This window comes from Mesorhizobium sp. WSM3862 (genome assembly GCF_002294985.1).
Lineage (GTDB): Bacteria > Pseudomonadota > Alphaproteobacteria > Rhizobiales > Rhizobiaceae > Mesorhizobium.
The window spans coordinates 739,574-795,082 of sequence record NZ_NSGE01000002.1 but is presented as its reverse complement, the minus strand read 5'-3'; the positions used below and the strand labels follow the sequence as shown (position 1 = coordinate 795,082).

Sequence of the window (55,509 nt, the reverse complement as noted above, 5' to 3'; positions counted from 1 at the left end):
CGCGTCCGGATCGTCGATCTTGCCGACCTTCTCCAGCGCCTTGGCGTACCAGAAGAAGTAATCGTAATAGAGCAGCGAAACGGAGGACTGCGGGCCCTTGGCGGCGCCGAGGCCGAAATATTTGTCGAAATACTGCTTCACCTCGGGGTATGGCGAGGAACCCCAGCAGACCGGCACGCAGCTCATCGTCACCGGCACGTCCGCCTTGAGGCTGCGCTCCTGGTAGATGCCCGGGTCGACGCCGAACAGGAAATAGGACGGCGCCACGCCGAGCTTGAGGGCTTGCGGGAAAGCTGTGAGGGTTGAATCGCCATTGTACCAAAAATGCACGATATCGGGCTTCATGCCCTTGATGCGGGTGAGCAGCGGCGAGAAGTCGGTCGTATCCGGCGGATACTGCACGAGGTCGACTTTCTGGCCTTCCGCCTCGAGCGCCTTGACATAGTGCGACGACAGATACTGTCCGGTCGCGTCATTGCCGACGAACACCACCGAATGCTTCGGCGGCGACTTCAGCTGCGGCGTGAGCAGCGACAGCACGCCCTTGGCGGTGCTGCCGCTGCGCTGCCATTCCTGCGGCTCGCTCTGGAACGTGTAGTGGAGCCAGCCGCCCTCGGCGACGGCCTTGTCGTCGAGCACGGCGCCGAGCGAGCTGTTCCCGGAAAACTGCAGCACCTTGGCCGGGCCGGTGATCTTGGCCATGGACACCGAGAAGTCATGCGTCTCGGTGCCCCAGATGGCCTTGACGCCGATGTCGTTGACCAGCTCGCGCGCGGCCGCGATGGAGACGTTCACATCGGTCCGGTTGTCGCGGATATAGAGCTTGATCTTGTAGGTCTTGTCGCCGACCTTGATGCCGCCGGCGTCGTTGATCTGCTGCGCCGCCAGGTTGGCCGCGCCGACGATGGTGTTGCCGGCCGAAACGAATGAGCCCGACTGCGCGGCGATGACGCCGATGGGCAGTTCCTCGTCGGCGCGGGCCGTCTGCAAAGCCATGGCGAGCCCCGCGGCCGCCATGGTCAATCCAAGTCCTAGCTGTCTCATGCATGTTCCTCCCGTTACATGGCTAACTTGTCATACAACCCTATTACCATGTAACACGGCTGTCAACATTGCTGCGCCCTGGGCCGGACGAACGAAAGGGGCCGCATCACCCCTTTCCTTCGTTTCTGATGTCACCTTGTTTGAGGAAGTTCACCGCAGTCGGCGCGAGGCGCCGGACAAGGATGCCCGACGCAAAGACAATGCGCCGCGATGATGGTGGCGTTGAATGTGGCCCCGCGACCGCTCGGGCGGGAGACATTCAGAGCCTTGTCACTGTTACAGCGACAAGCGGTACGCCTCGAGGGCGGAAGCTCCAAAAATCTGCGAACGCTCTTGCTCCGTCAGCCCGGAAAGACAGTCGTCAAGCGCGCGCTTGACCGACCGATAGTTTGCGGCGACCAGGCAGACCGGCCAATCCGAACCGAACAGGCATCGCGACGGTCCGAAGATCGAAAGCACCGCGTCGACATAGGGCTGCAGATCCTGGCTATTCCAGCGCCGCCAGTCGGCTTCCGTGACCATTCCGGAGAGCTTGCACCAGACATGGTCGCGATGCGCCGCGAAGCCCTGCATCAATCCGGCCCACGGCTCCATCGCGCGCTGCGCAATGCGCGGTTTTGCGATGTGGTCGACGACGAAACGCAAATTGGGATGCCGTTCCACCGTCTCCAAAGCAGCCGGAATCTGCGGCTCCTTCAACAGCAGGTCATAGACCAGCCCCGCCTCGGCGACAGCCGCCAGCCCGCGCTGGACTTCCGCGCGCAGCAGCCAGTTCGGATCCGTCTCGTTGTGGACGAGGTGACGAATGCCGACTAGGTAATGGCCATCCGGCCGCGCCTTCAGCTCGGACACCGTGGCCGCCACCTCGGGTTCGGTGAGGTCGACCCAGCCGACGACGCCGGCGACGAAATCGGTCCGGCTGGCCGTGACCAGGAACCCCCGCGTCTCGCCGAGCGAATGCCATGTCTGGACCAGGATGGTCCTGTCCACGCCGGCCGCGGCCAGCGCCGGCCTGAGGTCCTCGGGCGTGAACACCCGGCGGATGGCGGCGTAATCCTCCGTCATCCAGCCGCAGGACCCGTCCGCGGGGTCCCAGAAATGCTGATGCCCGTCGATCACCAGGGGCTTGCCGGTGCCCATGGCGCTCACCAGCGCTGATGAACGGCGGCCTTGATGCGTCGCTCATAGATGTCGGCGATGCGCTTCATCACTTGCAGCGAGAGCGCCGGCAGGTCGGACGCGGCGGCGTTTTCCTGCGCCTGCCGGACGGACTTGGCGCCCGGAATGGTAACCGTAACCGCCGGGTTCATCAGGATCCAGCGCAGCGCCCATTGCGCCATTGTAGCGCCTGGCGGCAGCAGCGGCCGCAATTCCTCGACCGCCTGCAGGCCTTCCTCATAGTTGACGCCCGCGAACGTCTCGCCGACGTCGAAGGCCTCGCCTTGACGGTTATAGTTGCGGTGGTCCTTGGCGCTGAAGCTGGAATCGCTCTTGAACTTGCCGGAGAGCAGGCCGCTGGCCAGCGGCACCCTGACGATGATGGCAACATCCTTCTGGCGCGCCATGTCGAAGAACAGCTCCGCCGGGCGCTGCCGAAAGATGTTGTAGATGATCTGGACGCTGGCGACGCCGGGATATTGCAGCGCCTTGATGCCTTCCTCGACCTTTTCGACGCTGACGCCATAGTGACGGATCTTGCCCTCCTCGACCAGCCTGTCCAGCGCCTCGAACGTCTCGGGCTGGTAGAAGACCTCCGTCATCGGACAGTGGAGTTGGATGAGGTCCAGCACGTCGACCTCGAGATAGCGCAGGCTGCGCTCGACGAAGCTGGTCAGGTTCTGGCGATTGTAGCCGGAGGCGACATGCGGGTTCAGCCGCTTGCCGGCCTTGGTGGCGACCATAGGCCTCGCGCCGCCTCGTCCCTTCAGCGTCTTTGCGATCAGCTTCTCCGCCCGGCCGTCGCCATAGACGTCGGCGGTGTCGATCATCGTCACGCCTGAATCGAGCGCGGCGTTGAGCGCCGCGATGGCGTCCTTCTCCTCGACGTCGCCCCAGTCGGCGCCGATCGCCCAACTGCCGAAGCCGATTTCCGACACTTGCCAGCCGGTGCGGCCAAATCGCCTTTGATGCATGGAAACTCACTCCTCAAAGCCCGCGTCGTCTTGACGGGTCGTGTCCGCAGGAATATCAGATTGGATAGTTGTATGACAACCCTGTAATCATGCAAAAGCTAATGATGGAAAGTGGCGGTTTTGGATCTACCGGCAGGCTGGAAGGGCGACGGAATGTTCCCGGCATCTGCGCATGGCGCCGATCGATCCCGACCTGACTTGGAACGTCAAGCCGCAGCGGCCACTGATCGATACAAACTGCGAGCCGGTCGAGCGGCCTTGCCCGATTTACTTCCCGGCGCTGTCGCGCAGCTGCTCGAAGCGCTTGTAGGAACGGATGAGGTGCAGCCGCATCGCGCGTTGCGCCGCCTTGGCGTCGCGCGACGCGATGGCGTCGTGGATCGCCCGGTGCTCGCGCCGCGTCCGCTCGAAATGCCGCTCGCGCTCGTCGGGCTCCAAGCGATCGTATTGCGTCCATTGGCGCGGGATCATCGCGGTGCCGAACGTGTCGAAGAGCCGGCTGAAATAGGCGTTGTGCGAGGCGAGCGAAATCGCCCGATGGAAGGCCGCATCCTCGGTCGCAGCAAGACCCGTCTCGGCGATCGCCCGGTCGATTGCATCGAGCCACTTGGCCATAAGCGCAAGGTCCTTGGCAGTCCTGCGCATGGCCGCCAGCGCCGCTGCTTCCGCCTCGACGCCCATGCGCAGCTCGAGCACGGCCAGGATCTCGTCGATCGATTCGACATCCGTCGGTACGATCGAAAAGGTTTTCGGCGGGGGTTCCTGGGCCACAAAGGCGCCGAGGCCCTGCCGCGTGGTGATCAGCCCGCGTGCGCGCAACGATGCCAGCGCCTCGCGAACCACGGTCCGGCTGACGCCTGTTGCGTTGACAATCTCCTGCTCGGTGGGCAGCCTCTGGCCAGGCGCAAGATCGCCGGCTTCGATCTGCGCGGCAAACTTGTCGACCAGTTCGCCCCTGAGGTTGGGGGACTGGCGAATGGCGCCGAACATTGCTCCCTCGCGATCCGTCATCCGAAAACCGGCCCGGTTAAATCGATTCTTGCGCCAAGGATCGCACCGCTTGGTTGCAACGGCAATCTTTCGTTTCGAATGCATGCCGCCCAGAAGTGAGCAGCGGTCCTGGGACTACGGCATGCGTCAAGACAGAAACGCCAACAGCAAGGGAAGACCAATATGAAGCAGCAAATCGGCTTTATCGGCCTGGGCGCGATGGGTTCGGGCATGGCGGCCAACCTTCTCGCCAAGGGCTGGCCGCTGACGGTCTGGGCACACCGCAACCAGGAGGCGGCGCTGAAGCTGGTCGGCGCCGGCGCCCGCCAGGCTGCGACGCCGCGCGCGCTCGCCGAAACCTGCGATATCGTGCTGATCTGTGTCACCGGCTCGCCGCAGGTGGAAGCGGTTGTGAAGGGTCCGGAGGGGCTTGCGGCTGCCGACAAACCGCTGCTCATCATCGACTGCTCCACCTCCAACCCGTCCTCGACGATCGCGCTCGCCGCCGAACTTGCAGCTCAAAGCGTGACGCTGATCGACGCGCCGCTGGCGCGCACCCCCAAGGAAGCGGTCGAAGGCAAGCTCGACGTCATGGTCGGCGGCGCGGCGGAAGCGGTCGCCCGCGCTCAGCCAGTGCTCGAAGCCTTCGCGGCTCGCGTCGTCCACACCGGTCCGACCGGCAGCGGCCACACCATGAAGCTGCTCAACAATTTCGTCTCGATGGGCTATTCCGCGATCTATTCGGAAGCGCTGACGCTGGGCGCCAAGGCCGGGCTGACGCCGCAGGTCTTCAACAGCGTCATCTCCGGCAGCCGCATGGATTGCGGCTTCTACCAGGCCTTTTTCGACTTCGTACTGAACCGCAACGAAAACGCCCAGCGCTTCGCCATTGCCAACGCGCTGAAGGACATGACCTACCTCGCCTCCTTCGCCCAGGCCGCCGGCATCGCCAACCCGGTCGGCGCCGTGGTCCGCAACGGTTTTGCCACGGCGGTGGCTACGGGGCACGGCGAAAAATTCGTGCCGGCGCTGTCGGATGTAATCGCGGGGCTGAATGGGGTGTCGCTGATGGAACCGGTGGCTGAGTGAAATCGCACAGGGCGCTCCTCTCCGTTTTGGCTGGCGCTGACCGAGCGGGCTGAGTCGCTGCCTACCCGGCCGCCTGCCCGCGCACTGCCTTCCGCAGCCGCGAATGCCGCGCCGGCGATGCTGGCTTCGCGGAGGCCTCACCTCCCGGCAGTCCGACACGCGAAGCCGCACCGGCGAGATGCCGCGTCATCGCGGCGCTCGCTCCTTTCGCGTCGCCGGCCTTGATCGCGGCCAGGATGCGCTCGTGCTCGCCCAGTGTTGTGCGCGCCATGTCGTCGGACTTCTGCTGGTTGCCGGCGGCCAGGATGCTTTCGCGGACCCGCTCCGAGACGAAGACAAGGAACTGGCCCATATAGGGGTTCTGGGTCGCCTCGGCGACGGCGCGATGGAAGCCGAGGTCGTTCTTCAGCCAGGCGACGCTGCCATAAGGCGCGGTGCGCATCCCATCGAGCGCCTGTTCCATCGCCTCGATATCGGCGTCGGAGCGGCGGGTTGCGGCGAGCGCGGCGATCTGCACTTCCAACATCCCGCGCAGCTCGAACAGGTTGCGGAAGGAATCAGCCCGCTGCAAGGCCTCATAATCGATCGTGAGCACCGTGGCGTTGGCCGCGTCGGCAACGAAGGCGCCTCTTCCCTGCTGCGACCAGATCCGACCCTCGGAGCGCAGCCTGGCGATCGCCTCGCGCACCACGTTGCGGCTGACCCCGAATGTGGTCGCCAGCGCCTGTTCGGTTGGCAGCTGATCGCCGGGTTTCAGACGCCCTTGCGCGATCTCGCGCGAGATGGAACTCGCGACCAGTGTAGAGAGGTGCGGACCGCGATTGACCTTGTCGAGCTTCAGCGTCATCGCTCACCTATAGTCGACGGCGGATGCGGGCGCCAGAATGCGGCCGTCGCTCAATATGTGGTTCGGGTCGAACGCCTGCTTGATGCCTGCCGCGAGATCGAGGCTCACCGGATCGATCCGGTCGAGGAAGGCCCGCTGCTTGACTCGGCCGATGCCGTGCTCGGCGCTGATCGAGCCGCCATAGCGGTCGACGACGGCGAAAATCTCCGCTTCCGCCTCTTCAAACAGGCGCTCGATTTCTTCCGAGCCCATGCCTTCGGGCGGCACGACGTTGAGATGGATGTTGCCGTCGCCGACATGGCCGTAGGTGACAGGCAGCGCATCGGGTCTCGCCCGTCCCAGTTCGAAGAGCGCGTCGGCGACGAAATCGGCGAGCCTCGAGATCGGCACCGAGACATCGGTGCGCAGATAGCGGCCGCCGCGCCCCTGGCGCTCGACCATGATCTCGCGATAGAGCCACAGACGCTCGCCCTGCGCCCGTGTGGACGCCACGATACCGTCCTCGACCAGATCGCCGGCGCTGCCGAGAAAATTCACAAGCATATCGGACAGGTTGATCAGGCCGCCGCCGGAAACCTCGATCAGCACATAGGCCGGATAGGGCTTATGGAACGGATCGGGGAAATCCTTGCGCTCGCGCACGGTGATCTCGATGCCGCCGCGCAGGATCAGCTCGAAGGCGGTGAGCAGGTCGCTGCAATCGCGCCGGGCCCGCGCATAGAGCGCCATGGCGTCCTCGATCGAGCGCAGGCCGACCAGCGCGGTTTCGATCTGCGTCGGCCTGGGAAAAAGTTTCAGTGCCGCGGCGGTGACGATGCCGAGCGTACCTTCCGAGCCGATGAAGATTTGCTTCAGGTCGTAGCCGCGATTGTCCTTGCGCAGCACCTTCAGTCCGTTCCAGACCCGGCCGTCGGCCAGCACGACTTCGAGGCCCAGCACCAGGTCGCGCGTCATGCCGTAGCGCAGCACGTTGAAGCCGCCGGCATTGGTCGCGACATTGCCGCCGATACGGCAGCTGCCTTGGGCGCCGAAGGTGATCGGCAAGATACAGTCGCGCTCTTCGGCGGCGCGTTTGGCGTCTTCCAGGATGCATCCGGCCTCGACCACCATGGCGAAGTCGATCGGGCTGATCGAGCGGATCCTGTTCATCCGCTCCAGCGAGACGACCACCTCATTGCCGTCAGCCGCTACCGCCGCGCCGACAAGGCCCGTCAGGCCACCTTGCGGCACGACGGCAATGCGTTCGGCATGGCAGTGCCGCATCAGCGCCGACATCTCTTCCACAGAAGCCGGCCGCGCCACCGCCAGTGGCCGGCTGAAATGGTCGCCCGACCAGTCGCGGCTGTAGCGGACAAGGTCCTCTGCCTCGGTCAGCAGCCCGCCATCAGACAGCACGCCGGTGAGGGCGGCGATCAGCGATGCGGAATTGGGCGGCACGGCATTCATGAACTGAACCTGGATCCTTCCGGAAAACGACTGGACAACCACCAATCTTGTCGTGTTATCATACAACCCTGATTTAGAACATCAAGCGACGCCATGCTTCCCGAAGCCGTTTGATGTGGATGGTCAGACCGGCAAATCACTGAATTCGGAGGACTTTCCCAATGAGCGACGCCCCCGGCTTTCGCTATATGCACACCATGATCAGGGTGCTCGACCTCGACAAGTCGATCGCCTTCTACACCGAGGTGCTCGGCATGACGCTGCTGCGCCGCGACGATTATCCCGGCGGCAAGTTCACCAACGCCTTTGTCGGCTATGGCCCCGAGGACAAGGAAGCCGTCGTCGAGCTGACGTTGAACTGGGGCCGCGATGAACCTTATGAGATCGGCACCGGCTTCGGCCACCTGGCGCTCGGCGTCAACGACATCTACGCCGTCTGCGCCGAGCTCGAGAAGCGCGGCGCCAAGATCCCGCGCAAGCCCGGGCCGATGCAGCACGGCACCACCCACATCGCCTTCGTCGAGGATCCTGACGGCTACAAGATCGAGCTGATCGGCCTCGACACCATGCAGTAGTTTCATTCTGGACCGCACCGGCTCTGTGCCGATGCGGTCCCCTCGCGGCCGCGCTTGCCTGGGAGGCCATGCGGATGGGGTCGTCACTTGATGACCGCGATCTTGCTGCGGTCGATGGTGATGGCGACGGCGGCGATCAGCACCGCGCCGAACACCATGTTTTCGAGAAAAATGTTGACGCCGACGAAAGTCATGCCGATGCGCACGATCGAGATGATCAGCGCGCCGACCGCCGTGCGCGCAACGCCGCCAAGGCCACCGGTGATGGCGGTGCCGCCGACGATGACGGCGGCGATGGCCGGCAAGAGCAGCTGGTTGGCCAAAACCGGCGAGCCGCTCGACAGCCTGGCCGCCAGCACCACACCGGCGACAGCCGCCAGCATGCCGGATGCGGCAAAGGCGATGATCTTGGTGCGGTCGACATTGATGCCTGCCGCCCAGGCCGCCGGCTCGCCGGCGCCGACCGCGATCGCCTGACGGCCGAAGCGTGTGTAGCGCAGCGCCAGGAAGCTGACGATGCCGATCAAGGCCGAAATCAGCACCACCATCGGCAGGCCGAAAATCGTGGCGTTGATCCACGCCGTCTTTTCACGCCCGGCTTCCTCGATGGTGATGGCGCGGCCGTTGGAGACCCAGAGCGCCAGGCCGGTGACCACGCCGCCGGTCGCCAATGTCGCCACGAAGGACGGCACGCGCAGCTTGACGTGGACGATGCCGCTCAGCAGACCGAAGGCGAGGCCGGACAGGATCGCCACCGGAAAGGCGGCGAAGCCTAGCGTAGGCAAGAGCTGCGCCAGCATGACGCTCGCCAGCGAGGCCACCGCCTGGATCGACAGGTCGATGCCGCCGAGCAGGATGGCGAAGGTGACCCCAGTGGCCAGGATGAACAACACGGCGGTGTTGGCAAAGAGCAGGGCCAGCGTCTCGCCTGTCAGGAAGCCGGGCGCGGCGATCTCGATGACCAGCAAAAGGGCCACGAGCAGGACCAGCGGGATGGCGCCCTGCGTCCACTTGCCCTCGAACACCTGCCTGATGGAGAAACCTTCATTCATCGGTTCACACCATCGCTCGCAAGAGGTCTACCTGGTTTGGCTTGTTGCCCGGACTGGCATCGAAGCGCGCCGTGATCTCGCCGTCGCGCATCACCAGCACCTGGTGCGACAGGCCGATCGTCTCTTCCAGCGTGTCGGAGATCAGAAGGATCGCCACGCCCTGCTCCGAGAGATCGCGCACCAGCTCGTAGACCTCTTCCTTGGCGCCGACATCGAGACCACGCGTCGGATGGTCGAGCACCAGGATGCGCGAGCCGGCCGTCATCCAGCGCGCCAGCACCACCTTCTGCTGGTTGCCGCCGCTGAGCTTGCGGCAGGCGGCGTCCGGTCCGGGCGCCTTGATGCTGAGCCGCTTGATCCAGTCGGCGGCGAGCCGCCGCTCCTTGCCGTAGTCGATGGCGCCATTGCGCATGACGATCGAGAGATCCGCCAGCGAAATGTTCTCGGCGATCGACAGGAACATTACCAGGCCTTCCAGCCTGCGCTCGCGCGGCACATAGCCGATGCCCTTGCGCACCGCAGGCTCCGGCGAGCCGAAGCGCACCGTCTCGCCGGCGATCTTCATCTCGCCGGCATCGTGGGGCAGGAAGCCGCCGACGGTGCGGGTCACCTCCTCGCGGCCGGAGCCGACGACGCCGGCGATGCCCACGATCTCGCCGGCGCGGATCGAAAGATCGACCCCGTGATAGAAGCCGTTAGCGCCCAGCCCCTTGGCCTCGACCATGATCTTGTCGCCCGGCGGCTGTTGGCGCGCCTCGCGGTAATATTCGGCCTGCAGCCCGCGCCCGACCATGATCTCGTGCAGCTCCGGCGCGGTGACGTCCGCGGCGCGGTGCTCGGCCACGACCGCGCCGTCCTTCATCGTGTAGACGCGGTCGGAGATCGCCAGCACTTCGTCGAGGCGGTGCGAAACAAAGACGAAGCTGGCGCGGGATTTGAGCGAGCGCACCCGCGCGAACAGAACCTCGATATCGGCGGCGTTGAGCACCGAGGTCGGCTCGTCGAGCAGGATGAGCAATGGACGCTCGACCATCTCCTCCAGCGTCAGCGCCTTGGCGAGCTCGACCATCTGGCGCGCTGCGAAGGTCAGCTCGGAGGTGCGCGCGGCGACGTCGATGTCGACCCCGATCTTGGCGAGCTGCCGTCGTGCCGCGGCGTTCATGGCGCGCCAGTTGACGAGGCCGAAGCGGGTGAAACGGTCTTCTTCCCCCAGATAGATGTTTTCGGCGACAGTGAGATTGAGCACCAGCGACTGTTCCTGGAACACCATTCCGATGCCGTGCCTAGCAGCGTCACGGGCGTTGCGCAGTTTGAGCGGCTCGCCATCCAGCGTGAGTGAGCCGCCATCCGGCCTGTAGCCGCCGGCCAGCAGCCGCATCAGCGTCGACTTGCCGGCGCCGTTCTCGCCGATCAGCCCCACCACCTCGTTTGGCCGCACCTCTATGGAGACGTCGCGCAACGCCTGGACCCCGGGGAAGTTCTTGATGATGTTCGACGCCTGCAGCATGGCGGTCACTTCACGATCTTGAGGCGAACGCGGTCGAGCGACAACGCCACGGCGGCGATGATCATCAGGCCCTGCACAGTCTGCTGGATGTAAGGCGAGATGCCGAGCAGGATCATGCCGTTGGCCAAGACGGTGACGATCAGCACGCCGATCAGCGTATTGACGACGCCACCCTCGCCGCCGGTCAGCGCCGTGCCGCCGACGACCACCGCCGTGACCGCGGCAAACAGCCTCCCGTCGCCGATGACGGCATGCGACTGGCCGAGCTGGGCGGCGGCGAGCACACCTGCAATGCCGAAGAAGAAACCGGCCAGCGCAAACGCCGCGATGCGCACGCGCGTGACGTTGACGCCAGAGAGCTTGGTCACGTCCTCGTCGCCCCCGATCGCCAATATGTGGCGGCCGAGCCGGGTGTGATACTGGATGACGGCGGCAAGGGCGAACGCGCCGATCGCGACCCAGACCGCTAGCGGCAGCCCAAGGAAACGGTGCAGGGCGAGGTCGCGGATCGAGGCGTCGTTAAGGCGGATGGCCGAGCCGCCCAACATATAGACCGACAGGCCAAGCCCGATGAACCACATGCCGAGCGTCGCCATGAAAGATGGGATGCGCAGCATCGTCTGGACGAGACCGCTGATCAGCCCCATGATCGTGCCCGAGGCGATCGCCGCCAGCACCGCCCACCAGCCATAGTCGTTGCCGTTCGAGTCATTGGCGGCCAGCAGCACCACCACCATCGCCGCCACCGACAGCGTGCCCTCGACCGAAAGGTCGATGCTGCCCATCAGAATGATGAATGTCAGCCCCATGGCGAGCGTCAGCGGCACCGCGGCGGAGTTCGCCAACCGCACAAGATTGCGCAGCTCGATGAAATTGGGATTGGCGATCGTGATAAGAATGCACAGCACGACTAGCACCGCCAACGGCGCGAGCCTGCGCCAGCGCCTGCCGCCGAGCATAGTGGCGATGCGGCGGGGGAGGAATGTCATAAGCGTCGTCCGCTCGATGTCGGAAACGGACTTCAGGGGTTCTGTATGGATTGTCAAGAAACCGGTTCCCGTCTGCTGGTGACAGGCGTCGTAGCCGCGGGCGCAGGACGCCGGCAAAAAGGGAGCGGGCCGCTGCCAGGGAGAAGCCGGCCCGCCCCAACGGGTCAGGCGCGGATCGCTCCGGTCACCCGGCCCCACAGATCGTTCCAGTCAATCTCGGGCTTCGACTCGACATTGGTCTTGTAATATTCCTCGACATTGTCGTGGGAGATCAGCACCGCCTTGCCGTAGAATTCGCGGTGCTCCGGCGGCTCCTTGGCCGGGTCGAACTTGCCGATCTTGGCGTTGTAGCCGATCGCAAGCCCCATGCCGCCTTGCCAGAACGGATCGGAGGTGACGGTGCAGGCGAACTCGCCGGTGCGCACCGCGTCGACCGCCGTCTTGATGCCGTCCACACCGACGATAGGCACCTTGCCGGCAAGGTTTTCGGCGCGCAGCGCTTCGAGCGCGCCGGAGCCCATGTCGTCATTGGCGGCCCAGATGCCCTTGATGTCGTCGCCGAAACGGGTGAGCAGATTGCCCATCAGGTCGAAGGCCTCGGTCGATTTCCAGTTGGCGACCTGGAAGTCGAGCAGCTTGATGTCGGGATTGGCGGCAAGTGCCGCATCGAGGCCTTTCTTGCGCTCGATCGCGGCAGTGGTCGAGATCAGGCCGCCGAGCGCGACGATACCGCCCTTGCCGCCAATCGTCTTGAACAGGATCTCGGCGATGGTCTTGCCGCTGGCGATGCCGTCGAACTCGATATGCGAGACGTAGTTCGGGTTGAAATCCTTGGGGTGCAGGTCCGCCGGCTTGTTCCACTGCGTCACCACATAGGCGCCGGCCTTGGCGCAGGCTTCGACGATCGGGCGCGCGTCGGGCGTATCGTTGGGATCGGAATTGAGCACCATGTTGCCGTTGGTCTTGGCCAGCACCGCCTTGATGTCGGCGATACCCTTCTCGCTGTTGCCTTCCGAGACCAGCGTGACGTGCTCCAGCCCGGCCCATTTTGCATAAGCCTCGGCGCCGGTCTTCCAGACCGCGTGGTAGGGATTGGACAACGAGCGGATCGACGTCACCAGCGTCGGTTTGTCGGCCGCGCGCAATATATTCGGCATCGCCAGCGTCGCCGCCCCGGCGGCGGCGCCCAGCATCAGCGTCCGGCGACTGACCCTGCCGGATACAAGACCATTGCTGTCCTTCATTTCGAACCTCCCGATTGAATTTATTCCCCCGGCGCTTGCGCCACGCAGCGCGGCTGGGTCCTCCGTTGATGGGCCGTCAACTTCCTCTACTTGTACGACAACCCTTCAACACGGCAACCATACCCTTTCTCTTGACGTGGCACAAGCGACTTGAGATCGTCGCGCGTAAAAGAGCGAGGCCGGATTTGCCTCGGCAAGGGAGTGAGAATGCCGGATTATATCATCGTTGGCGGCGGCTCGGCCGGCTGCGTGCTTGCCGCGAGGCTGAGCGAGGATCCAGGCCTGTCGGTCGTCCTGCTCGAGGCCGGACCGCCCGACACCGACCGCTACATCCACATGCCGGTCGGCTTCTTCAAGATGACGTCCGGGCCGCTGATCTGGGGCTATAACGCGGCACCGGGCAAGGAGATCGACGGCCGCGTCATGGTCTACCCGCAGGCGCGCGTGCTGGGCGGCGGCTCGTCCATCAATGCCCAGGTGTTCACGCGAGGCTGCCCGCAGGACTATGACGACTGGGCGGCCGACTTCGGCTGCGCGGGATGGAGCTATGCCGACGTGCTGCCCTACTTCGTCCGCTCCGAGGGCAACGACACCTTCGCGGGCCGCGAACACGGCATCGACGGACCGCTCGGCGTTTCCAGCGGCGCGCCGCACCCGCTGACCAGGATCTTCGTCAAGGCGGCGCAGCAGGCCGGCCTCCCCTTCCGCGCCGACTTCAATGCCGGCGAGCAGGAAGGTGCCGGCTTCTACCAGACGACGACGCGCAATGGCAGGCGCTCGAGCACCGCGGTCGCCTATCTGAAGCCAGTTCTCGCCCGCGGGAATCTGACGCTGCGCACCGACGCCACGGTCAGCCGTGTCGTCGTCGAGAACGGCCGCGCCGTCGGCGTCGAGATCATCGCCAACGGCCGCGCCGAGCTGCTGCGCGCCGAGCGCGAGGTGATCGTCACCGCCGGCGCCATCGGCTCGCCGAAACTCCTGATGCTGTCCGGCATCGGCCCAGCCGCGCATCTCGGCCAGCACAGCATCAAGGTGGTGCACGATCTGAAAAACGTCGGCCAGAACCTGCATGACCATATGGATGTCGACGTCGTCGCCGAACTCAACGGGCCGCATGGCATTGACCGCTACAAGAAGATGCGCTGGCAGGCCGCCGCCGGTCTCGAATACGCGCTGTTCGGCAAGGGACCGGTGGCTTCCAACATCGTCGAAGCCGGCGCTTTCTGGTGGGGCGATCGCGCCGAGAAGACACCGGACATCCAGTTCCATTTCCTGCCTGGCGCCGGCGTCGAGGAAGGCATCGGCTCGGTTCCAGGCGGCAATGGCTGCACGCTGAATTCTTATCATGTGCGACCGCGCTCGCGCGGCAGTGTGGCGCTGCGCTCGGCGGACCCGCGCGATGCCCCGATCATCGATCCCAATCCTTTTGCCGAACGCTACGACCTTGAGCGCGCCATCGACGGCATCGAGATCAGCCGCGAGATCCTCTCGCAGCCGGCCTTCGCCAAATTCATCAGCCGCGAGCATCTGCCTGGAGCGGCGACGAAGGGCCGCGCGGCGCTCGAAGCCTTTGCCCGCCAGCATGGCCGCAGCGCTTACCATCCGGTCGGCACCTGCCGCATGGGCGGCGATGCCGACAGCGTCGTCGACCCCGAGCTTCGCCTGCGCGGTCTTCAGGGCCTGCGCGTCTGCGACAGTTCGGTAATGCCGCGCATTGTGTCGTCGAACACCAATGCCGCCGTGATCATGATCGCCGAGAAGGCGGCCGATTTGATCTCTGGACGAACCTTACCGTCATAGGGGTGGAGTGTCATCCACATCCAACAGAGGCGGATTGGCAGCTTTGGTCCCCGGATACCCGCATAGCGGACATTCAGGTCTGCACCGCCATCGCGAGGGTGCCTGCCTTGTCAGCCTTTTGCCACTGACCATGTCGCGCTGGATCAAAAGATGGCCCGCTTCGCGCAAGACAATGTCAAGCGCCGGCCGATGACCCAGTCGCACCGCCAGAATGGCGTGCCGCCTCGTGTCATCATCTTTCGCCGGCTTGTCCACCGTCACGCCCGATGGTGTGGTTGAGGATATCCTTGACATGGACCAGGGCGTTCCTGACGGCGGCTCCTCCAGCATAGAAAGTAAGCTGCAGAATCGCCTCGATGATCTGCTCGCGCGTTGCGCCCGCATTAAGCGCGGCTTGCGTATGCGCCCTTAACTGCGTGACGGTGTGTCCCAACGTAACGCAGGCGGCGATTACCACGAGCTCACGAGTCACATAGTCAAGCCCAGGACGGGCAGTGATGCCGCCAATGGCCCATTCGATCGACATGTCCGTGAAGTCTGGGCACAGTCCTTCCATGTCGCGGACAAGGGCGTCGCCTGCCCCGGCGCCGAAAAGCCGCTCGAAATGCGCAAGCCCACGCCGCCGCAATTCGGGATTTGAGATCATTGAATTGTCCTTTCCGGTTTTCAGTCCAAACGGTTCAGTGTGCGCCGCCTGCCTCGACACGGCTTGGTTTGCGCAGCATCATGGTGGCGACGAGCGCGGCGACGAGAGCCGCCCCGAGCAGGTAGAAGGCGTCACTGAAAGCCATGATGTAGGCCTGCTTCTGCACCGTCCGACCAATGGCGACGAGGGCCTGATGCGTCGCGGCCGCGCGATCGCTGACGCCATGCGCCATAAAGTGCCGAGTAAGATGGTCCAAGCGTCCGCGTGTGCCTTCTTCGAACATCGATACGTGCTGGACAAGCACATTGGAGTGAAACTGCTCGCGCTTGGTCAGAAATGTCTGCAACAAGGCAATTCCAACCGCGCCTCCCAGATTTCGCATCATGTTGAACAGCGCTGAGGCGGAGCCTGCGTTCTGGCTGTCGATACCCGCAGTGGCCACAGCCGAAAGGGGGACCATGACAAGGGCCTGACCGACGGCGCGGACGATGTTGGGCCAAAAAAACTGGTCTGACGCGTATGCCGTCGTCAGTTCGATATTCATGAAGTTGCTCACGGCAAAGAGCGCAAAGCCGACGATGACCAGAATGCGGATATCAAAGCGCTGCATCAGCCGCGGCACGAGCGGGATCAGTAGCAGCTGCGGCAAGCCCGTCCAGGCCAGCACCATGCCGATCTGCTGGGCGTTATAGCCCTGCATGCGCGCGAGGTACACCGGCAGGATGAACACAGCTCCGTAAAGCACCACTCCAAGCAGGAAGCTGGCCAGGATGGAGAAACCAAAATTCCAACGAGCGAGCAGCTTGAGATTGAGCAAGGGCTTTTCGCTTCTCAGCTCAATCCACAGAAAAAGGGAGAGGCTGACGGCGGCGATCAGCGACAGACGGACGATAAAAGGTGAGCCGAACCAGTCGTCCTTGTTTCCTTCCTCAAGCACAGTCTGAAAGGTTCCGAGCCCGATCGCCATTGTGGTGATCCCCGCCCAGTCACCCCGACGCAGCAGCGAGAGTTGCATCGGCGTCGGTTCGAGGGATCCCCACAGCATGCCGACCATGAGCGCGCCGGGAATGAGATTGACGTAGAAGATGTACTGCCAACCCCAGTTCTCGGTGAGATAGCCGCCGATCGTCGGCCCGATCGCCGGGGCAAAGGTGGCCGACAACGCAAACAGCGCGAACCCGATCGGCTGCTTCGCCTTGGGCAAGAGAGTTATGGTGATGGTGAAGGCAACAGGGATCAGCACGCCCCCGCAAAACCCCTGGAAGGCTCGCAGGACGATCATTTCCTGCAGGTTATGCGCGAAGGCGCAGGCGACGGAAAAAGCAAGGAACAAGATCGCATTGGCCAGAAGGTAGATACGAATCGAGTAGACCCGCGACAGCCATCCGGTGAGCGGAATGACGACAATTTCCGCGACGAGATAGGCGGTCGATATCCAGCCTCCATCGTCGATACCGGCGCCTATGGCGCCTTGAATGTCGGCCAGCGAAGCATTGACAATCTGGATATTAAGGACCGCCATGAAGGCTCCAAGCGTCGAGCCGATGACGGCGACCCAGGATTTGAGAGAGGCCGACTGGCCCTCAAGCTGGGCCAGCCTCGGCGTCTTCTCGCGTGCGGAGTGGGTGGTTAGAGTTGCAGACACGGTCGGACTCCTTGGTGCTAGGGAACCAACAGGCAAAGATGTTGGACGGCGGCCGGCGAGCGGACGGGAGGGAATCCGCTCAGCAGTGCCGATCATCGGCTGACTATGATCGGCGGCCGCCGTCCAATTCGCGCTGTGCAGCGCGAAAGGCTGATTTTGTGTCGATAGTCGGTTCGACGGACATGCCGGCCCGTAGCAACCCGGCGAGCCCGCCGCCCTCGATCGCGATCTTCACCGGAATACGTTGGACTATCTTGGTGAAGTTGCCGGTGGCGTTATCTGGGGGCAGCAGGGCGAATTCGAGCCCACTTGCTGGCGACAGGCTGTCGACATTCCCCCTGAGCGCCACACCGGGGAAGCCGTCGACTGCGAGTTCGACCGGCTGTCCGCTGCGCACATGGGCGAGTTGTGTCTCTTTGAAATTCGCCACGACATAGACCGCGTCCAGTGGGACCACAGCCATGAGTTGGGTTCCGGCCTGCACGTACTGGCCCACGCGAAGCGAGCGAGCCCCGACTGTGCCGTCGACCGGCGCGGTGATCACGGTGTAAGAGAGGTTGAGCTGCGCCTGGCGCAGTGCTGCGCGGCTGCGGTCCGCTTCTGCCTGTGCTTTGCCGCGCTCGCTCGCGAGCACGTCGATCGCCTTGCCTGCCGCAACCAGCGCGGCGCGATCGCGCCGCAACTGGGCTTCGTTCTCGCTGAGCGCAGCCACTGCCTCCTGCGCCCGCTGGCTGGTGCCATAGCCGCTGCTCAGCAAGGTCCTGTACCGATCGTTCTCCTGTCGCGCGAAAGTGAGCTTCGCTTGCGTCGCGGCGACATTCGCCCTTTGCTGTTCTATCACCGAATTCTGTAGGGCGATTTGAGCGTCCAAATTGCGCAACGCCGCCTCCGCCGCTTCGACGTCGGCTTGCGCCTGGTCTAGCGCGGCCCTGGCATCGCGGTCGTCGATGCGGGCAAGGACCTGACCTGCCCTGACGCGCGTGTTGTCCTCCACGAGCACCTCGGCGATGTAGCCAGAGGTCTTCGGCGCCACGATCGTATAGTCCGCCTTGACATAAGCATCGTCGGTCGATTCGAGGTACTGGCCAACCGTCCAGTAATCATAGCCATAGGATACCGCGGCGGCGAAGCCAGCCACCAGGCCCATCGCTATTGCAACTCGCTTGACGATCCGTCCTCGTGACCGCGGCGCTTCCCCTGCCTCGATCGTATGCTCCAGGATGGCTGGATTGACGGTGACGTTCATCGCGATCTCCTTTTCAGCGGGAGCATGGCCGGTTCATTCGAGGAGTATGCGTTCACACTATGGATGTGATAATCAGCGGATGAATGGAAGGATCATCCATTGGCAAGGGACAATCGCCGCGATGGACAGACTCACAAGCTTGATCGTGTTTGGCCGTGTTGTGGAATGCGGCGGATTTTCCGCGGCAGCCAGACGCCTCAACATGTCGACCACGATGGTCAGCAACCACGTCCAGGCGCTGGAAGACCGGCTAGACGTTCGACTTCTCAATCGCACGACCCGCAAGGTAAGTCTGACCGAGATCGGCCAAGCTTACTACCAGCGTTCCTCGCAGATCCTCGCCGACCTCGACGAGGCGGATCGCATCGCCAGGGCGCTCCAGGCAACGCCACAAGGCAAGCTTCGTCTTCACTCCAGCATGAGCGTCGTCCGTTTCCTGGCACCGATTATTTCAGAGTTCGTTGACCTTTATCCGACCGTTTCGGTCGATCTGACCGTCGGCGAAAGGATGGTCGACATGGTGGAGGAAGGCTTCGACCTAGCCATGCGTTCGCTGCCACTTCCTGATTCGAGCCTGATCGTGCGGCGACTGACCTCGTGGCGCAACATCGTCTGCGGCTCGCCTGCCTATTTCGAACGTCATGGGACGCCGCTTCATCCCGGTGATCTTGTGCGTTACAACTGCATGCGCCATGCCTCTTACCCTTTCGGTGACGAGTGGCGTTTCGAAGGTCCAGACGGCGAACCCGCGTTTGTCCGGATCAGTGGCAACCTGATCACCAACAGCCAGGAAACGCTCAGGCGCCTCGCCATCGACGGTCGCGGCCTGTTCATACCGCCGCCCTTTATCGTGGCCGACGACCTTAGTTCAGGCCGCCTCATCCGTGTGCTGGAGAACTATTCAGGGGTCGAGTTCGCGATCAACGCGATCTATCCGCATCGTCACCATGTGTCGGCCAAGGTCAGAAGCTTCATCGATCTCCTGGCCGAGCGCTTTGCGGATCACCGCAGATGGATGGAGATGACCTACTGAAGCGTGGGCGACGGAAAGGAACTCACAGGAATGGCCTCGCCAGCATTTCCGTGCCGAGGAGAAAGAGAAGGATCAAGAACCAGCGCCGGAAGACTTGGGCGCTGATGCGCCTTCTGATCATCTGACCGGCCCACATGCCGGCGAGCGCCGGGATGATGGCAAGCCCAGATGCAACAAATTCGTCGATCCGGAAGGCACCCCGCCATGCAAGGCCGGCCGCCAGGGCAATAGTGGAAATGGTGAAGGAAAGGCCAAGCGCCTGCACGAGATCGTCCTTATCGAGATCGAGCGCGTGAAGATAGGGAACGGCGGGGATGACCAGTACCCCGGTGCCTCCGGTAACCACGCCGGTCGCGACGCCGATGACAGGCGAAAGCCAGGGTTCCAGCCTCGTCGGCACGCGAAGCTGACGAGAGACGAGGGTGTAACCGGTGTAGAGCACAAGGGCTCCTCCCAGCGCGCTCGTCGTGACGGCGGCGCTGCCGCTGGCTAGCAATGATGATCCGGCAATCGTTCCTGCGGCCACCGCCAGCATCATGGGCCAGAGCCTGCGTGAAAGGACACCGATGCTTCGGCCCGCCAGAAGCTGCCAGACATTGGTCACGAACGAAGGAGCGATCAGCAGGTTGGCCGCGCTCAGCGGCGACGTTAGCGAACCGAGCACCGCCATGGAAACCGTAGGTAGTCCCATGCCGGTCGCACCCTTTACAGTGCCGGCGAGGAAGAAGGTCGCGGTTGCCGCGACGACGAGCAACGTGGAATGGTGCATGGCGTTGGCGTAACGCATTTGGCGTTAGACACAATGCGGATGATCCGTTGTCAGGCTTCGGCTGGTCCGAAGGCTGGCTAGCGGATACCTTCCCAACCGTGCGTTTCGATCTGACAGACCTTCGCCTGTTCCTGGCCGTCGTGGACGCGGCCAGCATTACTCACGGCGCGGCGGAAGTCGGGCTCTCGTTGTCCGCGGCCAGCGAGCGTCTGCGCGACATGGAAGCCGCCGGCGGGGTCAAGCTCCTTGAGCGCGGCCGCCGCGGCGTGTTGCCGACGCCAGCCGGTGAAGCGCTGGCACATCACGCCCGCGTCATTCAGCGTCAGATGGCGGACATGCGCGGCGAACTCGGCAAGCACGCTAGCGCCTTGCGTTCGACCATCCGGCTTTGCGTGAACACCGCCACCTTCACCGAATTTCTGCCGGAACGGCTGGCATCATGGATGGCCGCGCACCCATCAATCGATATCGAGCTTAAAGAACGACAAAGCTTCGAGATAGTGAGGGCCGTCGCGGCCGGGCTGGCTGAGATCGGCATCCTTTCGTCCGCGGTCGACACCGCCGACCTGCAACTGCGTCCCTTCGCCATCGACCGCCTGGTAGTCGTGCTCTGGCGCGATCACGATTTGGCAGCGCAGAAGCGCGTCGCCTTCGCCGATATCCTCGATCAGCACTTTGTTGGCTTGGCGGGTGGTGCACTGCAGGATCACATCGATGCCCATGCGGCAAGGATAGGCGTCAGGCTGAAGACGCGGGTGCGCATGCGCACCTTCGAAGGCATCTGCCAGATGGCGGCGGCTGGCGTTGGTCTCGGCATCGTGCCTGAAACAGCAGCGCGCCGCTGCGCCAAGCCGGCAGGCATCGCGTTCGTTCCCCTTTCCGATGAATGGACTAGACGTCGGCTGTCACTCTGTGTGCGCAATGATGAGGAATTGACGGCGCCCGCGCGGGATCTACTAGAGCATCTGACAAAGCCGGTCGGCACCAAGAGACGTCGCTTTGGGCACTAGCATTCTGGATCGGGACTGACCGTGAGCACATTATCCGCTCGCGCCGGATGATCTTTCCCAATCTCCGACGATTATCACGAGCCAGCCGAAGATGCACCGTCTTCGCGAACGGGCGAGAACCTGTTCGTGAGCCAGGGCCACAACTCAACCTTAGGAGACTTCCATGAAAAAGATCGCTCTTTACACCGCCGCGCTATTAGCCGTCAGCGGCAGCGCGTTCGCCGAAAACCCGAATGTCGGCGGTTCTGATATCAACGCGATCGCGAAGGCGCAGGTCGACAACGCCCACACCTCCTCGATCCGGCACGACGCCGGCTACGCACTGCTCAATCCCGGCGCCAACGCAGCCACCTCTCAGGATCCGACGGTCGAGCGGCGGCGGGATCTCTTCGGCAACCACTGAACACCGCGCTTGGTGGTTCGAAACTCAAAGCGGCGGGATCGTCCGTCGTTTCGACACCCGATTGGCGAGTGGCGGAAAGGAGAAATATGATGGATGCAAACTTCAACAACGTAGTCGCTTTCAGGCGGGCACGAACAAGCAACCCGCCGCTGAGAACCGAGGCGAACGCAGGAGAAGTTCGGCCAATCCGGTATGGCGTATGCAGCGCAATTGCTTCCCGCGCGGTGCAAGGGGAACTCCAGTGGATGCGATTGACGCGCCTTTCGGCAATATTCAGCTTCTTCAAGGAGAAACTGGAAAGACAGCGAAGCCATCGCACGCTGATGGAACTCACGGACGCCCAGCTTCAAGATATCGGCCTTTCGCGCGTGGATATTGTCGATGGCCACTGCGGCAAGTTCACCTGCGCCGCCGCTAGGACCGTCACAGGGCGGCTACGTTCAGCCTTCCCCAGATGCACAAGGCACGCGCACCCCCGTCAGCCGTCTTTAGCACAGATCGTCGCACGTATGGCCGCGCCGCCAGGAGAAGAGAAATATGGCCATGCCGAAACAGTCGAGCGCTTACAACGAACCAGGAAGGCCTCCACGCAACAGGAGAAACGAGTCATGCAGTACATGGCCTTGACACGTCGGCGGACAGAAAGCTTCGACGACGCGCACTACACACCCGAGAGGCTGGAGGGCGAAGCTGAAGGCGTTCGGCGGCTATTCATGGCGGGCGTCGTACGGCAAATCTGGAATCGCGGCGATATGGGAGGCGCCTGTCTCCTCATGGAGGGCGAAGAGCTAGAAGATGTTCGGTCGGCTCTCAATGCCCTTCCCTTGTTTCAAAGCGGCATGCAGGAAACGGTATCCATCGTGCCGCTACGACCGTATACAGGTTTTGGTCCGCGCCAATAAATGACCTCCCATGGCACGCCTAGGCCTTCGATGTAGCCAGTGTTCGGAACCGCGGGCTGCTCCTCTCCACCAAAAGCAAAACGGATTTACTTCTTGAATCAATTTTGGCGAACCGCTTCGCAACCTATTGGCAAATAACCATTATGTTAGTTGCTGAGGGACTCGAACCCCCAACCAAGCGGTTATGAGCCGCCGGCTCTAACCATTGAGCTACAGGCCCCACGCGGGCTGGCTTAGTGTTTTTCGCCGCCCGGCACAAGGCTTTCGAAAGCGCTGGCGGCAAATGCCAAAATCAGCTCATATTCGCTTCGTACAGCGGCGTGCGCGCCCATCAGGCGCGTGAACTGGTCCGGACTGCCCGCAACGCCGGGAATCGATGCCTTTTTCGAGTCTGGGCAGAGGTGATACCGGATCGCAGATTTCGAGGAGTTTTCATGACCAAGTATCTTTTGCCTGTCGCGCTCGCTGCCGCGATCGCGTTTCCGGCGCTGGCAAGCGCCGCCGACACCCAGCCGCCTCCGCGCATTGTCGTCTCGGGCGAAGGCGAAGCGACTGTCGCGCCGGACATGGCGATCCTGACGCTCAGCGTCATGCGTGAGGCAAAGACCGCGCGCGCCGCGCTTGATGCCAACAATGATGCCATGGCGGCCGTGATCGCGGCGATGAAATCGGCCGGAATTGCCGATCGCGACCTGCAGACAGCCGGCATCCAGATCAATCCGCGCTACAATTACACCAACAAGGCGGACGGCAGCCAGGAAGCCGAGCTCGTTGCCTACCAGGTGACGAACACGCTGTCGGTGCGCGTGCGCAACGTCGACAAGACCGGCGACATCCTCGACAAAGCGGTGTCGCTCGGGGTCAACCAGGGCGGCGGCATCGCCTTCACCAATGATGATCCGAAGGCCACCATCACCGAGGCGCGCAAGAAGGCGGTTGCCGACGCGCTCGCCAAGGCCAAGACGCTCGCCGCGGCCGCCGGCGTCAACCTTGGCAAGGTGATCGAGATCACCGACCAGAACGTCGCGCCGGCGCCGATGCCGCTGAACGCCAAGGCTTTCGATGCCGCCCGCGCCGCCGTGCCGGTGCAGGCCGGCGAGAATTCCTACACCGTCCAGGTGACCGTCACGTTCGAGCTGAAATAGCTTGCCCGCCGCTTTGGTAATCCGACAAAAACAAAACCCCGGAGGACCGATCCTCCGGGGTTTATCTGAGCCGCGCTTCAGCACTGGCCGAAGGGGCTCCGCTACTCACAGGTGACGTCGGCGAGAGTCATCCTGCTCCCGACCTCGCAGAAGGTCAGCTGGTCCTGCAGAGGATCATGCCCAACCGGTCCTCGCAGGCTCCAGAAAAGCCTCAGCGATAGATGATCGGGCAGCCACGCTCGTTGGCGAAGACCACCACCACGCGGTCGCCATACTGACGGCCGGCCACCTTCACCGTTCGCCGGCTGATGTCGACGATGCGGACGCGGTGCAGGCCCATACGCTCGGCCTTGTCGAGCGCGCGGTCCGGCGAGCAGCCGCGGCGGCGCCAGTCGCGATCGCGGCGGTAATAGCCATCATCGCCGGTGTAGACGCCGAAGCGCGGATCGTGATTGTTGCCGAAGCCGAGATAGAGGCTGTCCGCATGCGCCGCCGGGATGGCGCCGAGCGTGCCAAGCCCGACAAGGGCCGAAAGGGCTGCCGTCTTGATCTGGTTGAACATTGTCTCTCTCCTTGTTGCGGGCCTCTCGCCCTTGAACGGATGATTGGCGAACCAATGATTACAAAATGCCTTTTTGTGTCTGAACTTTGTACGAACCGGCCGTTCATGTCCGGTTCATGTGGAAGAAAGGCAAAACCCCTCACCCGAATGCACTTCCAAATCTGACGCGGGGAACGCGTCACCGCGGCCCCAGTTCCCTCGAGTTTCAGATGCGAACCCGCCAGGCTTCGTCATCAAGATGCGAACCCGTCAGGGTTCGTCATCGTCATCAAGATGCGGACCCGTCAGGGTTCCTCATCAAGATGCGGGATCCGTCAGGGTTCGTCATCAAGCACATAATCAAAATAGTCGTCCGGTTCGGCGAGATCCGTTTCCTTGGCCTTCACCCGGCCGCGGATCGAGATCCCGGCCTCATGCACAGTCTCCGCGCTTCCCGAAACCAGCTTGTGCCACCAATAGAGGTCGTGTCCCTCGGCGATGAGCCGGTAGGCGCATGTCTTGGGCAGCCAGGTGATGGTGCGCACATTCTGCGGTGTCAGCCCGACGCAATCGGGCACACGCGCCAGCCGGTTGGCATAATCCGAACAAAGGCATTTTTCGGCGTCGAACAGTCGGCAGCCGACGCTCGTCCAATAGATTTCGCCGGTATCCTCGTCCTCGAGCTTGGACAGGCAGCATTTGCCGCAGCCGTCACAGAGTGATTCCCATTCGGCCGGCGTCATGGCCTCGAGCGTCTTGGTTTTCCAAAATGGCGCATTCATGCGGCTGGATTTGGCCCTCCGGGACCTGTCGGTCAAGCACTGCTGTCACAGTGACCCAGTATCAACATTAGAAAAACACGAAATTGCCTTCAAAAGGCCGGCCGGGCATCCTTGGCTGACAACAATGCCCGGCGGAACCAATTGATGCTGTTGACAGTTTGGGCAGGGATGGGACCCCAGTAGGAGAAAATCGATATGAAACGCCAACCACGGATTCTGGCAGGTACGGCAATCGGCCTGCTAATGGCATCCGCGCCGTTGGGCGCGTATCCGCTGCAGGCCGATCTCGGCCCTTCGCGGGGGACGCCGTTTATCCTAGCGCAGTCGAACTGCGCCGAAGGCCAATCGGCTGAGGAATGTGCGCAAGGCCAGCAGGGGCAAGCCGAGCAGCCGAGGAAAAAGAAGCGCGAGCAGCAGACGGAATCGGCGCCGGCCGAACAGTCCGCCGAGCCCGAGCAGAAGCCGCGCCGGAAGCGGCAGGACCAGCAGCAGTCCGGCCAGGCGGAAGAGGCGGCCCCGGCGGAGCAACAGCTCAAACCGCGCAAGAAACGCGATCAACAGCAGCAGATCGAGGCAGCCCCTGCCGATCAGGGCGGACAGGCTGCGACCGACGAGCAGCAGCCGCGCAAGAAGAAGCGCCAGCAGCAGACCGAAACCGCACCGGCCGAGCAGCCGGCCGAACAGGCCGCGCCGGCGAGCGACGAACAGCAGCCGCGCAGGAAGAAGCGCCAGCAGCAGCAAACCGAAACGGCGCCGGCAGAGCAGCCCGCCGAACAGGCGGCGCCGGCGAGCGACGAACAGCAGCCGCTCAGGAAGAAGCGCCAGCAGCAGCAAACCGAAACCGCACCGGCCGAGCAGCCTGCCGAACAGGCGGCGCCCGCCAACGACAACACGCCGCAGGACAAGCTGCGCAGGAAGAAACGGGATCAGCAGCAAACCGAGACCGCACCGGCCGAGCAGGCGCCGAAGACCGAAGCTCCTGCCGGCGAGGCACAGCAGGCCGAGCCGCAGCAGAACAATCAGCAAGCAGCACCGGCCGAAGGCGAACAGCCTCTGGACAAGACCAAGCGTAGAAAGACGGTCGGCGAGCAGCCCGGCACCGGTCAGGCGGTGACGGGAGAGCAACCTTCGACCAAGCAGCCCTCCAGCGAAGGCCAGGCAACCACCCAGCCCGCTACCGGTGAGCAGCCGGCTGAAGGCGGCGCGAACGCCGGCGCTGCCGCACAGGGCGAGACCCCTGCCAACGCGAACGAGGCTCCCATCCTCGACAGCCAGAAGGATGTCGTTCGCAAGCGCAAGGGCCGCCAGCCGGCCGGCCAGAACGAGAATGGCCAGGCCGGTGTCGAGCAAGGCGGCAACCAGGCTGGACAGCAGGGCGGCAATCAGGCCGAGCAGCGGCCTGCCGCGATCGATCAGGGGCCGCCGCCCACCGACGACAAGGCGGCCCAGCAGGCGATCAAGCCTGAGAAGCTTGTTCCGGTCACCGAGGAAAAGGGCAAGCGGATCGAGCTTACGCCCGAGCAGGTGGTCCGCGAGCGCCGCCGGCCCCAGGGCGCGGATGTGGTGAAGCAGTTCGGCGACCGCGTGATCCTCCAGTTCAACAACCAGACTTTCGTGGAAAGCAACGAGGCTCCTCGCATCACCCGTGGCGCCAGGGACGTCTATTACGAGGATCTGCCGCGCGGCCGCACCCGCGAGACCGTGGAGCGCGAGAATGGCGTCAAGATCGTCACCATCCGCAACCGCAATGGCGACATTGTCCAGCGTTCGCGCATCGCGCCTGACGGGCGCGAATATGTGCTGAGCTATGTCGACGAGCGCTATTACCAGGATGTCGACGACTGGCGCGATCCAGGCGACGACCTGCCGCCGATGCGTCTCGACATATCGCGTCGGGACTACATCCTGGATTCGGAAGAAGTCGAGGATCCGGACGAGTATTACACCTTCCTCGAGCAGCCGCCGGTGGAGAGGGTGCAGCGTCTCTACTCGATCGACGAGGTCAAGCGCTCGGCCCGCGTGCGCGACATCGCCCGGCGTATCGACCTCGACACGCTCAACTTCGATTTCGGCTCGGCGACTCTTTCCGACACCGAAGTGCAGAAGCTCGAAGGCGTGGCCACCGCCATGGACAAACTTCTCAAGAAGAACCCGGCCGAGACCTTCCTGATCGAGGGCCACACCGACGCCGTCGGTACGCCTGACGCGAACCTCGCACTGTCGGATCGGCGTGCCGAGGCGGTCGCCGAAGCGTTGACCAACGCTTTCGGCGTCCCGGCCGAGAACCTCACGACACAGGGCTATGGCGAGGAATATCTCAAGGTGAATACGTCTAGCCCGAATCGCGAGAACCGTCGTGTCGCCATCCGCCGCATCACCTCGCTGGTGGCGCCTGTGGCGAGCAACGAGCAATGACTTCAAGGTCCTGAGCCGATTTTCGGAATCAGCGCGACAAGATTGGGCCCGTCCGGATCCGGACGGGCCCTTTCTCTTGAAATTCAAGAAGAATTGTCCCGCTCATCCCGCCGTGCTCATTGAATCGCCGCATTGCGGCACCCAGATTCCAGTCAGGGCGTTCCCTGCCCTGTCCCGACTCCAGCGGGACACATGAGCCCCGCCGGCGCCCCTCTCCGGCGGGGCTTTATCTTGAAAATAAGTCCACCTGCCGGCAATACGGTGGAACCCCACAGAGCAATTCCAGGAGAATGCGCAGCGGTTTTCGGAATTGCGTAGATCAGGGCGAAACCGCCCCGGAACATCTCAGGAAGCGTCTCGAACTCGCGTCGAATCCGTCGAAAGGCAGGAAGGGCGCCGCGGAATGAGGCGGCCGCGGGCTTTCAGTAGATCCTTCTGACCTTCGTCGGCGAGTTGGCGAACACCTCGTCAGGCACGAAAAAATCGCCGGCAAGCTGATCCGCCGCGCCTGGCGCATAGGCCGAAAAGTCCGTGACGCCCTCTGCCCGCAGCACCTCTTCGTCGATGTAGAAATTGCCGGTCGCCTCGCGCGCCGGCCGCAGAAAGATCGCGCGCGCGGCATCGGCCATGATGTCGGGCGAGCGGCTCATCGCAGCCACCGTGGCGCCACCCAGGAGATTGCGCACGGCGGCCGTGTCGATGGTCGAGATCGGCCATAGCGAATTGACGGCGATGCCGTCTTTGGCGAACTCGGCGCTCATGCCGAGCGTGCACATGGACATGCCGAACTTGGCCATCGTGTAGGCGACGTGGTTCTTGAACCACTTGGCCTTCATGTCGAGCGGCGGCGCCAGATTCAGGATGTGAGGATTCTTTGCCAACTTCAGGTGTGGAATGCACATTTTGGACACCAGGAACGTGCCGCGCGTGTTGATCTGGTGCATCAGATCGTAGCGCCTCATGTCGGTCTCCAGCGTGCCGGTAAGCTGGATGGCGCTGGCATTGTTGACGCAGATGTCGATGCCGCCGAACCGCTCGACGGTCTTTGCCACCGCCTCGCCGACCTGAGCCTCGTCGCGGATGTCGCAAAGCACCGGCAGCGCCTTGCCGCCGGCCTGCTCGATCTCTTCGGCCGCGCTGTAGATCGTGCCCGGCAGCTTCGGATGCGGCTCGGCGGTTTTGGCCGCAATCGTTATATTGGCGCCGTCGCGCGCCGCGCGCAGCGCGATCGCCAACCCAATCCCGCGCGATCCGCCCGAGATGAACAGCGTCTTTCCCTTGAGCGACATGTCTCGGCTCCCTCTGCAACAGGGAGGCAACTTGCGCGGCGGGCAGCCGTGGCGCAAGGCCAAAGGCACCGGACCGAGGTTACGCAGCGTCGTGCTGAAAGGGTCTAGACCAGCACCAGCCCTTGCCGCATCGCGATGGCGATCGCATCGGTGCGGTTGGCGGCGCCGAGCTTGATCAGGATCGCGGCGACGTGGAATTTCGCCGTGTGGACGGAGATGTTGAGCCGACGGGCGATCACCTTGTTGGGCGCGCCTTCCGCCAGCAGTGCGAGCACTTCAGCCTCGCGCGGCGACAACGCCGCGCGGGGCTGGTTGTCGTCGGGCGTCTCGTCCTCGGACACCCCCGCGTGGAACTCGCCATGTGCACCAAGATCTGACGGTCCTGCCCGGCCGATGCGATAGCCGGTCGCCGCCAAGCGCAAGGCGGCGGCAATCAGCAGGCCGTCGGCGGACGCCGGCAGCGTCGCAAACACATTGCCGCCCGGCCTTTCATGGCCGGCGCGGCGCGACAGCAGCACACATGGCGTTGCCGGGCTCACGGCCCGGCTTTCCGAAGCAGCCTCATCGACCAAGGCGACATCCGCCGTTTGACCCATGCCGCTCCCGGCGAGGATCGGCAGCAGGTCCTCGCTCGCCGCAAGCGCATCGACCAGTTGCTCGGCTCGCGCCGCGTCGCCGAGCGCGATCAGCACCGTCAGCCGGTTGCTTGCCGGCTCCAGTCGAGCAATCGTTTGTATCGCGCTGCTTGCCATCGGCCCTCTCAGCTCAACGGCTTTTCGCCGATGGTGATCGAAACATCGCGCTCAGCGCCGCCACTCAAGATACCGAGCGTCACGGTGGTGCCGGCGCTGTCCGGCCCGAGCTTGCGGATAAGCTCGCGCGGCCCATGCACGGCCTCGCCATTCCAGGTGACGATGATGTCGCCGACATGCAGGCCGGCGGCTTTCGCCGGGCCGCTGTCGTCGAGGCTCATCACCATGGCGCCGTGGGTGTCGCTGTTGCGGATCGGGTGCAGCCCGGCACCGAGATAGCCGCGCGCGACATGTCCCTTCTGGCGCAGCGTCGCGACCGCCCGCTCGATCGTCTCGTAAGGCATGACCAGCGCCCGCCGGCGCGGCCCGAACAAGAGCATGCCGATCAGGCCGCCCTTGGCATCGAGCACCGGACCGCCCTCGAAGCGGCCGCCGGTGTTGATGGCCAGATTGATGCGGCGGTCGATCGCGCCGCCGCGCATCGAGCGCCAGGCGGACCCGACCTCGCCGACCGTGCCAAAGACCGCAAGTGCTGCCCCTTCGCTACTGCCGACGGCGATCGCCACATTGCCGGGGCGCACGGCAGCGGCCTCAGCCAGTTGCGGCAGACCGGCGGCGGCGGAAGCCGGCTTCAGCAGGGCAACGCCCGTCGAAGGGTCGCGGCCGGCAAGCTCGGCTTTCACAGTTTCGCCCGAGGCCAGCGTCAGCTCGATCTCCTCTCCGGCTTCGACCGCTTCCTCCGCGGTAACAAAGAAGCCGTCGCGCCAGTGGAAGGCGCTGGCGGTGCGGTGGTGATGCGTAGCGAAGCTTGCCAGCGCCGGCGCGGCGGCCGCCGCGACATCGGCAACGGCATCGGAAAAGGCACTGAGGTTGAAGTTGCTCATATCGATGATCTCCTGGGTTCTGTGACCCAGATATCGCTCCATGGCGCTGCCGCGGATACTCGCCTGACGGCTAGTCGAGTGCCTGACTGGCCATGTGGTCAGGTCGCGGCAATTGCTGCCGCTCCGCACATATAGGCATCGTTTGCGCCAGATCACACGGGAGCCCACCCATGGCCTTCGCCGCCGAAAAACTCCAATCCGATGACGCCTTGCTCGACGCCTACTCGGCGACGGTCGCCGACGCCGTCGATCGAATCGGACCGGCCGTCTGCCGCATCGAGCGCATTGGTGCCGGCGGCCATGGCTCGGGCTTCGTGATCGCTCAGGACGGGCTGGTCGTCACCAATTTCCACGTCGTCGGCGACGCCCGCGACGTTCGGGTCACGATGCCGGATGGCGCTTCGCGCGAGGGGCGCGTGCTTGGCCGCGACCCCGACACCGACATCGCGCTGGTGCGCGCCGACGGCAGCTTTGCCGACGTCGCCCCGCTCGGCGATTCCAAGCGCCTCAGGCGCGGCCAGATCGCGATCGCCATCGGCAATCCGCTCGGCTTCGAATGGACCGTCACCGCCGGCGTCGTCTCGGCGCTCGGCCGCTCGATGCGCGCCTCGACCGGCAGGCTGATCGACGACGTCATTCAGACCGATGCCGCGCTCAACCCCGGCAATTCCGGCGGACCGCTGGTGTCGTCGGCCGGCGAAGTCATCGGCGTCAACACCGCCATGATCCACGGCGCGCAAGGCATTGCCTTCGCGGTCGCCTCCAACACCGCCAATTTCGTCATTTCCGAGATCATCCGCTTCGGCCGCGTGCGCCGCGCCTTCATCGGCGTCTCTGCCGATACGACCAACCTGCCGCGCCGTGCCGCACTTCTCTCGCAGGTCACGACCAACACGGCCGTGCGCCTGCGCAGTGTCGAGAAGAACGGCCCCGCCGCGAGGGCTGGCCTGAAGGAAGGCGACATCGTCGCCGCTATCGACGGCCGGCCGGTCACCGGCGTCGATGATCTCGTGCGCATGCTCGACGCCGAACGTATCGGTCGCGAGACGCTCTGCACCGTCGTGCGCCGCACCGGCGTCAGCCAGATCGCCGTGACGCCGGTGGCGCGGACGAACTGAGACCCGCTGACTGGCCTAGCTCCCGGCCGCGCCATTGGCGTATTGCGCCAGGAATTCTTCGCTCGGCGCAATAGGCTTGATCACGTCGATCAGTACGCCGTTGGGATCCTTGGTGATGAAATGGCGCTGGCCGAAGGGCTCGTCGCGCAAGGTGCGCAGGATCGGCAAGCCTGCGGCGACGATGCGCTCATAGACGGCGTCGGGATCGCGGACCTCGAAATTAATCAGCAGGCCGGACGTGCGTCCCCGGCCCTCCTCAGGGATCGTCTCATGGTCCCCGTCGACGATGCCGAGATTGACGCGGCGATCCTCGGCCGACTGCAGATGGACGTACCAGTCGCTGTCGAACAGCGCCTTGAAGCGGAAATGCTCGACATAAAAGGCGGCCGTGGCGGCGACGTCGCCGGTCATCAGCACCGGATAATAGCTGGTCGTCTTCATCTTTCTTTCTCCTGCCATCCGACATACAGTCTGTATGTAAATGCAAATAACATACAGGCTGTATGTATGCAACAAGAGTCTGGACGCCGCTCCAACCGCGACCGCACCGAGGCGACGCGCGCCGATCTGATCCGCGCGGCGCGCAAATTGTTCACGGAAAAATCCTATACGGAGACGGGCACGCCGGAGATCGTGGCCGCCGCCGGCGTGACGCGTGGGGCGCTCTATCATCATTTTGCCGACAAGCAGGCGTTGTTCGCCGCGGTCGTCGATCAGGAGGCAGCGACCGTCGCAGCGGAGATCGACCGCGCCTCGCCCGCCTCGCTCTCGGCCCGTGATGCCTTGATCGCCGGCTCCGACGCCTATCTCGCGGCGATGCGCGCGCCCGGCCGCACGCGGCTTTTGCTCCTCGATGGACCGGCCGTGCTTGGCCGCGCGGCGATGGACGAGATCGACAACCGCCACGGCAACCGCTCGCTGCGCGAAGGCCTGGTCGAAGCCATGCGCGCGCGCTCGATGGTCAAGCTGCCGGCCGAGGCGCTGACCGCCCTGCTGGCCGCCGCCTTCGATCGTGCGGCTTTGGCCATCGAGGCCGGCGCATCGGTCGAGGATTATCGCGCCGTGCTGATCGCGCTCATGGACGGCTTGTCTCCGGCTCCTCCTCCGTCCAAACGCCCGGTTCCAGCTCGTTGAAGCAGCCGAGCTGCCGCTTGAACTCGTCGATGAGCCACGACGCCGCCGGCTTGGGGCTCCGGTCGTTGCGGTGCATCGCGTACATCGGCGCACGCACCTCGCGATAAGGCTCGAGATCGAGCTCGACCAGCCGCCCGCTGGCGATGTCGTCGGCAATCAGCCAGCGCGGCAGCCCGCCCCAGCCGAGACCCTCACGCATCAGGGCGTGCTTGGTGCGCACGTCCGTCAGCCGCCAGGTGCGATAGGCAAACACGCCATAGTCGCGGCCCCGCGTCCGCTCCGACTGGTCGGAGACGACAAGCTGGATGTGGTCGCGCAGATCTTCGATCGCAATTGGCTTCGGCAGTTTCGCCAGCGGGTGGTCGGGTGCGGCAGCCGGCACCAGCGAGATGAAGCCGATGCGCAGCAGATTGACGTCCGCATCGCCTTGCAGGCCGCCAAAGCCGAGGTCCGACTGGCCGTTGACGACCTGATCGACGATCAGGCCGAGCGAACCGATATAGAGGCGCAGCATCACCGCCGGGAACTGGGCCTCGAAAGCCTTGAGCACCCGCACGAGCGCCGGCGAAGGCAGCGCCACGTCGACCGACAGGCTCACTTCCGCCTCCAGCCCTTGCCTATAGCCGTCGGCGCGCGAGCGGATGCGCTGCAGCACGCCGATCATGCGCCGCGCGTCCTCCAGCATGGCCTTTCCGACATCGGTCAGTTGGGGCTCGCGCAGGCCTTCGCGCTCGAACAGTTTCAGGCCCAGTTGCGCTTCCAGGTTCGCGATGCCGTAGCTCACCACCGACTGCGCCCTGTTTAGCTTGCGCCCCGCGGCCGAGAAGCTGCCGGTGTCGGCCACCGCCACCAGGATCTGCAATTGGTCGAGCGTCGGATTTGGCTGCATGATCAATCCACATTCTCGATGGATACTATGCAAATAATACCAGTTTTCCGGATAGAGCGGCAACCCCATATTGGACGGGAAAGTCAATCCAACCCAAAGGGGACACCGCCATGTCCATACTGCTTGTTACCTCCAGCCCGCGCGGCGCCGCCTCGCACTCGACCCGCGTCGCCACCGATCTTGCTCAGAAGCTGGTCGCCGCCGATCCGTCCAACACACTTGTCGTGCGCGACTTGGTCGCCGATCCGCTGCCGCATATCGATCCTGACTATGCCACCGGCATCTACACCCCGGCCGAGGCACGCAGCCCGCGTCAGGCCGAGGTGGTCGGCGTATCCGATGCGGTGCTCGACGAGCTGTTCGCGGCTGACACGATTATCCTCGCCACCGGTTTCATCAACTTCAACATTTCCTCGACGTTGAAGTCGTGGATCGACCACGTCGCACGCTCGGGCAGGACTTTTGCTTATGGTGAGAATGGCCCGAAGGGCTTGGTCGCCGGCAAGAAGGTCTATATCGTGCTTGCTTCGGGCGGCATCTATTCCGAGGGTGCCGCGGTGCAGATGGATCACGCCATCCCCTACCTGCGCGGCGTGCTTGCCTTCCTGGGCATGACGGACGTCGAAGTGATCCGCGTCGAAGGCGTCGGCATGGGCGCCGACGCGGTTACCGCCGCGCTTGCCAAGGCGACCGCCAAGGTGGATGCGATCGCTGCCGCGGCTGCTAACGCGGACGGGATCGCCGTGGCCGCGTAATCATTGCCCTGAGAATGAAGATACCCTGAGAATGACAAGGCGGGCGCCGATTGGCGCCTGCCTTTCTTGCATGTTCGTCAAGCCGTCCCGATCTGGAACGACTGTTTCTTCCCGCTGGTGCTGATCACCTTCGACAATTTGAGGAAACTGCCCCAGGGCCTGACGGTGTTCGTCGGATTCACCGCCGACTAGCTGTTCACCGGGCTGACACTGGCGGCGCTGCCGAGTACCCTGTTCTATGTCGTGCCGTCGAAGCGGTTCATTGCCGGCATCACCCAAGCGGTCGAACAGGACGCGGTCGAACAGGGCGCGGCCGAATAGCGAAGAGATCAGATCAGGGCATCAAAAAGTGGCAAGCCAGAACAAGATCATCATCACCTGCGCGGTCACAGGCTCGATCCACACGCCGTCAATGTCGCCGCACTTGCCGGTGACGGCCGAGGAGATCGCGACCGCCGCTATCGAGGCGGCCGAGGCGGGTGCCGCGATCGTCCACCTTCATGCCCGCAATCCGGTCGACGGACGCCCCGACCAGTCGACCGAGGCGTTCGCCCCTTTCCTGCAGGTCATCAAGCAGCGCTCCAACTGCGTCGTCAACATCACCACCGGTGGTGCGGCGACGATGAGCGTGGAGGAACGCGTCAGGCCCGCGAAAGTCTTCGCGCCCGAGGTCGCCTCGCTCAACATGGGCTCGATGAACTTCGCGCTGTTTCCGATGCTGGAGCGCTTCAAGACGTTCGAGCATGAGTGGGAGCGGCCCTATCTCGAATCGTCGCGCGACCGGATCTTCCGCAACACTTTCGGCGATATCGAGCACATATTGCGCACCTGCGCCGACAACGGCACGCGCTTCGAGATCGAGTGCTACGACATCGGCCATCTCTATACCCTGGCGCATTTCGTCGAGCGCGGGCTGGTGAAGGCACCGTTCTTCGTCCAGAGCGTGTTCGGCATCCTCGGCGGAATCGGCACGCATCCGGAGGACGTCGCCCATATGAAGCGCACGGCCGATCGGCTGTTCGGCAACGAATATCACTGGTCGGTGCTGGGCGCCGGCCGCCACCAACTGCCGATCGCCACGCAGGCGATCGCGCTGGGCGGCAATGTGCGGGTTGGCCTGGAGGACTCGTTATGGATCGGCAAGGGCAAGCTTGCGCGCTCGAGCGCCGAACAAGTAACGAAGGTCCGCCAGATCATCGAGGGCTTCGGCGCCTCGATCGCCACGCCCGACGAGGCGCGGCACATCCTGCAGCTGAAGGGCGGCGACAAAGTCGCGTTCTGATCCCGACAAAAACGGACCCCGCGGCAACGCCTATCCGAACATCCGCTCGCCCTGCTCGTCGACGAGCTGGATGCCCTTCTTGATCGAGATGTCGACCGCATCGTCCAGCCCGGCGAAACGGTCGGCGCGGATGAAGCGGTGCTCCTTCATCACGCCGTCCACTTCCTTGGAGACGATGCCGCAGGTCTGGTACTGGCCGTCCGCCTTGTAGGGCGTGGCGCTGATCAGGAATCCCTTGTGCTCGACCTGCTTTGCCGGCTTCGCGGCTCCGGTGTCCGTCGCCTCACCACCGCCGCCGCCGAAAAGACGTTTCAGAAAAGACATAGCGCATCCTCCAACGGCAAATCGTCCTGCATCACATAGCGTGCCGCAGGACGATTTTCACTACAGCATGATCCCGAAAACTGTGCAGCGGTTTCGGGAAGAGCATGCTCACAAAGATAAACGGGATGACTTTTGGAAGTCATCCCGCTTTGACGGTCATTGGTCGAGCCAGCAATAGCTCCTTCAGTGCCGGGGCGGCTCATCGACGTGAGAGGGCCTCGAGCGCTGCGGCGGCGTCTTCCAGAATGCTGATCGCCTCGGCCTGCTTGTCCTCCGGCGCATCGACAATATCGCTGAGTGCGGCGCGTAGGCGGTGGCGCAGTGCGCGGAACCGGTCGCGCTTTTCGTGACGGCCGCGCCGGCCGCCGTCCTCGCCCTCGTCGTTCCAGCCGAACCAGTCGCGAGCCTTGGCCATCTTGCGGCCGAACCGCTCGAGATGGTCGAGCACGTGATCGATCATCTCGCGATTTTGCTCAAGATGCGCCCTGCCCGCCTCGGTGATCGAGAACACCTTCTTGTTGCCTTCGCTTGACGAGACGGCATAGCCGGCCTCTTCGAGAAAGGTCAGCGTCGGATAGACCACGCCCGGGCTCGGGCTGTAGATGCCGCTGGTGCGTTCCTCCAGCGCCTTGATGATGTCGTAGCCGTGGCGCGGCGCCTCGGCCAGAAGCGACAGCGTGATCAGCTTGAGATCGCCGTCGGCCAGCATGCGGCCGGCGCGGAACATGTCGCCCGGACCGCCGCGGCCGCCGCCCCGCATGCCCTGCCCGAAGGGACCAAAGCCGCCGCCGCGACCGCCGAAACGACCGGCCATGTGCATGAACATGCGCTGACCGAAATGGTTGTACCCGAAGGGACTATGCTTGTGCATGGATCGCTCCTTGAGTTCTATCTTACGATATATCTTAAGTAGGCGGCGGCCGTTAAGTCAAGATATATCTTACGATGTATCTTCGTTGACGCCAAGCGAACCGCCAGGCGTCCGAAATGCGACGCCACGCGCTGCGAAAACCGGCTACCAGCGGCCTGTGCGGCGGTTCCAGGCGTAGAGAAGATCGGCCAAGCGATCATAGACAAAGCGCGTCAGCCGCAGCACGGCCGGATTGCCGAACAGGGTGGCCAGCCATCCCTCGCCAGGCGTGAGCCGCCAGACCGCGATCGCCACATCGGCACCGACCAGCAGCTTGCCCTCGGCATCGGTCGCATGCAGCCGACGGCGGACATCCTCGAGCGAGGCGCCGAAGGCTGAAAGCGCTTGCGGTTCGAAATTGATGTCGCGGAATTCGACGCGGCCGGACTTGACCGCTTCCATCAGCCGCCGTTTCTGGCGCTTGATGCCGGCATCGCAGACCGGGCAGCGTGTGTTGTACCAGACAGTCAGCAACGGTTCAGGCATCGCGCGACTATCGGCGACCGAGCGCGGCACCGCAACAGCATCGAGCCGGGCTGTTTCCGGCGTTCTACCCCAGCGAACTGATGATCTCGCGGTAGGCGAATTCCGGAAACGCCTTCATCGTCCGCGTCCTGACATTGCCGCCCGACGACAACATCAGCGCGAAGCGGGCAAGCACGGCATCGTCCGGCGCTTCGACAATGGCGACCATGTCGCATTCGCCCATGGTCAGATAGAATGCCTTGAACGATCCGCCCATTTCACCGAGCAGCTTCTTGGCGGCATCGAGCCGCTTCGGCGACTCCCGCACGTTCTTGGCGCCCAATTCGGTCCAGTTGATAAGCACGATGTAGGTTGTCATGGCACACCTCCCACCGGGAGCCACGGAGCGCGACGCCTGGCAGTTGCGACCGGCGTCCGGGGCGGGCATCCGGCTTGTCGCCCACAAATGCATCCGACCCTGAAATTATCCTCCTGTTGAGCAAGCCCGGCAAGGCGGCATAACAAATGACGGGAATGAAAAGGGCGCCGAGGCGCCTTTTTTCGTGTGTTGCGTTTCCGCTCAGCTGTCCAGGAAGCTTCTCAGCTTCCGCGAGCGGCTCGGGTGCTTGAGCTTGCGCAGCGCCTTGGCCTCGATCTGACGGATACGCTCGCGGGTGACCGAGAACTGCTGGCCGACCTCTTCCAGCGTGTGGTCGGTGTTCATGCCGATGCCGAAGCGCATCCGCAGAACACGCTCCTCGCGCGGGGTGAGCGAAGCCAGCACGCGCGTGGTCGTCTCGCGCAGATTGGCCTGGATCGCCGCGTCGATCGGCAGGATCGCCATCTTGTCCTCGATGAAGTCGCCGAGATGCGAATCCTCCTCGTCGCCGACCGGCGTTTCGAGCGAGATCGGCTCCTTGGCGATCTTCAGCACCTTGCGCACTTTTTCGAGCGGCATTGCGAGCTTCTCTGCCAGCTCTTCCGGCGTCGGCTCGCGGCCGATCTCATGCAGCATCTGGCGCGAGGTACGCACGATCTTGTTGATCGTCTCGATCATGTGCACCGGAATGCGGATGGTGCGCGCCTGATCGGCGATCGAGCGGGTGATCGCCTGCCGGATCCACCATGTCGCGTAGGTCGAGAACTTGTAGCCGCGGCGATACTCGAATTTGTCGACTGCCTTCATCAGGCCGATATTGCCTTCCTGGATCAGGTCCAGGAACTGCAGGCCGCGATTGGTGTATTTCTTGGCGATGGAGATGACGAGCCGAAGGTTCGCTTCCACCATTTCCTTCTTGGCGATCGCGGCCTCGCGCTCGCCCTTCTGCACCTGGTTGACGATCCTGCGGAATTCCAGAATCGAGATCGCCGTCTCGGTGGCGAGGTTCTGGATCTCGGCGCGCAGGTCCTTGATCGCGTCCTTCTCGTTCTTGGTGAATTCCTTCCAGCCGCGCGAGGTGAGATTCGCGATCGAGCGGGTCCAGTTCGGATCGAGCTCCGAGCCCTGATACTCCTTGAGGAACTCCTCGCGGCGCACGCCGTAGCTTTCGGCGAGCCGAAGCAGCTTGCCCTCGTTCTGCACCAGGCGCTTGTTGATGTCGTAGAGCTGCTCGACCAGCGCTTCGATGCGCGCGGTGTTGAGCGACAGCGACTTCACCGCCTTGATGAGCTGCTCCTTGAGCTCCTTCAGCCGGCGATCCTGGCTGGGCGAAAGCGTACCGGCAGCCGCCAGCCGGTTCTCGACCTGCTGGTCCTGCAGCTTGCGAAGCTTCTTGTAAGTGTCGGCGATGACGTCGAGCGTCTCCATCACCTGCGGGCGCAATTCCGCTTCCATCGCGGCCAGCGACAGGCTTGCCTCGTCCTCGTCGTCTTCCTCTTCTTCCAGCCCGCGCGTGTCGCCGCCGACATTGGTGATGTCGTCTTCTTCCTCGCGCGCCGCCGCGCGGCCGCGCGGCTTCTCTTCGGCCTTGGGCGCTTCCTCGACGCGTTCGACGACCGGCGCCTGCTTGGCCTCGGGGCCGGCATACGTCGCCTCGAGATCGATGATCTCGCGCAGCAGGATCTTCGATTCGTTGAGCTCGTCGCGCCAGATGATGATCGCCTGGAAGGTGAGCGGGCTCTCGCAAAGGCCCGCAATCATCGTCTCGCGGCCGGCCTCGATGCGCTTGGCGATCGCGATTTCGCCCTCGCGCGACAGAAGCTCGACCGAGCCCATCTCGCGCAGATACATGCGCACCGGATCGTCGGTGCGGTCGGTCGGCTCTTTCTTGGTGGTCGTGGTGGCAACGGCGGTGCCGGTCTGCTCGGCAAGCTCGTTGGCGTCTTCCTCGGAGTCGGCGCCCGCGTCGCCGCCTTCCGCCTCCTCGCCCTGCTCGTCGTCCTCTACGACGTTGATGCCCATGTCGGACAGCATGGCCATCGTGTCCTCGATCTGCTCGGATGTCACTTCCTCCGAGGGCAGCACCGAGTTCAGTTCGTCCATGGTCACATAGCCGCGCTTCTTGGCGGCCTTGATCATCTTCTTGACAGCATCATCGGAAAGGTCGAGCAGCGGGCCATCTGTGGCGCCTTCACGTTCGGTCTCGACCTCTTCCTTTTCCTTTGTCGCCATTCTTTGTCGTCTCCAAGCGGCCGAATATCGAAGCCGCGTAAGCTGCCGGACCGGTCAAACCGGATGCGCTCGCCCCAGAACGCTTCTTACCGGGCCACTGACCGCATCATCTCTTTTGTTTGCTGCCTGTCGTTGCCCCAAAACCGGTTCCACTTTTGGGCGACATGCATTAAGTCCAGATTAACCCTGGTATCTGTGGCAGGCCTTTTGCCTGTCCAGTCGCCAGAACCTTACATCGCTCAAAATTTCCCACCGACGCCGGGCACGGTTAACGTTTCGAATCGTCCTGATTCCGCCAATCTGCCAGAAGGTCAAGCGCCTCTGGCATGATTCGCATGAAAAAAGCGAATCAATTGCCCGACTTAGAGGCGTCGAATCGACGCGCCTTGAGCATTTCCACTTCATTTCGGGCCGACCTGGGCCTAAGCGCGCCCAGCCCTGCCCGACGAAACGCCGAACCCTTCGATCAGCGCTTCCGTTGCCTGTACATCGTTGAATTGCGCTTGAATCTCAACGAGATGCCGGAAGTTTTCGTCCGACGGGTCTGCATCGAGCGCCGCCTGCGCCTGTTTCAGCTCCCTATGTAAGGTGCGCGCGCTGCGCTGCAAGTGCAGCGCTTGGTTGAAGGCGTCGCGGGCATCGTCAAGTCCCGCGGTTTCGAGCGCAGGCCACTGCCGCGCCCGCTTGATGAGCGCTACCGCGCGCTCCCAGATGTCGCCGCATCCGGCGCGCTCGATGGTGGCGATGACCGCGCCGCGGCCGTCGGCCGCGTCATGCGCCATCGCGTCGAGGATGGCGGCATGCAGCCGCCTGAGATCCGAATTGGCAAGGTCGAGGAATTCGACATGCGCGAAATTCTCGTCGATCAGCGGCGGATGGTTGACCAGCGCCACGATGATCGTCGCCTCGCGCACCGACATGGCCTCCCCCGTGCGCTTGACCAGCGCCGAGCGGCCGAGGCTTTCGGTGATGGCGGTGCGCGCGCCGGCAGCGCCCCGGCCAAACGCCCCGCCTGGCGCCGAACCTCTGCCGCGCTCGCCTGGCCGGCCGTCCTGGCGTCCCCCGTGTAGGCCTTGCCGCGCGCCGCGCTGCGAGCCGAAGAAGCTTAGGACGCGCTCGCGCATCTCCTGCTGATAGTGGTAGCGCAGGCTTTCGTCGCGGATGCGGCCGGTAAGCTCGCGCAGCGTGTTCTCGAGCTCCGCCCGCCGCTCCGGCGTATCGAACACGCCGCCGGCCGTCTCGCGCATCCACAGAAGATCGGCGAGCGGCCGCGCTTCCGAAAGCACCGCGCGGAACGCGTCCGGCCCATCCTCTTTGACCAGATCGTCGGGGTCCTTGCCTTCGGGCAGCATCGCGAAGCGTGCCGAGCGCCCGGCCTGCACCGACGGCAGCGCGAGATCGGCGGCGCGCCATGCCGCCTTCAACCCGGCCTTGTCGCCGTCGAAGCACAGCACCGGCTCCGGCGCCATGCGCCACAAAAGCTCGAGCTGGTTTTCGGTGAGCGCGGTGCCGAGAGGCGCCACGGCATTCTCGAAGCCGGCCTGTGCCAGCGCGATCACATCCATATAGCCTTCGACAGCGATCACCGTGCCGCCCTTGGCGACAGCTTTGCGGGCGCGGGCGAAATTGTAGAGCACGTTGCCCTTGTGGAAGAGCTCGGTCTCCGGCGAGTTCATGTATTTGGCCAAAGCATCCGGCGCCAGCGCGCGACCGCCGAAGGCGATGATCCTGCCGCGCGAATCCGGGATCGGGAACATGATGCGGTCGCGGAACCAGTCATAGGAGACCGGGATGTCGTCGCCATGCCGCACGAGTCCGCAGGCCTCGATGTCGGCCTTCGGCACGCCCTTGGCGGCGAGGTATTCCTTGAGCGCATTGCGGCTGTCCGGCGCATAGCCGAGCCGGAAGGACTGCTGCGTCGCCGGCGTCAGACCGCGGTCGCGCAGATAGGCGCGGGCCTTGGCGCCTTCCGGTCCCTGCAGGCGCTCCTGGAAGAAGACCGTCGCCATCTCCATGACGTCGGTCAGACTGGCGCGTTCCTTCTCGCGCTTTTCTTCTTGGGCGTCGCGCACCGGCATCGGCACGCCGGCCATCTCTGCGATCCTTTCGACCGCTTCGGGAAAGCTCATGCCGTCGAGCTCGGTCAGGAACTTGAAATGATCACCCGAGACCGAACAGCCGAAACAGTGATAGCGCCCCTTCTTGTCCTCGCAGTGGAAGGACGGGCTCTTTTCGCCGTGAAACGGGCAGCACGCCCAATAATCGCCGCGCGATGCGTTGGACTTCTTCCTATCCCAGGAAACGCGTTGACCGATCACCGAAGAAATCGGCACGCGGTCGCGTATCTCGTCGAGGAAGGCGGGTGGAAAGCGCATCGGGAAAGGCTCGTTTACCCTCCATATAATCAAGCAGCTTGGGCGCGACGACTCGATAAGCCCGATCGTACCCGCTTTTCACAGACAAAAAGAAGGCGGCCGCGCGGCCGCCTTCCCGTCTTTCGGACCATTCCCCGCTCAGTGCGCGGCGATCGCGCCGAAGATGATACCGGAGACGATGCTGACCAAGAGGTAGTCGTTGCCGACGCGAATCCACTCCTGGCCGGGGCCGGGACGGCGCAGCCCATAACGGTGCCAGTCGCGAACCGCCTGATGGCGCTTCCAGCTGGAATACTTCTGCCCATTGCGCCAATGGCTGCGCTTCACCACGACCTTCTTCTTCACGACGCGCTTCTCGACATGCCGGCCCGGCTTCTGCCAGTCGACCTGTGTGTAGGTCGACTGCGGCGGGCTCGGCTGAACGAGCGGCGCGGCCTGGCCCGAAAAGGCCGAAGCAGCCAGCATCGCGGCGGTCACGGTGGAAAGTATGAGACGTTTCATGGTCAGTGCTCCTTGGTTGTCGATAGGCAAGGAGATATTCCGGCTGGCATGAACCGAAACTGAACACTTTGGTTACAATTCCGTAATGATCTCCGTCGCTTACACAAGCAGCTTCACCAATTTACAGAAACCGGTTCAAGCCCAGGCTTCGCGTCGACGCGACATTTGCCGCCCTGTCCGACCGCGATCTGCAACCAAAGCACCTTCTATCCATTTCCGACACACGCCGTCGTGTGCCGAATGTCGGCCGAATCGGGTAAAATTTATTATCCGGCTAATGTAAACTGCTTTAGTCTCGACCTTCGAAATGCTTGCGATTCGCACCTTTTTCCGCTTCCTGGCCGCCTCGTTGCGAGGCTCGGCATGAGCGGATCCGTTGTCCTTCTGCACCTTGCCGGCGCAGTGGCGCTGATGCTGTTCGCCACCCGCATGGTAAAAACCGGTGTCGAGCGCGCCTATGGCGATGTGCTGCGTCACAGGCTGCGCGCCACCATGCGCAAGCCGCTGATGGCGGTGCTGGCCGGCTGTGGCCTCGCGATCGCGCTGCAGAGTTCAACCGCCGTCACGCTGCTGGTCGGCTCCTTCGCCGGCGCCGGCATCGTGTCGGGCGCCGCCGGGCAGCTTGCCGTGCGCGGCGCCGAGATCGGCTCGGCCTTGGTCGCGAAGCTTCTTACCTTTGATCTGTCGCTCGTGGTGCCGTTGTGCCTGGTCGCAGGAACCATCATGTTCATGGCCACCGAGCGCCGCGATTGGCGTCAGACCGGCCGCATCCTTGTCGGCATCGGCCTTCTGATCCTGTCGCTGGAGATGATCGGCCAAGCTTCCGAGCCGTTGCGCGACAGCCAGCTCATGCCGGTCATCATCGACTACTTCTCCGGCGATGCGATCAGCTCCTACCTGCTGGCGGCACTGATCACCTGGCTGTTCCAGTCGAGCATCGCGGCGGTCCTGCTCATGGCCACGCTCGCCGGCCGGGGTTTGATCACTCCGGAGCTCGGCGTCGTCCTGATCCTGGGCGTCAATCTCGGTTCCTCGATCATCGCGCCGATGCTCACCCGCTCGGCAGCGGCGGAAGTCCGCATCGTGCCGATCGGCAATCTTCTGATGCGCGGGCTTGGCTCGCTCGTGATGCTGATCCTGTTCATGATTTTCAGACCGCACTTCTCCTTCCTCGGCACGACGGCCTCCGGCCAGATCGTCAACGCCCATATCCTGTTCAACGTGATCATCCTGCTTGCCGGGCTGCCGCTCGCCGGCCTCGTCTATCGCGCTTCGCAGAAGATCGTGGCGCTCGGTACTAAGCCCGAACCGGCGGCAGCGCTCGACGTGGTCGAACTGTCGGCGCTGAACGAGAGCGCGCTCGACACGCCAAGCCAGGCCTTGGCCAACGCCACGCGCGAGGTGGTCCGGGTCTGCGAGACGGTCGAGATCATGCTGAAGCGGATCATCGAGCTCTATGAAAGCGCCGACGCCGGCAAGATCAAGGCGCTGGCCGCGCTCGACGACCGGGTCGACCAGAAGCACGCCGCGATCAAGCTCTATCTGGCCAAGGTCACCAAGAACCCCCTGAGCGAGGACGAGGCGCTGCGCTGCCAGGAACTGATCGGCGCCTGCGTTAAGCTGGAGCAGGTCGGCGACATCATCGTGCGCAACATGCTTGTGCATGTCAGGAAGAAGCTGGAGCGCGGGCTGGAATTCACGCCCGAGGGCTGGCGCGAGCTTTGCGCTTTCCATGCCTCGGTTCTGGCCAATGCGCGGCTTGCCTTCAACGTGCTGGTCTCGCGCGACCCGGAAACCGCCCGCCAGTTGGTGCTCGAGAAGGACCTGCTGCGCGAGCGCGAGAAAGAGACCAGCGCCAGCCACTTCGTGCGGCTGCGCGACGGGACCGCGAAAAGCGTCGAGACCAGTTCGATCCATCTCGACACCATCCGCGACCTCAAGCAGATCAATTCGCTGCTCGCCTCCATGGCCTACCCGGTGCTGGAGGAGCGCGGGCTGCTCGGCGGCTCGCGGCTGAAGGCGAGCTAGCATCGACCGACCGGCCCGCACAAAATTAGCCTTTGCTGATCCTCGCCGTCGGCTAGGTGACGGTGAGATTGACAGACGGCTCGGACTAGGCGTCCTCACGGCACGAAGAGGGCCTTGTGCTCGTTTAGGCGGGACCACTGCCCAACCCGGTCAAGAAAACCTAAAGCGGCATCGACAATTTCTGCATTGCCCGCAGCGTCCATCCATGGTTTGAGGCCAGCTCATTCAGGATCGCTGTCCGCGCCATGCTGCCCCTCATTGCCCTGTTCATTGCCGCCTTCGCTTTCGGCACGACTGAGTTCGTCATCGCCGGCGTGCTGCCGGAGGTAGCGCAGGGTCTGGGTGTTTCCGTGCCCACCGCCGGCTATCTCGTCTCCGGCTATGCCTGCGGCATCGCCATTGGTGGTCCGCTCCTGGCGCTCGCAACCAGCAGGGTCTCGCGAAAGTCGCTGCTCATCGCCCTGACCATTGCCTTCACTCTTGGCCAGGCCGCATGCGCGCTGGCGCCCGATTTCACCTCGATGCTTCTCCTGCGCATTGCCACTGCAGTGGCGCATGGCTGCTATTTCGGCGTCGCCATGGTGGTCGCGGTCGGCCTGGTGCGCGAGGACCAGCGCGGCCGGGCGGTCGCGGTCATCCTCTCTGGATTGACCGTCTCCAATGTTATCGGCGTTCCGGCCGGCACCGCGATCGGCGGTCTCTGGGGCTGGCGGGCGACCTTCTGGGTGATGTGCGCGCTGGGCGTCATCGCGATCGTTGCCATGCTTGCGCTGCTGCCCCGCACGGCAGGCGCCGCCAACCGACCCGCCGGCCTCGCGCGCGAGGTGCGCGTGTTGGGGCGTCAGCAGGTCTGGACCTCGCTCATCCTGATGCTGATGTTGATGATCGGCCAGTTCGGCCTCTTCACCTACATCACGCCGACGCTGCTCGAAGTCACCGGCCTCCACGAAAGCCTGATCCCGTTTGTGCTGCTGCTCAACGGCGTCGGCGCGACGATCGGCGTTCTCTTGGGCGGCAAGCTTGCCGACTGGAAGCTGATGCCGTCGCTGATCGCCATGCTTTTCCTGCAGGCGGTAATGCTTGGCGTCATCTATGCGGTCAGTCCCTACCCGGTGCCGATGATCGTCGCGATCGTCATATGGGGCGGCCTCAACTTCGCCATCGGCGCGCCGATCCAGACCCGGATCCTGGCCTGGACGGCAGATGCGTCGAACCTTGCCTCGTCGTTGATTCCCTCGGGCTTCAATGTCGGCATCGCGCTCGCCGCCTCGCTGGGCGCTGCGATGCTCAATGCCGGTCTTGGCTATCGCAGCCTGCCGGTCGCCGGCGCGTTTGCCATGCTGGTGGCCGTGGCGGTCGCGCTTGCCTCGCAGGCTTGGGAATCGCGCACCCGAGCGACGCCGCCGTTGCCGGCTGCGGCGGAATAGAGCCTCGGCGTGGCGCTCTGCCGCCTCAGACGTGAGGACGCAAGGAGCCAGAGCCGCCCGACAGGATCGACACCAAACTGTGAAGCCCCTCCTCCAGCCTTTCGTGACTGGATGCGGCACCCAACGCCAGCCGCAAGCCATCAGCGGCACTGGGCACGACGGAGAACTCTTCCGCCGGGCTGAGGGCCAATCCGCGACGGCGTGCGATCTCGGCGATATCCGATGAACACAATCGCGCATCCAGCGGATACCAAAGATGCAGGCTTGATTCCGTCGAGGCGAAACCGGCCGGCAGGATCTTGCGCGCGATCGTCTGCCTGGCCTCTGCTTCGGCACGCACCGCGGCGGTGATCTCGCCGGCCAGGCCGCTTCGCACCCACTCGCAGGCGAGCCCCGTCATCAGCGGCGGCGCCATCATGGTGGTGCCCCGGATTGTCGCCGCGATCCGCTCGACGGATTTCACGTCAGGCGCCGCCAGGAACGCCGTGCGCAGAAATGGCGAGATGCATTTCGCCAATGTAGCCACATGGAATGTCCGCTCCGGCGCCAGGCTGAGGAAGGCTGGCGGTGAAGTGGTCTGCAGTGGACTGTAGGGATCGTCCTCGACGATCACCAGGCCAAGCCTGCCCGCCATCCGAACCAGGTCCCGGCGCCGGCCCGCCGGCATGGTGAGCGTGGTCGGATTGTGAAGTGTCGCGTTGAGATAGAGAACGCGGGCGCCGTATCGTCGCGCCGCTTCCTCCAGATAGTCGGGGCGCATGCCGTCATCGTCGCGGCCCGCCCCAGCCAGCTTTCGCCCCGTGGCCTGCGCCAGCTCGATCAGGCCGGGATAGGTCAGCGCGTCCGTGAGGATCGTATCGCCCTCGCGGGTTTGCGACAGAAGGACGGCGGCGAGCAGCGCCTGCGCCCCCGAACCAACAGCAACGCGCTCGACAGGCAACCTGTCGCCGGCTGTGGCAAGCCAAAACGAGCCAGCGGCGCGTTCGGCGGGAGAACCCGGGCCGGGATGGTAGGAAAGCAGTGCTTCGGCGCTGGAACGTTTGAGCAGTCCCTCGATGCCACTCCGGATCAATGCCGGCAGGCTGAGGCCCGAAGGCGCCGGCGGAATGTTCATGCTCAGATCGAGGATCGGCTCTTCCGGCTCGCCGGGGGTGACGAAGGTGCCGCGACCGGTCGTTGCATCGATCAGGTTCCTGCGGCGGGCTTCGGTGAACGCCCGGGTGACCGTGGTCAGATCCACGCCAAGGAAGCGGGCAAGCTCTCGCTGCGGCGGCAGCCTGTCCCCCGGTTGCAGCCGCCCGATCGAGCGGGCAGCCGCAAGCGCCTCGACGATCTTGAGATAGAGCGGTCGTGAGTCTTCCGCCAAGGGAGAAAGCCAGCTGAGGTCCCCTTCACTGTTCATGCCACCGGTATCCATACATTTTGTCGCATTGTATGCATACAATAATCATATTAGTATGTATGCGTGACCTCAAGGCCGATCGAATGCATGCGAGGTCCTGGAGTGATGACCATGCACGACGCGCACTATCCCCACCTCGAACCCTGGCGGATCGGCATCCGCGGGCGATGCCCGCGTTGCGGAGAGGGCCGGCTGTTCGACGGATTTCTGAAGCTGGCGCCGAAATGCGAAGTCTGCGGGCTCAACTATTCTTTTGCCGATCCGGCCGACGGACCCGCCTTCTTCGTCATCTGCTTTGCCTGCGTGCCCTCCGTCCTGTTCGCCGTCTGGGCGCAGGTGACGTTCGAGCCATCCATGTGGTTCCACGCCTTCGTTTCGGTGCCGATCATCCTTGCGACCTGCATTCCGCCGCTCAGGCCGCTGAAAGGCTGGCTTGTCGCGAGCCAGTTCTACTACAAGGCCGCAGAAGGAAGACTGGCCAGGCCCGGCGAATAAGGTTCTCAAGTTCGCTTGCCTTGAGACCTAAAGGTCGATCCGGTACTTGAGGCTCTCCGCGCCACCATAGGCGGCGACTTTGGCGAACCGCCCGACGAGAATGCCGCCATTGGCGAGCACCACCTTCTGGGATGCAAGATTGTCGAGATCGGTGGTGATCTCGACATAGTCGAGACCGACCGCCCTTGCCTCGTGAAGCATCAGCCGCAGCGCTTCGGTGGCATAGCCGCGCCCCTTCTTCCATGGCATCACGGCATAGCCGATGTGGCCGAGCACGTGCGGCGGCAGCGCCGACGTGCCCTTCTGCCAGCGAAGCCCGATCGAGCCGGCGGCCTCGCCGTCCCAGATCCAGCGCCGGAAGCCCGGCAGACGCGGCACTGTCGTGCCGTCCGGCAGCGCGATCGGCGACCCTTTCGCCTCGGGGTCGTCCAGATCGGCGAGAAATGCCACCGGATCTTCTTCAATGGCCTCGAGCTGCTCGCGCGTAGCCTCCAGCAGCCGCACATTGTCCGGCGACCAGCCGCGCTCCAGCGCCGCCTTGTAGGATGGCAGATGCTCGAGCGCTGGTTTGACGAGTTCGACCATGAAGCCGTGTCCTTTGCGAGATCGGCAGGCATAGCCCCGGTCAGGATCGCCCTCAAGCTGACTGAAAGCGGATTTCGCCCTTGTTGAGGAAGCACATCTTGTCGAAGAGCGATAAATCGAGTGGGTTCGGCAGCCGGACATCGTCAAGGTCGGGAAAAGGCTTCCTGGACGCATCGTATGACCGGTCGACCTGGGAGATGAAGACCAGCACCAGCCCGCGTTCCCGGGCAAATGATCTCAAGGCGCGTATCTGGACCATGAGCTCGGGATCCTCGCGCTTCTGGTCGAGCAGTTGCAGATAGTCGATCACCGCCAGCGTGCCGCGCGGCGCCGACCCCAACGCCTCGATGATGTAGGCGGCGCTGATGGCGTCGGAATTGTCGAACTCGAACAGATGGTCGAAAACGGCAGGGTCGACGCCGATGTCGCGGAACCGGTCGAGGATATCGGCATGCATGTATTCCAGGGTGAAGAATACGGCGCGACTGCCCTGCTTCATGGCCGCCACGGCGAGTTCGAGGCTCATCAGCGTCTTGCCCTGACCCGGCCGGGCCGCCACGAGGACCATGTCGCCGGGTATCAGTTGCGCCAGCAGCCTCCCGGCGGGTGCGGCCTCGGCGGCTTTCGCCGCAAGCAGGCTCCAACTGCCAAAGCCTTCCTTGAAGGCCATGCGGTCAAGCGCCTCATGAAGGGGAACATTTTCCTTGCGCGACAGCAACCTCGCCTGGCGCTTCAGATGATAGACGGGTGCGGAAAGCCGCATCAAAAAACCTCCTATTGCGAGCAGTCTTCGCAATCCCTCCTTATGCCGATGCTCGAACAGTCGGTTTAGCGATCGAATGCCCTGCATGAACGATGCTTTCCCAACGGAGGGAGGAGGCGTGGGCGCGCCGGAATCAGATAGTAGCCAACTTCTTGCCTGTCGAAAATCGCAGATGCGCCAGCTTCGGCAGATCGCACTAGACAAGAAGTGTTTCGCCCATCGGCGCTATGCTCTTATGATTGGCGCAGGTGATTCACCACAAGCGATACCAGTTCGAGGGGGGATTAATCCGGTGCGGTTGATATCTGTTCCGCTTGGTGCCGCCGTCCTCTTCGTCCTCGCCGCTCTGACGGCATCGGTCGGCTCGTTCGCGGCGTTGCGCCCATCGAACATTCCGGACTGGCTGCAGCGCCATGTCGGCGACAACGAAGGTCAGATCTCGCAGGTCGTGCTGGAGCGGGCGCGCGCCCTCTACCAGAAGAAGGTCAGTGAAGGTTCGGTCAGCAACCCCTGCTACTTCGCCATGGATGCAACGCGGCCCGGCGACCTGGGCAACAGTGTGCTTGGCCAACGCTACTATATCATCTGCGAGGCCAAGCAGCTCTTTCGAGCGGTTTCTTCGGGCCATGGCGGCGGTCGCAATCTCAAAGGCGTTGCCGATTTCTCCAATGGCAGGCGTTGCGCGAAAAACTTCGGCAACGCGATGGACTCGGAGCTGACGGCAGGCGGAGCCTACATGACCGCCGAGACCAAGACGTCCTTCAAGGGCTATTATCGCGTCGGTGCGCAGAACGCGGTGTTCATGCGTACCTTCATCCAGTTCGATGGCGAAGGCGAAGCGGCGAACGCCAGGCAGCGCGTGATCGGCGGCCATCCGGCAGCCTTGCTCAGGGGCATGTGCCTGCGGAAAGATCCGAACAGCTCCTACGCCGACCATGACGGCTTCGTCCCGTTCGGCAAGCTGGTGAATTATGCCGGCGGCCGCAGCAATGGCTGCACCAGCTGGTCGCCGGCCGATGCCGAGCAGATCATCCCGTTGGTGAAGAACAACCCGACCACGCTCTACATCTATCCTGAATCGCGCGACATCGCCGCTGTGGCGCGCGCAAAGGCCGCCGGCCAAGCGCTGTCGGCTGCGGGCGTCTATTGGAACGCATCCTGCCTGAAGGAAATCGGCTCTCCGAAGTTCTGGCCGAAGAAGACCCTCGAGCCGATAATCGCGCTGTACAAGAAAGACCATCCGGCACCGCCGCCGCAGCCGGTGCCGATCTGCAAGAACTGAGCCGGTCTTCTACTGGAGCAGCCCCTTGATTATGGCGCTCGCCTTGGCGAAATCCATCTGGCCGGCATATTTCTGCTTCAGCGCGCCGATCACCTTGCCCATGTCCTTCTGGCTGGCGGCACCCGTCGCCGCGATCGCCTCGCGCGCCGCCGCCGTGATCGCCACATCGTCGAGCTGTGCCGGCAGGAACTCGCGGATGATCTCCATCTCGCCGCGCTCCTGCCCCGCCAGTTCCGGCCGCTTGCCGTCCTCGAAGGCTTTGGCCGATTCTTCGCGCTGCTTCACCATCTTGGAAAGGATCTGCAGGATCTCTTCCTCGCTCGCCGCCGGCTTGCCCGCGCCGCGATTGGCGATGTCGCGGTCGTGGATGGCGGCCTGGATCAGCCTGAGCGTCGGCAGCCGATGCTTGTCCTGCGCCTTCATCGCGCTCTTCATGGATTCGGCGATTTTCTCGCGCATGATGCTTCTCCTTCGATCGCGGCGGACAATAGCTTCGCCGGACGCTCAAGGCAAATCGCCGCAAACCATTGATTTTGCTCGGCTAAACAAATCGATTCCGCTCGGAGGAAGCGTCATTGACCGCTTTGGCGCTATCCCCTATGTACTGAGCCTCGCATGAACTGAAACTTTGGTTGCGCGCAGGCTCGCGAATTCGCCGCCGCGCGTCGTTTGCTGCGCGGATCGTCCCCTGCAACGGGATGATCCGGAAGCCGCCTCTAGGAGTGCCGCCATGGCCACGACCGCCCCTTGGGCCACCGAAAAGCCGACCGCCCTTCTGGTGCTCGCCGACGGCACGGTGATCGAAGGCCGCGGCCTCGGCGCCACCGGATCGGCGGTCGCCGAAGTCTGCTTCAACACCGCCCTGACCGGGTACGAGGAGATCCTTACCGACCCCTCCTATGCCGGCCAGATCGTCACCTTCACCTTCCCGCATATCGGCAATGTCGGCACCAACAGCGAGGATATCGAGGATTTGCATCCGGCTGCCCGCGCGGGCGCCGTCGGCGCGATCTTCAAGGCCAATGTCACCGACCCCTCCAATTACCGGGCAGCCGGGCATCTCGATCAATGGCTGAAGAGGCGCGGCATCGTCGCGCTTTCGGGGATCGACACTCGCGCTCTCACCGTGCTGATCCGCGAGAAAGGCATGCCCAATGCCGTCATCGCCCATGCACCGGATGGCGTTTTCGACCTCGACGACCTGAAGCGGCGCGCCGCCGCCTGGTCGGGCCTTATCGGGCTGGACCTCGCCAAGGAGGTCACCTCGGGTCAATCCTCGGTCTGGCGCGAGACGCCCTGGGCCTGGAACAAAGGCTTCGGCGAGCAGGACGAGCCGTCGCTGCATGTCGTGGCCATCGACTATGGCGTCAAGCGAAACATCCTGCGCCTGCTCGCGGGCCTCGGCGCCAAGGTCACCGTCGTGCCGGCCAAGACCGGCGCGGAAGAGATCCTAGCCATACAGCCGGACGGCATCTTCCTGTCCAATGGCCCCGGCGATCCGGAAGCGACGGGCGAATATGCCGTGCCGGTCATCCAGAACCTGCTGAAAACCGATCTCCCGGTGTTCGGCATCTGTCTCGGCCACCAGATGCTGGCGCTGGCGCTCGGCGGCAAGACCGAGAAGATGCATCAGGGCCATCACGGCGCCAACCATCCGGTCAAGGACCACACAACCGGCAAGGTCGAGATCGTCTCGATGAACCATGGCTTCGCCGTCGACGCCGACTCGCTGCCCGAAGGCGTCGAGGAAACCCATGTCTCGCTGTTCGACGGCTCGAATTGCGGCATCGCGCTGACCGGCCGGCCGGTGTTCTCGGTCCAGCACCATCCCGAGGCCTCGCCCGGCCCGCAGGATTCGCACTATCTCTTCCGCCGCTTCGTCAATCTCATCCGCGAGCGGCGCGGCGAGGAAGCGCTGGCAGAACGTTGACACGCGCTGTGTGTTAGCTATAATATCGCCGAAATAAAAATAAGAGCGGCGATATCCGGTGAAGACCATCATCCTCTCGGCGGCCGCGGCTCGTGATCTCGACAATCTACCCGCTGACGTTCGGAACCAAGTATCCGAGGGCTTGGTAGATTACGCGATAAGCGGTCGAGGAGATGTAAAGCGCTTGGCTGGCAGAGATGGCTACAGGCTGCGGATCGGTCGCTACCGAGTTATATTCGACGAGGATCGCGCTACTATCCTAGCTATCTACATAGGAAAACGCGAGACAACAACCTACAGCAGGTCATAACGGGACAAGTGTCATGAATGCCCCGCAAATCATCAAAACCTCAACCGGCGAGGAATTGGTCGTGATCCCCAAGGCGGATTACGAGGCGTTGCTGCATGCCGCCGAGGAGGCTCTCGAAGATGCTGCGGATGTCGCCATCTATGACGAGCGAAAAGCCGACCTCAAAACCGAAAGGACGCTACCGGCGGACGTGACCATGGATGTCTTGCGCGGCTCCAGTCGACTAAAGGCGCTGCGCAACTGGCGAAAGCTCACCCAAGCCGAACTGGCTGCGGCGATCGGTGTCAGCCAGGGTTTCCTATCGGACCTCGAATCCAATCGCCGTAAGCCGTCTGAGCAGACCAGCGCAATGCTGGCGAAGGCGCTCGATATCCCCGGAGAATGGATCGAGCCTTAGTCGTTCTCAGGCCGCGTCGGTCGCCGCTTCCTGCGCGTGCATGCGCTCGACCTCCTTCGGTGTCGGCTTGGCCACCTTCGTCACGAAGACGATCACCGCCAATGTGAGGAAAACCGCGCCGAGCACATAGGGCGCGCCGCCGAACTCAACCGGCGCGCTTGGGCCGGTGAACCAGGAAAAGATCGCCGTATAAAGCAGCGGCGTGATGATCGAGGTGATCGAGAAGATCGAGGTCATCGCGCCCTGCAATTCGCCTTGCGCCGAAGGCGGCACCTTGGCGGCCGCAAGGCTCCTCAATGGCGGGTCGGCGAGCGCTTCCAAGCAGCCGGCGACGATCACCGCGTAGATCATCCAGCCCTGCGTCGCAAACGCGTAGCCGAAGGCGCTGAGCGCGGTGAAGGTAAGGCCGATCGCCGCCGTCCTCCACTCGCCGAGCTTCGGGATGACACGCGGCAGCACCGTCGCCATGACGATCGCGCCGCATAGGCCGAAGGCGCCGAGCGAGAAGCCGATCTGCTGCTCATTCCAGCCATAACGGTAGCTTGAAACGAAGGACCAGACCGCCGGATACATCATGTGGCCGAGCGTCATCAGGAAGAAGACCAGCCCGATCCAGCCAATGCCGGGATAGTTGCGCATCTGGATGAGCGTGCCGACCGGATTGGCGCGTTTCCATTCGAAGCGGCGACGATGCTGCTCGTCCAGTGTCTCCGGCAGCAAGAACATCGCGATGAGGAAGTTCACCAAGGCGAGCCCGGCGGCGAAGTAGAACGGCACGCGCGGCCCGAATGTGCCGAGCAGTCCGCCGAGCACCGGGCCGATGACGAAGCCGACGCCGAAGGCAATGCCGAGCAGGCCGAAATTCTTGGCCCTGTTCTCGTCGTTCGAGATGTCGGCGATGAAGGCCGACGTCGTCGAATAGCTGGCGCCGGAAATGCCGGCGAGCACGCGTCCGATGAATAGCATCGGATAGGACCAGGCGATGGCGCAGATCAGATTGTCGATGGAGAAGGTGAGCACCGAGGCAAGCAGGATCGGCCGCCGCCCGAAACGGTCGCTTAAGCCGCCGATGACAGGCGCGAAGAAGAACTGCATCGCCGCATAGACGAAGAACAGCCAGCCGCCCTCGATAGCCGCCTCGCTTACGCCGGCGCCGGTCAGCTCCTGCAGATAGGCCGGCAGCACCGGCATGATGATGCCGAAGCCGATGACGTCGAGCAGCAGCGTCGTGAAAACGAGCGCAAGGCCCCGCTTGGCGGTCTTGGGGTCGATCATGGTGACAAGCTCCTCGGCCGCCTTGGACGGGAGGCTCTTATGGGCGAGACAGCCGGCCGGAACAATAAGCGAACGACCGCAACTGCCTCATCCTGACATCAGTTCCCGGCAGCCCGCCGCGGTGCCGCAGCCCTGCGTCGCTGTTCAGACCGGATTATTGAATGTATCGCAGTCCGAAAGCTTGCCGCTCTTGTAGCCGCGCGCCAGCCAGGTCTGCCGCTGCGCCGACGTGCCGTGGTTGAAGCTTTCCGGAACCACATAGCCCTGCATTTTTTTCTGCAGCGTGTCGTCGCCGATCTGCTTGGCGGCATTCAGCGCGCTTTCCATGTCGCCCTGCTCCAGAATGCCCTTCTGCGCGGTATAGTGCGCCCAGACACCGGCGAAGCAGTCTGCCTGAAGCTCGACCCGGACCGACATCTGATTGGCCTCGGCCTCGCCCATGCCCTGCCGCATCTGGTTGAATTTCGACATGATGCCGGTGAGGTTCTGCACGTGATGGCCGACCTCATGCGCGATCACGTAGGCGCGGGCGAATTCACCCGAGGCGCCGAACTGCTGGTCGAGCTGCTGGAAGAAGGTCATGTCGAGATAGACCTTGTGATCGCCCGGGCAATAGAACGGTCCCGCCGCCGAAGAGGCAAAGCCGCAAGCCGACCGGATCTGGCTGCTGAACAGCACCAGTTTCGGGTCCTCATAGGTGAGGCCATTGGCCTTGAAGATACCGCTCCATGTGTCCTCGGTCTCGGCGAGCACGGTCGCCACGAACTGTTTCATCTCGTCCGAGGCGGGCGCGCCGCTGTCCGGCGAACTGCTGTCTTCGGTAATCTGGCCGCCGCCGCCCGGCACAAGGCCACCACCTTCACCCAGGATTTGCGATGGATCGAAGCCGAAATACCATCCGGCGAGAACCACCAGAATGACGAAGATGATGCTGCCGCCGCCGCCCGCTCGCCCCCCGATCGGAACGCGGAACTGCCGCGGACCGCCACCGCCGAACCCGCCGCCGCTGTCGCTGCGCTCGTCCTCGATATTGTCGCTCTGACGGCGGCCTCTCCAAAGCATGGCAACTTCCTC

At 63.7% G+C, this 55,509-nt stretch carries 54 protein-coding genes and 1 tRNA gene (1 of these 55 running past the window's edge); 20 read left to right on the top strand and 35 right to left on the bottom strand.

Features of this window, described 5'->3' with window-relative positions:
• From CK224_RS08145 to CK224_RS08130, 4 genes are all read right to left on the bottom strand, one after another.
• A protein-coding gene (locus CK224_RS08145; RefSeq protein ID WP_095781371.1) for an ABC transporter substrate-binding protein crosses the window boundary here: on the bottom strand, window positions 1-1,044 show its 5' portion. Its footprint begins 189 nt before the window's first position; the window shows 1,044 of its 1,233 coding nt (coding positions 1-1,044); the start codon lies at window positions 1,042-1,044; the stop codon falls past the left edge of the window.
• Window positions 1,045-1,320: 276 nt separating this feature from the next.
• Complete coding sequence (locus CK224_RS08140) at window positions 1,321-2,184, bottom strand: amidohydrolase family protein (protein WP_095781370.1); 864 nt, start codon at window positions 2,182-2,184, stop codon at window positions 1,321-1,323.
• 5 nt (window positions 2,185-2,189) lie between these two features.
• Window positions 2,190-3,176, bottom strand: coding sequence for an aldo/keto reductase (locus CK224_RS08135; RefSeq protein WP_095781369.1), 987 nt, complete (start codon window positions 3,174-3,176; stop codon window positions 2,190-2,192).
• Window positions 3,177-3,443: 267 nt separating this feature from the next.
• On the bottom strand, window positions 3,444-4,187 hold the full coding sequence (locus CK224_RS08130; RefSeq protein WP_095781368.1) for a FadR/GntR family transcriptional regulator: 744 nt from the start codon (window positions 4,185-4,187) through the stop codon (window positions 3,444-3,446).
• A 108-nt stretch (window positions 4,188-4,295) separates the two neighbouring features.
• Between CK224_RS08130 and CK224_RS08125 the strand changes: the two genes are divergently transcribed.
• Entirely contained in the window at window positions 4,296-5,255 is a 960-nt protein-coding gene (locus CK224_RS08125) for an NAD(P)-dependent oxidoreductase (RefSeq protein ID WP_280952256.1), read from the top strand.
• 61 nt (window positions 5,256-5,316) lie between these two features.
• Here the strand turns inward: CK224_RS08125 and CK224_RS08120 are convergent, their stop codons facing one another.
• Window positions 5,317-6,102: a FadR/GntR family transcriptional regulator gene (locus CK224_RS08120; RefSeq protein ID WP_095781366.1), complete on the bottom strand. Its 786-nt coding sequence runs from the start codon at window positions 6,100-6,102 to the stop codon at window positions 5,317-5,319.
• Between the two features lie 3 nt (window positions 6,103-6,105).
• Window positions 6,106-7,548: an FAD-binding oxidoreductase gene (locus tag CK224_RS08115; protein WP_095781365.1), complete on the bottom strand. Its 1,443-nt coding sequence runs from the start codon at window positions 7,546-7,548 to the stop codon at window positions 6,106-6,108.
• A 161-nt stretch (window positions 7,549-7,709) separates the two neighbouring features.
• On the opposite strand from CK224_RS08115, the gene gloA reads away from it, so the two are divergent.
• Window positions 7,710-8,123 carry a lactoylglutathione lyase gene (gene gloA, locus CK224_RS08110; RefSeq protein ID WP_095781364.1) on the top strand — a complete coding sequence of 138 codons (414 nt, stop codon included), beginning with the start codon at window positions 7,710-7,712 and terminating at the stop codon, window positions 8,121-8,123.
• Window positions 8,124-8,206: 83 nt separating this feature from the next.
• Here the strand turns inward: gloA and CK224_RS08105 are convergent, their stop codons facing one another.
• The 4 genes from CK224_RS08105 to CK224_RS08090 all read right to left on the bottom strand — a co-directional run bounded on the left by CK224_RS08105 (window position 8,207) and on the right by CK224_RS08090 (window position 12,915).
• On the bottom strand, window positions 8,207-9,175 hold the full coding sequence (locus CK224_RS08105; protein ID WP_095781363.1) for an ABC transporter permease: 969 nt from the start codon (window positions 9,173-9,175) through the stop codon (window positions 8,207-8,209).
• Between the two features lie 4 nt (window positions 9,176-9,179).
• Window positions 9,180-10,682 (bottom strand): sugar ABC transporter ATP-binding protein, encoded by a 1,503-nt coding sequence (locus CK224_RS08100; RefSeq protein WP_095781362.1) that lies wholly within the window; start codon window positions 10,680-10,682, stop codon window positions 9,180-9,182.
• 5 nt (window positions 10,683-10,687) lie between these two features.
• Window positions 10,688-11,671, bottom strand: coding sequence for an ABC transporter permease (locus CK224_RS08095; protein WP_095781361.1), 984 nt, complete (start codon window positions 11,669-11,671; stop codon window positions 10,688-10,690).
• Between the two features lie 164 nt (window positions 11,672-11,835).
• Complete coding sequence (locus CK224_RS08090; RefSeq protein ID WP_095781360.1) at window positions 11,836-12,915, bottom strand: sugar ABC transporter substrate-binding protein; 1,080 nt, start codon at window positions 12,913-12,915, stop codon at window positions 11,836-11,838.
• A 207-nt stretch (window positions 12,916-13,122) separates the two neighbouring features.
• Between CK224_RS08090 and CK224_RS08085 the strand changes: the two genes are divergently transcribed.
• The gene (locus CK224_RS08085) at window positions 13,123-14,715 is read left to right on the top strand and encodes a GMC family oxidoreductase N-terminal domain-containing protein (RefSeq protein WP_095781359.1); all 1,593 of its coding nucleotides are present in this window, start codon (window positions 13,123-13,125) and stop codon (window positions 14,713-14,715) included.
• A gap of 232 nt (window positions 14,716-14,947) precedes the next feature.
• Here CK224_RS08085 and CK224_RS08080 read toward each other — a convergent pair whose 3' ends face one another.
• From CK224_RS08080 to CK224_RS08070, 3 genes are all read right to left on the bottom strand, one after another.
• A complete protein-coding gene (locus tag CK224_RS08080) occupies window positions 14,948-15,361 on the bottom strand; it encodes a carboxymuconolactone decarboxylase family protein (protein WP_095781358.1) in 414 nt (137 codons plus the stop codon).
• Window positions 15,362-15,395: 34 nt separating this feature from the next.
• Window positions 15,396-16,958: an MDR family MFS transporter gene (locus CK224_RS08075; protein WP_245425819.1), complete on the bottom strand. Its 1,563-nt coding sequence runs from the start codon at window positions 16,956-16,958 to the stop codon at window positions 15,396-15,398.
• Between the two features lie 151 nt (window positions 16,959-17,109).
• Window positions 17,110-18,252, bottom strand: a complete 1,143-nt coding sequence (locus CK224_RS08070; protein ID WP_095781356.1) for an HlyD family secretion protein — start codon at window positions 18,250-18,252, stop codon at window positions 17,110-17,112.
• A gap of 121 nt (window positions 18,253-18,373) precedes the next feature.
• On the opposite strand from CK224_RS08070, the gene CK224_RS08065 reads away from it, so the two are divergent.
• On the top strand, window positions 18,374-19,285 hold the full coding sequence (locus CK224_RS08065) for a LysR family transcriptional regulator (RefSeq protein WP_095781470.1): 912 nt from the start codon (window positions 18,374-18,376) through the stop codon (window positions 19,283-19,285).
• Between the two features lie 22 nt (window positions 19,286-19,307).
• Here the strand turns inward: CK224_RS08065 and CK224_RS08060 are convergent, their stop codons facing one another.
• A complete protein-coding gene (locus CK224_RS08060) occupies window positions 19,308-20,072 on the bottom strand; it encodes a sulfite exporter TauE/SafE family protein (protein ID WP_245425768.1) in 765 nt (254 codons plus the stop codon).
• 80 nt (window positions 20,073-20,152) lie between these two features.
• Between CK224_RS08060 and CK224_RS08055 the strand changes: the two genes are divergently transcribed.
• The 3 genes from CK224_RS08055 (at window position 20,153) to CK224_RS08045 (ending at window position 22,369) form a co-directional block, all read left to right on the top strand.
• A complete protein-coding gene (locus tag CK224_RS08055) occupies window positions 20,153-21,064 on the top strand; it encodes a LysR family transcriptional regulator (RefSeq protein ID WP_095781468.1) in 912 nt (303 codons plus the stop codon).
• Window positions 21,065-21,227: 163 nt separating this feature from the next.
• Complete coding sequence (locus CK224_RS08050) at window positions 21,228-21,467, top strand: DUF680 domain-containing protein (protein WP_095781355.1); 240 nt, start codon at window positions 21,228-21,230, stop codon at window positions 21,465-21,467.
• Between the two features lie 89 nt (window positions 21,468-21,556).
• Entirely contained in the window at window positions 21,557-22,369 is an 813-nt protein-coding gene (locus CK224_RS08045) for a DUF1127 domain-containing protein (RefSeq protein ID WP_176477873.1), read from the top strand.
• Between the two features lie 150 nt (window positions 22,370-22,519).
• Here CK224_RS08045 and CK224_RS08040 read toward each other — a convergent pair.
• Window positions 22,520-22,581: transfer RNA gene (locus CK224_RS08040), tRNA-Ile, on the bottom strand.
• Window positions 22,582-22,803: 222 nt separating this feature from the next.
• On the opposite strand from CK224_RS08040, the gene CK224_RS08035 reads away from it, so the two are divergent.
• Window positions 22,804-23,514, top strand: coding sequence for an SIMPL domain-containing protein (locus tag CK224_RS08035; protein WP_095781353.1), 711 nt, complete (start codon window positions 22,804-22,806; stop codon window positions 23,512-23,514).
• A gap of 211 nt (window positions 23,515-23,725) precedes the next feature.
• Here the strand turns inward: CK224_RS08035 and CK224_RS08030 are convergent, their stop codons facing one another.
• On the bottom strand, window positions 23,726-24,076 hold the full coding sequence (locus CK224_RS08030; protein WP_095779689.1) for a hypothetical protein: 351 nt from the start codon (window positions 24,074-24,076) through the stop codon (window positions 23,726-23,728).
• A gap of 314 nt (window positions 24,077-24,390) precedes the next feature.
• Window positions 24,391-24,837 (bottom strand): YcgN family cysteine cluster protein, encoded by a 447-nt coding sequence (locus CK224_RS08025; protein WP_066994651.1) that lies wholly within the window; start codon window positions 24,835-24,837, stop codon window positions 24,391-24,393.
• Between the two features lie 195 nt (window positions 24,838-25,032).
• On the opposite strand from CK224_RS08025, the gene CK224_RS08020 reads away from it, so the two are divergent.
• Window positions 25,033-27,252 (top strand): OmpA family protein, encoded by a 2,220-nt coding sequence (locus tag CK224_RS08020; protein ID WP_095781352.1) that lies wholly within the window; start codon window positions 25,033-25,035, stop codon window positions 27,250-27,252.
• A 422-nt stretch (window positions 27,253-27,674) separates the two neighbouring features.
• On the opposite strand, the gene CK224_RS08015 is transcribed toward CK224_RS08020, so the two are convergent.
• The 3 genes from CK224_RS08015 to CK224_RS08005 form a co-directional block, all read right to left on the bottom strand.
• Complete coding sequence (locus CK224_RS08015; protein ID WP_095781351.1) at window positions 27,675-28,541, bottom strand: NAD(P)-dependent oxidoreductase; 867 nt, start codon at window positions 28,539-28,541, stop codon at window positions 27,675-27,677.
• A 104-nt stretch (window positions 28,542-28,645) separates the two neighbouring features.
• On the bottom strand, window positions 28,646-29,293 hold the full coding sequence (locus tag CK224_RS08010) for a helix-turn-helix transcriptional regulator (RefSeq protein ID WP_095781350.1): 648 nt from the start codon (window positions 29,291-29,293) through the stop codon (window positions 28,646-28,648).
• 8 nt (window positions 29,294-29,301) lie between these two features.
• Window positions 29,302-30,177, bottom strand: a complete 876-nt coding sequence (locus CK224_RS08005) for a S1C family serine protease (protein WP_095781349.1) — start codon at window positions 30,175-30,177, stop codon at window positions 29,302-29,304.
• Between the two features lie 170 nt (window positions 30,178-30,347).
• Between CK224_RS08005 and CK224_RS08000 the strand changes: the two genes are divergently transcribed.
• Entirely contained in the window at window positions 30,348-31,295 is a 948-nt protein-coding gene (locus CK224_RS08000) for a trypsin-like peptidase domain-containing protein (protein ID WP_095781348.1), read from the top strand.
• 15 nt (window positions 31,296-31,310) lie between these two features.
• Here the strand turns inward: CK224_RS08000 and CK224_RS07995 are convergent, their stop codons facing one another.
• The gene (locus tag CK224_RS07995) at window positions 31,311-31,736 is read right to left on the bottom strand and encodes a VOC family protein (RefSeq protein WP_095781347.1); all 426 of its coding nucleotides are present in this window, start codon (window positions 31,734-31,736) and stop codon (window positions 31,311-31,313) included.
• A gap of 66 nt (window positions 31,737-31,802) precedes the next feature.
• Here CK224_RS07995 and CK224_RS07990 point away from each other — a divergent pair, with 66 nt between their 5' ends.
• Window positions 31,803-32,429, top strand: coding sequence for a TetR/AcrR family transcriptional regulator (locus CK224_RS07990; protein ID WP_095781346.1), 627 nt, complete (start codon window positions 31,803-31,805; stop codon window positions 32,427-32,429).
• On the opposite strand, the gene CK224_RS07985 is transcribed toward CK224_RS07990, so the two are convergent.
• A complete protein-coding gene (locus tag CK224_RS07985; protein ID WP_066994956.1) occupies window positions 32,371-33,318 on the bottom strand; it encodes a LysR family transcriptional regulator in 948 nt (315 codons plus the stop codon). The genes CK224_RS07990 and CK224_RS07985 overlap by 59 nt on opposite strands.
• A 110-nt stretch (window positions 33,319-33,428) precedes the next feature.
• On the opposite strand from CK224_RS07985, the gene CK224_RS07980 reads away from it, so the two are divergent.
• From CK224_RS07980 to CK224_RS07970, 3 genes are all read left to right on the top strand, one after another.
• Window positions 33,429-34,073 carry an FMN-dependent NADH-azoreductase gene (locus CK224_RS07980; protein WP_066994627.1) on the top strand — a complete coding sequence of 215 codons (645 nt, stop codon included), beginning with the start codon at window positions 33,429-33,431 and terminating at the stop codon, window positions 34,071-34,073.
• 66 nt (window positions 34,074-34,139) lie between these two features.
• Window positions 34,140-34,265 (top strand): hypothetical protein, encoded by a 126-nt coding sequence (locus tag CK224_RS32325; protein ID WP_280940543.1) that lies wholly within the window; start codon window positions 34,140-34,142, stop codon window positions 34,263-34,265.
• Window positions 34,266-34,422: 157 nt separating this feature from the next.
• The gene (locus CK224_RS07970) at window positions 34,423-35,355 is read left to right on the top strand and encodes a 3-keto-5-aminohexanoate cleavage protein (RefSeq protein WP_066994624.1); all 933 of its coding nucleotides are present in this window, start codon (window positions 34,423-34,425) and stop codon (window positions 35,353-35,355) included.
• A 30-nt stretch (window positions 35,356-35,385) separates the two neighbouring features.
• On the opposite strand, the gene CK224_RS07965 is transcribed toward CK224_RS07970, so the two are convergent.
• The 7 genes from CK224_RS07965 to CK224_RS07935 all read right to left on the bottom strand — a co-directional run bounded on the left by CK224_RS07965 (window position 35,386) and on the right by CK224_RS07935 (window position 42,541).
• Window positions 35,386-35,679, bottom strand: coding sequence for an HlyU family transcriptional regulator (locus tag CK224_RS07965; protein WP_066994621.1), 294 nt, complete (start codon window positions 35,677-35,679; stop codon window positions 35,386-35,388).
• 199 nt (window positions 35,680-35,878) lie between these two features.
• On the bottom strand, window positions 35,879-36,550 hold the full coding sequence (locus tag CK224_RS07960) for a PadR family transcriptional regulator (RefSeq protein WP_066994618.1): 672 nt from the start codon (window positions 36,548-36,550) through the stop codon (window positions 35,879-35,881).
• Window positions 36,551-36,694: 144 nt separating this feature from the next.
• Complete coding sequence (locus CK224_RS07955) at window positions 36,695-37,075, bottom strand: DCC1-like thiol-disulfide oxidoreductase family protein (RefSeq protein ID WP_176477872.1); 381 nt, start codon at window positions 37,073-37,075, stop codon at window positions 36,695-36,697.
• Between the two features lie 64 nt (window positions 37,076-37,139).
• Window positions 37,140-37,433, bottom strand: a complete 294-nt coding sequence (locus tag CK224_RS07950; protein ID WP_066994615.1) for a GYD domain-containing protein — start codon at window positions 37,431-37,433, stop codon at window positions 37,140-37,142.
• A gap of 201 nt (window positions 37,434-37,634) precedes the next feature.
• Window positions 37,635-39,665: an RNA polymerase sigma factor RpoD gene (rpoD, locus tag CK224_RS07945; RefSeq protein WP_095781345.1), complete on the bottom strand. Its 2,031-nt coding sequence runs from the start codon at window positions 39,663-39,665 to the stop codon at window positions 37,635-37,637.
• 422 nt (window positions 39,666-40,087) lie between these two features.
• Window positions 40,088-42,040 carry a DNA primase gene (dnaG, locus tag CK224_RS07940; protein WP_095781344.1) on the bottom strand — a complete coding sequence of 651 codons (1,953 nt, stop codon included), beginning with the start codon at window positions 42,038-42,040 and terminating at the stop codon, window positions 40,088-40,090.
• A 138-nt stretch (window positions 42,041-42,178) separates the two neighbouring features.
• Window positions 42,179-42,541, bottom strand: coding sequence for an RcnB family protein (locus tag CK224_RS07935; RefSeq protein ID WP_095781343.1), 363 nt, complete (start codon window positions 42,539-42,541; stop codon window positions 42,179-42,181).
• Window positions 42,542-42,904: 363 nt separating this feature from the next.
• On the opposite strand from CK224_RS07935, the gene CK224_RS07930 reads away from it, so the two are divergent.
• Both CK224_RS07930 and CK224_RS07925 read left to right on the top strand, forming a co-directional pair.
• Window positions 42,905-44,569, top strand: coding sequence for a Na/Pi cotransporter family protein (locus tag CK224_RS07930; protein WP_095779699.1), 1,665 nt, complete (start codon window positions 42,905-42,907; stop codon window positions 44,567-44,569).
• 245 nt (window positions 44,570-44,814) lie between these two features.
• Window positions 44,815-45,996: an MFS transporter gene (locus tag CK224_RS07925; RefSeq protein ID WP_095781342.1), complete on the top strand. Its 1,182-nt coding sequence runs from the start codon at window positions 44,815-44,817 to the stop codon at window positions 45,994-45,996.
• A gap of 25 nt (window positions 45,997-46,021) precedes the next feature.
• Here CK224_RS07925 and CK224_RS07920 read toward each other — a convergent pair whose 3' ends face one another.
• Complete coding sequence (locus CK224_RS07920) at window positions 46,022-47,398, bottom strand: PLP-dependent aminotransferase family protein (protein WP_170950369.1); 1,377 nt, start codon at window positions 47,396-47,398, stop codon at window positions 46,022-46,024.
• A gap of 111 nt (window positions 47,399-47,509) precedes the next feature.
• Between CK224_RS07920 and CK224_RS07915 the strand changes: the two genes are divergently transcribed.
• Window positions 47,510-47,893 (top strand): DUF983 domain-containing protein, encoded by a 384-nt coding sequence (locus tag CK224_RS07915; RefSeq protein ID WP_176477883.1) that lies wholly within the window; start codon window positions 47,510-47,512, stop codon window positions 47,891-47,893.
• 27 nt (window positions 47,894-47,920) lie between these two features.
• On the opposite strand, the gene CK224_RS07910 is transcribed toward CK224_RS07915, so the two are convergent.
• The gene (locus CK224_RS07910) at window positions 47,921-48,478 is read right to left on the bottom strand and encodes a GNAT family N-acetyltransferase (protein ID WP_066994598.1); all 558 of its coding nucleotides are present in this window, start codon (window positions 48,476-48,478) and stop codon (window positions 47,921-47,923) included.
• 52 nt (window positions 48,479-48,530) lie between these two features.
• On the bottom strand, window positions 48,531-49,241 hold the full coding sequence (locus tag CK224_RS07905; RefSeq protein WP_066994597.1) for a DNA helicase: 711 nt from the start codon (window positions 49,239-49,241) through the stop codon (window positions 48,531-48,533).
• Between the two features lie 292 nt (window positions 49,242-49,533).
• Here CK224_RS07905 and CK224_RS07900 point away from each other — a divergent pair, with 292 nt between their 5' ends.
• The gene (locus CK224_RS07900; RefSeq protein WP_095781339.1) at window positions 49,534-50,523 is read left to right on the top strand and encodes a hypothetical protein; all 990 of its coding nucleotides are present in this window, start codon (window positions 49,534-49,536) and stop codon (window positions 50,521-50,523) included.
• A 9-nt stretch (window positions 50,524-50,532) separates the two neighbouring features.
• On the opposite strand, the gene CK224_RS07895 is transcribed toward CK224_RS07900, so the two are convergent.
• Window positions 50,533-50,982 carry a GatB/YqeY domain-containing protein gene (locus CK224_RS07895; RefSeq protein WP_095781338.1) on the bottom strand — a complete coding sequence of 150 codons (450 nt, stop codon included), beginning with the start codon at window positions 50,980-50,982 and terminating at the stop codon, window positions 50,533-50,535.
• Window positions 50,983-51,253: 271 nt separating this feature from the next.
• Between CK224_RS07895 and carA the strand changes: the two genes are divergently transcribed.
• Window positions 51,254-52,453 carry a glutamine-hydrolyzing carbamoyl-phosphate synthase small subunit gene (gene carA, locus CK224_RS07890; protein ID WP_066994593.1) on the top strand — a complete coding sequence of 400 codons (1,200 nt, stop codon included), beginning with the start codon at window positions 51,254-51,256 and terminating at the stop codon, window positions 52,451-52,453.
• A 323-nt stretch (window positions 52,454-52,776) separates the two neighbouring features.
• Window positions 52,777-53,160 (top strand): helix-turn-helix transcriptional regulator, encoded by a 384-nt coding sequence (locus tag CK224_RS07880; RefSeq protein ID WP_066994590.1) that lies wholly within the window; start codon window positions 52,777-52,779, stop codon window positions 53,158-53,160.
• 6 nt (window positions 53,161-53,166) lie between these two features.
• On the opposite strand, the gene CK224_RS07875 is transcribed toward CK224_RS07880, so the two are convergent.
• The gene (locus CK224_RS07875) at window positions 53,167-54,435 is read right to left on the bottom strand and encodes a TCR/Tet family MFS transporter (protein ID WP_066994589.1); all 1,269 of its coding nucleotides are present in this window, start codon (window positions 54,433-54,435) and stop codon (window positions 53,167-53,169) included.
• Between the two features lie 144 nt (window positions 54,436-54,579).
• A complete protein-coding gene (locus CK224_RS07870; protein WP_067326758.1) occupies window positions 54,580-55,497 on the bottom strand; it encodes a neutral zinc metallopeptidase in 918 nt (305 codons plus the stop codon).
• Window positions 55,498-55,509 lie beyond the last annotated feature (12 nt).

Bases quoted from the DNA above. Each gene is read 5' to 3' on its own strand.
- CK224_RS08140 (WP_095781370.1), bottom strand. From the start codon at position 2,184: ATGGGCACCGGCAAGCCCCTGGTGATCGACGGGCATCAGCATTTCTGG.
- CK224_RS08135 (WP_095781369.1), bottom strand. From the start codon at position 3,176: ATGCATCAAAGGCGATTTGGCCGCACCGGCTGGCAAGTGTCGGAAATC.
- CK224_RS08130 (WP_095781368.1), bottom strand. From the start codon at position 4,187: ATGACGGATCGCGAGGGAGCAATGTTCGGCGCCATTCGCCAGTCCCCC.
- CK224_RS08120 (WP_095781366.1), bottom strand. From the start codon at position 6,102: ATGACGCTGAAGCTCGACAAGGTCAATCGCGGTCCGCACCTCTCTACA.
- CK224_RS08115 (WP_095781365.1), bottom strand. From the start codon at position 7,548: ATGAATGCCGTGCCGCCCAATTCCGCATCGCTGATCGCCGCCCTCACC.
- gloA (WP_095781364.1), top strand. From the start codon at position 7,710: ATGAGCGACGCCCCCGGCTTTCGCTATATGCACACCATGATCAGGGTG.
- CK224_RS08105 (WP_095781363.1), bottom strand. From the start codon at position 9,175: ATGAATGAAGGTTTCTCCATCAGGCAGGTGTTCGAGGGCAAGTGGACG.
- CK224_RS08100 (WP_095781362.1), bottom strand. From the start codon at position 10,682: ATGCTGCAGGCGTCGAACATCATCAAGAACTTCCCCGGGGTCCAGGCG.
- CK224_RS08095 (WP_095781361.1), bottom strand. From the start codon at position 11,671: ATGACATTCCTCCCCCGCCGCATCGCCACTATGCTCGGCGGCAGGCGC.
- CK224_RS08090 (WP_095781360.1), bottom strand. From the start codon at position 12,915: ATGAAGGACAGCAATGGTCTTGTATCCGGCAGGGTCAGTCGCCGGACG.
- CK224_RS08085 (WP_095781359.1), top strand. From the start codon at position 13,123: ATGCCGGATTATATCATCGTTGGCGGCGGCTCGGCCGGCTGCGTGCTT.
- CK224_RS08080 (WP_095781358.1), bottom strand. From the start codon at position 15,361: ATGATCTCAAATCCCGAATTGCGGCGGCGTGGGCTTGCGCATTTCGAG.
- CK224_RS08070 (WP_095781356.1), bottom strand. From the start codon at position 18,252: ATGAACGTCACCGTCAATCCAGCCATCCTGGAGCATACGATCGAGGCA.
- CK224_RS08065 (WP_095781470.1), top strand. From the start codon at position 18,374: ATGGACAGACTCACAAGCTTGATCGTGTTTGGCCGTGTTGTGGAATGC.
- CK224_RS08060 (WP_245425768.1), bottom strand. From the start codon at position 20,072: ATGCGTTACGCCAACGCCATGCACCATTCCACGTTGCTCGTCGTCGCG.
- CK224_RS08050 (WP_095781355.1), top strand. From the start codon at position 21,228: ATGAAAAAGATCGCTCTTTACACCGCCGCGCTATTAGCCGTCAGCGGC.
- CK224_RS08045 (WP_176477873.1), top strand. From the start codon at position 21,557: ATGGATGCAAACTTCAACAACGTAGTCGCTTTCAGGCGGGCACGAACA.
- CK224_RS08035 (WP_095781353.1), top strand. From the start codon at position 22,804: ATGACCAAGTATCTTTTGCCTGTCGCGCTCGCTGCCGCGATCGCGTTT.
- CK224_RS08030 (WP_095779689.1), bottom strand. From the start codon at position 24,076: ATGTTCAACCAGATCAAGACGGCAGCCCTTTCGGCCCTTGTCGGGCTT.
- CK224_RS08025 (WP_066994651.1), bottom strand. From the start codon at position 24,837: ATGAATGCGCCATTTTGGAAAACCAAGACGCTCGAGGCCATGACGCCG.
- CK224_RS08020 (WP_095781352.1), top strand. From the start codon at position 25,033: ATGAAACGCCAACCACGGATTCTGGCAGGTACGGCAATCGGCCTGCTA.
- CK224_RS08015 (WP_095781351.1), bottom strand. From the start codon at position 28,541: ATGTCGCTCAAGGGAAAGACGCTGTTCATCTCGGGCGGATCGCGCGGG.
- CK224_RS08010 (WP_095781350.1), bottom strand. From the start codon at position 29,293: ATGGCAAGCAGCGCGATACAAACGATTGCTCGACTGGAGCCGGCAAGC.
- CK224_RS08005 (WP_095781349.1), bottom strand. From the start codon at position 30,177: ATGAGCAACTTCAACCTCAGTGCCTTTTCCGATGCCGTTGCCGATGTC.
- CK224_RS08000 (WP_095781348.1), top strand. From the start codon at position 30,348: ATGGCCTTCGCCGCCGAAAAACTCCAATCCGATGACGCCTTGCTCGAC.
- CK224_RS07995 (WP_095781347.1), bottom strand. From the start codon at position 31,736: ATGAAGACGACCAGCTATTATCCGGTGCTGATGACCGGCGACGTCGCC.
- CK224_RS07990 (WP_095781346.1), top strand. From the start codon at position 31,803: ATGCAACAAGAGTCTGGACGCCGCTCCAACCGCGACCGCACCGAGGCG.
- CK224_RS07985 (WP_066994956.1), bottom strand. From the start codon at position 33,318: ATGCAGCCAAATCCGACGCTCGACCAATTGCAGATCCTGGTGGCGGTG.
- CK224_RS07980 (WP_066994627.1), top strand. From the start codon at position 33,429: ATGTCCATACTGCTTGTTACCTCCAGCCCGCGCGGCGCCGCCTCGCAC.
- CK224_RS07965 (WP_066994621.1), bottom strand. From the start codon at position 35,679: ATGTCTTTTCTGAAACGTCTTTTCGGCGGCGGCGGTGGTGAGGCGACG.
- CK224_RS07960 (WP_066994618.1), bottom strand. From the start codon at position 36,550: ATGCACAAGCATAGTCCCTTCGGGTACAACCATTTCGGTCAGCGCATG.
- CK224_RS07955 (WP_176477872.1), bottom strand. From the start codon at position 37,075: ATGCCTGAACCGTTGCTGACTGTCTGGTACAACACACGCTGCCCGGTC.
- CK224_RS07950 (WP_066994615.1), bottom strand. From the start codon at position 37,433: ATGACAACCTACATCGTGCTTATCAACTGGACCGAATTGGGCGCCAAG.
- rpoD (WP_095781345.1), bottom strand. From the start codon at position 39,665: ATGGCGACAAAGGAAAAGGAAGAGGTCGAGACCGAACGTGAAGGCGCC.
- dnaG (WP_095781344.1), bottom strand. From the start codon at position 42,040: ATGCGCTTTCCACCCGCCTTCCTCGACGAGATACGCGACCGCGTGCCG.
- CK224_RS07935 (WP_095781343.1), bottom strand. From the start codon at position 42,541: ATGAAACGTCTCATACTTTCCACCGTGACCGCCGCGATGCTGGCTGCT.
- CK224_RS07930 (WP_095779699.1), top strand. From the start codon at position 42,905: ATGAGCGGATCCGTTGTCCTTCTGCACCTTGCCGGCGCAGTGGCGCTG.
- CK224_RS07925 (WP_095781342.1), top strand. From the start codon at position 44,815: ATGCTGCCCCTCATTGCCCTGTTCATTGCCGCCTTCGCTTTCGGCACG.
- CK224_RS07920 (WP_170950369.1), bottom strand. From the start codon at position 47,398: ATGAACAGTGAAGGGGACCTCAGCTGGCTTTCTCCCTTGGCGGAAGAC.
- CK224_RS07915 (WP_176477883.1), top strand. From the start codon at position 47,510: ATGCACGACGCGCACTATCCCCACCTCGAACCCTGGCGGATCGGCATC.
- CK224_RS07910 (WP_066994598.1), bottom strand. From the start codon at position 48,478: ATGGTCGAACTCGTCAAACCAGCGCTCGAGCATCTGCCATCCTACAAG.
- CK224_RS07905 (WP_066994597.1), bottom strand. From the start codon at position 49,241: ATGCGGCTTTCCGCACCCGTCTATCATCTGAAGCGCCAGGCGAGGTTG.
- CK224_RS07895 (WP_095781338.1), bottom strand. From the start codon at position 50,982: ATGCGCGAGAAAATCGCCGAATCCATGAAGAGCGCGATGAAGGCGCAG.
- carA (WP_066994593.1), top strand. From the start codon at position 51,254: ATGGCCACGACCGCCCCTTGGGCCACCGAAAAGCCGACCGCCCTTCTG.
- CK224_RS07880 (WP_066994590.1), top strand. From the start codon at position 52,777: ATGAATGCCCCGCAAATCATCAAAACCTCAACCGGCGAGGAATTGGTC.
- CK224_RS07875 (WP_066994589.1), bottom strand. From the start codon at position 54,435: ATGATCGACCCCAAGACCGCCAAGCGGGGCCTTGCGCTCGTTTTCACG.
- CK224_RS07870 (WP_067326758.1), bottom strand. From the start codon at position 55,497: ATGCTTTGGAGAGGCCGCCGTCAGAGCGACAATATCGAGGACGAGCGC.